The 42,576-nt window shown below is 68.4% G+C and carries 39 protein-coding genes (1 of these 39 only partly in view); 24 read left to right on the forward strand and 15 right to left on the reverse strand.

The annotated features are described in order from the left end of the window. Positions 1 to 1,222, forward strand: the 3' portion of a protein-coding gene (locus ABD260_RS33080) for a hypothetical protein (protein WP_344240067.1). The gene continues 110 nt to the left of window position 1, outside the view; 1,222 of the gene's 1,332 nt are visible here — the last part of the coding sequence; the start codon falls outside the window, past its left edge; it ends in the stop codon at positions 1,220 to 1,222. Between the two features lie 48 nt (positions 1,223 to 1,270). On the opposite strand, the gene sucD is transcribed toward ABD260_RS33080, so the two are convergent. Both sucD and sucC read right to left on the reverse strand, forming a co-directional pair. Further along, a complete protein-coding gene (sucD, locus tag ABD260_RS33085; protein ID WP_344240069.1) occupies positions 1,271 to 2,161 on the reverse strand; it encodes a succinate--CoA ligase subunit alpha in 891 nt (296 codons plus the stop codon). Between the two features lie 14 nt (positions 2,162 to 2,175). Continuing rightward, positions 2,176 to 3,348 carry an ADP-forming succinate--CoA ligase subunit beta gene (gene sucC, locus ABD260_RS33090; RefSeq protein WP_344240071.1) on the reverse strand — a complete coding sequence of 391 codons (1,173 nt, stop codon included), beginning with the start codon at positions 3,346 to 3,348 and terminating at the stop codon, positions 2,176 to 2,178. Between the two features lie 127 nt (positions 3,349 to 3,475). Between sucC and ABD260_RS33095 the strand changes: the two genes are divergently transcribed. Next, the gene (locus ABD260_RS33095) at positions 3,476 to 5,113 is read left to right on the forward strand and encodes a glycoside hydrolase family 13 protein (protein ID WP_344240073.1); all 1,638 of its coding nucleotides are present in this window, start codon (positions 3,476 to 3,478) and stop codon (positions 5,111 to 5,113) included. Between the two features lie 252 nt (positions 5,114 to 5,365). Here ABD260_RS33095 and ABD260_RS33100 read toward each other — a convergent pair whose 3' ends face one another. From ABD260_RS33100 to icmB, 4 genes are all read right to left on the reverse strand, one after another. Beyond that, positions 5,366 to 6,226: a carbohydrate ABC transporter permease gene (locus ABD260_RS33100; protein WP_344240075.1), complete on the reverse strand. Its 861-nt coding sequence runs from the start codon at positions 6,224 to 6,226 to the stop codon at positions 5,366 to 5,368. Then, complete coding sequence (locus tag ABD260_RS33105; protein ID WP_344240077.1) at positions 6,226 to 7,287, reverse strand: carbohydrate ABC transporter permease; 1,062 nt, start codon at positions 7,285 to 7,287, stop codon at positions 6,226 to 6,228. Before ABD260_RS33105 ends, ABD260_RS33100 begins: the two co-directional genes overlap by 1 nt. A 95-nt stretch (positions 7,288 to 7,382) precedes the next feature. Then, positions 7,383 to 8,666, reverse strand: coding sequence for an ABC transporter substrate-binding protein (locus ABD260_RS33110; protein ID WP_344240079.1), 1,284 nt, complete (start codon positions 8,664 to 8,666; stop codon positions 7,383 to 7,385). 359 nt (positions 8,667 to 9,025) lie between these two features. After that, on the reverse strand, positions 9,026 to 9,439 hold the full coding sequence (gene icmB, locus ABD260_RS33115) for a coenzyme B12-dependent isobutyryl CoA mutase small subunit (RefSeq protein WP_344240081.1): 414 nt from the start codon (positions 9,437 to 9,439) through the stop codon (positions 9,026 to 9,028). Between the two features lie 136 nt (positions 9,440 to 9,575). On the opposite strand from icmB, the gene ABD260_RS33120 reads away from it, so the two are divergent. From ABD260_RS33120 to ABD260_RS33130, 3 genes are all read left to right on the forward strand, one after another. Continuing rightward, complete coding sequence (locus tag ABD260_RS33120) at positions 9,576 to 10,430, forward strand: esterase/lipase family protein (protein ID WP_344240083.1); 855 nt, start codon at positions 9,576 to 9,578, stop codon at positions 10,428 to 10,430. Between the two features lie 198 nt (positions 10,431 to 10,628). After that, positions 10,629 to 11,537 (forward strand): M23 family metallopeptidase, encoded by a 909-nt coding sequence (locus tag ABD260_RS33125; protein ID WP_344240085.1) that lies wholly within the window; start codon positions 10,629 to 10,631, stop codon positions 11,535 to 11,537. A gap of 32 nt (positions 11,538 to 11,569) precedes the next feature. Next, positions 11,570 to 12,085 carry a DUF6886 family protein gene (locus ABD260_RS33130; RefSeq protein WP_344240087.1) on the forward strand — a complete coding sequence of 172 codons (516 nt, stop codon included), beginning with the start codon at positions 11,570 to 11,572 and terminating at the stop codon, positions 12,083 to 12,085. Here ABD260_RS33130 and ABD260_RS33135 read toward each other — a convergent pair. From ABD260_RS33135 to ABD260_RS33150, 4 genes are all read right to left on the reverse strand, one after another. After that, on the reverse strand, positions 12,082 to 12,645 hold the full coding sequence (locus tag ABD260_RS33135) for a hypothetical protein (RefSeq protein ID WP_344240089.1): 564 nt from the start codon (positions 12,643 to 12,645) through the stop codon (positions 12,082 to 12,084). The genes ABD260_RS33130 and ABD260_RS33135 overlap by 4 nt on opposite strands. Positions 12,646 to 12,762: 117 nt before the next feature. Next, a complete protein-coding gene (gene pcrA, locus ABD260_RS33140) occupies positions 12,763 to 15,099 on the reverse strand; it encodes a DNA helicase PcrA (protein ID WP_344240091.1) in 2,337 nt (778 codons plus the stop codon). Between the two features lie 31 nt (positions 15,100 to 15,130). Continuing rightward, positions 15,131 to 15,712 carry a TetR/AcrR family transcriptional regulator gene (locus ABD260_RS33145; protein WP_344240093.1) on the reverse strand — a complete coding sequence of 194 codons (582 nt, stop codon included), beginning with the start codon at positions 15,710 to 15,712 and terminating at the stop codon, positions 15,131 to 15,133. Next, complete coding sequence (locus ABD260_RS33150; protein ID WP_344240095.1) at positions 15,713 to 16,801, reverse strand: acyltransferase family protein; 1,089 nt, start codon at positions 16,799 to 16,801, stop codon at positions 15,713 to 15,715. A gap of 116 nt (positions 16,802 to 16,917) precedes the next feature. On the opposite strand from ABD260_RS33150, the gene ABD260_RS33155 reads away from it, so the two are divergent. Continuing rightward, positions 16,918 to 17,511, forward strand: a complete 594-nt coding sequence (locus tag ABD260_RS33155) for a ClpP family protease (protein ID WP_344240097.1) — start codon at positions 16,918 to 16,920, stop codon at positions 17,509 to 17,511. Next, the gene (locus ABD260_RS33160; protein ID WP_344240099.1) at positions 17,508 to 18,116 is read left to right on the forward strand and encodes a ClpP family protease; all 609 of its coding nucleotides are present in this window, start codon (positions 17,508 to 17,510) and stop codon (positions 18,114 to 18,116) included. The genes ABD260_RS33155 and ABD260_RS33160 overlap by 4 nt, the downstream gene beginning before the upstream one ends. Here ABD260_RS33160 and ABD260_RS33165 read toward each other — a convergent pair. After that, positions 18,113 to 19,183, reverse strand: coding sequence for a serine hydrolase domain-containing protein (locus ABD260_RS33165; protein ID WP_344240101.1), 1,071 nt, complete (start codon positions 19,181 to 19,183; stop codon positions 18,113 to 18,115). The two genes, ABD260_RS33160 and ABD260_RS33165, sit on opposite strands and share 4 nt — an antisense overlap. A gap of 63 nt (positions 19,184 to 19,246) precedes the next feature. Here ABD260_RS33165 and ABD260_RS33170 point away from each other — a divergent pair, with 63 nt between their 5' ends. From ABD260_RS33170 to ABD260_RS33185, 4 genes are all read left to right on the forward strand, one after another. Next, positions 19,247 to 19,975, forward strand: a complete 729-nt coding sequence (locus tag ABD260_RS33170) for a PIG-L deacetylase family protein (RefSeq protein WP_344240103.1) — start codon at positions 19,247 to 19,249, stop codon at positions 19,973 to 19,975. Positions 19,976 to 20,018: 43 nt separating this feature from the next. Then, positions 20,019 to 20,750 (forward strand): alpha/beta fold hydrolase, encoded by a 732-nt coding sequence (locus ABD260_RS33175; protein ID WP_344240105.1) that lies wholly within the window; start codon positions 20,019 to 20,021, stop codon positions 20,748 to 20,750. Between the two features lie 71 nt (positions 20,751 to 20,821). Then, a complete protein-coding gene (locus tag ABD260_RS33180) occupies positions 20,822 to 22,171 on the forward strand; it encodes a MurT ligase domain-containing protein (protein ID WP_344240107.1) in 1,350 nt (449 codons plus the stop codon). After that, positions 22,168 to 22,953 carry a type 1 glutamine amidotransferase gene (locus tag ABD260_RS33185; protein WP_344240109.1) on the forward strand — a complete coding sequence of 262 codons (786 nt, stop codon included), beginning with the start codon at positions 22,168 to 22,170 and terminating at the stop codon, positions 22,951 to 22,953. The genes ABD260_RS33180 and ABD260_RS33185 overlap by 4 nt, the downstream gene beginning before the upstream one ends. 97 nt (positions 22,954 to 23,050) lie before the next feature. Here the strand turns inward: ABD260_RS33185 and ABD260_RS33190 are convergent, their stop codons facing one another. From ABD260_RS33190 to ABD260_RS33200, 3 genes are all read right to left on the reverse strand, one after another. Continuing rightward, the gene (locus ABD260_RS33190) at positions 23,051 to 24,373 is read right to left on the reverse strand and encodes a C1 family peptidase (protein WP_344240111.1); all 1,323 of its coding nucleotides are present in this window, start codon (positions 24,371 to 24,373) and stop codon (positions 23,051 to 23,053) included. Between the two features lie 123 nt (positions 24,374 to 24,496). Next, positions 24,497 to 25,138, reverse strand: coding sequence for a response regulator (locus ABD260_RS33195; protein ID WP_344240113.1), 642 nt, complete (start codon positions 25,136 to 25,138; stop codon positions 24,497 to 24,499). After that, on the reverse strand, positions 25,135 to 26,757 hold the full coding sequence (locus tag ABD260_RS33200; RefSeq protein WP_344240115.1) for a PspC domain-containing protein: 1,623 nt from the start codon (positions 26,755 to 26,757) through the stop codon (positions 25,135 to 25,137). Before ABD260_RS33200 ends, ABD260_RS33195 begins: the two co-directional genes overlap by 4 nt. A gap of 217 nt (positions 26,758 to 26,974) precedes the next feature. On the opposite strand from ABD260_RS33200, the gene ABD260_RS33205 reads away from it, so the two are divergent. The 10 genes from ABD260_RS33205 (at position 26,975) to ABD260_RS33250 (ending at position 37,261) form a co-directional block, all read left to right on the forward strand. Next, the gene (locus ABD260_RS33205; RefSeq protein WP_344240117.1) at positions 26,975 to 28,444 is read left to right on the forward strand and encodes a PspC domain-containing protein; all 1,470 of its coding nucleotides are present in this window, start codon (positions 26,975 to 26,977) and stop codon (positions 28,442 to 28,444) included. Next, positions 28,441 to 28,635: a hypothetical protein gene (locus tag ABD260_RS33210; RefSeq protein ID WP_344240119.1), complete on the forward strand. Its 195-nt coding sequence runs from the start codon at positions 28,441 to 28,443 to the stop codon at positions 28,633 to 28,635. Before ABD260_RS33205 ends, ABD260_RS33210 begins: the two co-directional genes overlap by 4 nt. Before the next feature lie 170 nt (positions 28,636 to 28,805). Next, positions 28,806 to 29,945: a Cmx/CmrA family chloramphenicol efflux MFS transporter gene (locus ABD260_RS33215; protein WP_344240121.1), complete on the forward strand. Its 1,140-nt coding sequence runs from the start codon at positions 28,806 to 28,808 to the stop codon at positions 29,943 to 29,945. 27 nt (positions 29,946 to 29,972) lie between these two features. Then, complete coding sequence (locus ABD260_RS33220; protein WP_344240123.1) at positions 29,973 to 30,182, forward strand: cold-shock protein; 210 nt, start codon at positions 29,973 to 29,975, stop codon at positions 30,180 to 30,182. A 60-nt stretch (positions 30,183 to 30,242) separates the two neighbouring features. Further along, on the forward strand, positions 30,243 to 31,391 hold the full coding sequence (locus tag ABD260_RS33225) for an L-histidine N(alpha)-methyltransferase (RefSeq protein WP_344240125.1): 1,149 nt from the start codon (positions 30,243 to 30,245) through the stop codon (positions 31,389 to 31,391). Further along, positions 31,388 to 31,981, forward strand: a complete 594-nt coding sequence (locus ABD260_RS33230) for a hypothetical protein (protein WP_344240127.1) — start codon at positions 31,388 to 31,390, stop codon at positions 31,979 to 31,981. The genes ABD260_RS33225 and ABD260_RS33230 overlap by 4 nt, the downstream gene beginning before the upstream one ends. Before the next feature lie 127 nt (positions 31,982 to 32,108). Beyond that, a complete protein-coding gene (locus ABD260_RS33235; protein WP_344240129.1) occupies positions 32,109 to 34,142 on the forward strand; it encodes a hypothetical protein in 2,034 nt (677 codons plus the stop codon). Between the two features lie 91 nt (positions 34,143 to 34,233). After that, complete coding sequence (locus ABD260_RS33240; protein ID WP_344240131.1) at positions 34,234 to 35,499, forward strand: extracellular solute-binding protein; 1,266 nt, start codon at positions 34,234 to 34,236, stop codon at positions 35,497 to 35,499. Next, positions 35,496 to 36,389 (forward strand): carbohydrate ABC transporter permease, encoded by an 894-nt coding sequence (locus ABD260_RS33245; protein ID WP_344240133.1) that lies wholly within the window; start codon positions 35,496 to 35,498, stop codon positions 36,387 to 36,389. Before ABD260_RS33240 ends, ABD260_RS33245 begins: the two co-directional genes overlap by 4 nt. Then, positions 36,389 to 37,261: a carbohydrate ABC transporter permease gene (locus tag ABD260_RS33250; RefSeq protein WP_344240135.1), complete on the forward strand. Its 873-nt coding sequence runs from the start codon at positions 36,389 to 36,391 to the stop codon at positions 37,259 to 37,261. The genes ABD260_RS33245 and ABD260_RS33250 overlap by 1 nt, the downstream gene beginning before the upstream one ends. Here the strand turns inward: ABD260_RS33250 and ABD260_RS33255 are convergent. Beyond that, the gene (locus tag ABD260_RS33255; protein WP_344240137.1) at positions 37,251 to 38,222 is read right to left on the reverse strand and encodes an LLM class flavin-dependent oxidoreductase; all 972 of its coding nucleotides are present in this window, start codon (positions 38,220 to 38,222) and stop codon (positions 37,251 to 37,253) included. The two genes, ABD260_RS33250 and ABD260_RS33255, sit on opposite strands and share 11 nt — an antisense overlap. A 94-nt stretch (positions 38,223 to 38,316) precedes the next feature. Here ABD260_RS33255 and ABD260_RS33260 point away from each other — a divergent pair, with 94 nt between their 5' ends. From ABD260_RS33260 to ABD260_RS33270, 3 genes are all read left to right on the forward strand, one after another. Beyond that, positions 38,317 to 39,447, forward strand: coding sequence for a mandelate racemase/muconate lactonizing enzyme family protein (locus ABD260_RS33260; protein WP_344240139.1), 1,131 nt, complete (start codon positions 38,317 to 38,319; stop codon positions 39,445 to 39,447). 9 nt (positions 39,448 to 39,456) lie between these two features. Continuing rightward, positions 39,457 to 40,494, forward strand: a complete 1,038-nt coding sequence (locus ABD260_RS33265) for a dihydrodipicolinate synthase family protein (RefSeq protein ID WP_344240141.1) — start codon at positions 39,457 to 39,459, stop codon at positions 40,492 to 40,494. Positions 40,495 to 41,023: 529 nt separating this feature from the next. Continuing rightward, entirely contained in the window at positions 41,024 to 42,256 is a 1,233-nt protein-coding gene (locus ABD260_RS33270; protein WP_344240143.1) for a hypothetical protein, read from the forward strand. The last annotated feature ends 320 nt before the right edge of the window (positions 42,257 to 42,576 follow it).

Below are 42,576 nucleotides of genomic sequence, written 5' to 3' on the forward strand. Positions count from 1 at the left end.
CGTGGTGCTGGTCGGCGGCGGCGGTGTCGCCGCGCTGAACGCGTTCGGCGGCGACAAGGCGTCCGGGCCGAAGGCAGGCAACAGCCCGTCCGACGACAAGCCGTCGCAGTCGAAGGTGCTCGCCGACGACAAGTCGCTGCTGGACGCCGCGGGCGCGAAAACGCTCGGCGCGACCGGCGCCTGGGCGGTCGCCAAGACCGCGGACGGCGACGCCGCGCCGGACAGCTCGTTCATCTGCCAGCCGCAGCGCTACGCCGACCCCTCCGGGCTGCGTACCTGGGTCCGCACCTTCCAGAACCCGACCAGCAAGGAAACCGCGGTCCAGTACGTCGAGGTCTCGAACGACCAGCCGACCGCGGCGAAGACGTACAACGCGGTCGTCCGCTGGCTGAGTCAGTGCTCGACGCCACAGACCCGGCTCTCGGCCGGCTATCTGACCACCGGCGTGGGCCAGACCGGCGTCATCGCGGTCTTCGGGCAGACCCCGGGCGCCAAGACCAAGTACAAGACCGTCGCGGTCACGCTGGTCGGGCAGGCCACGATGGTGGTCGAGCACGACACGGTGGCCGCCGCGCCGCCGCCGCCCAACGCGGTGCTGGCCACCGCGAACACCGCGGCGAAGAAGATCTGCGCCGAGTCCGGCGGCTGCGGCACCGGCGCGCCGGTCGCCAAGCCGGCCCTGCTGCCGAACACGGACAGCCCCGGGTTCATGGCGCCGGTGGATCTGCCGCTGCTGCCCACGATCAACAAGCCGTGGGTGAGCGCGACCGCGAAGGCGGCCGACCAGGGTACCGGCTGCGAGAAGCTCGACTTCAAGAAGGCAAAGGCGACGAAGTACGGCAGCGTCACGTACGTGACGCCCGAGGCGAAGGTGCCGACCGAGTTCGGCCTGGACGACACGGTGGCCAAGTTCGCCACCACGAACGCGGCGGCGGCCTTCGTCAGCCAGAGCCGGAAGAACGTCGACAACTGCGAGAAGAACGTCTCGAACGCGAAGGTCGAGTCGACCGGGACCCTGCAGACCAGCACGATCAAGGGCGAGAGCTGGAAGGCGACGTACGACACCGGGAAGTCGAAGATCGTCTACCGGATCGGCATCGCCGGCTCCGGCGACCGGGCGGTCTACCTGCTGTACCCAGTACTGAAGGACCTGGACCTGACCGACGCCGCCTTCAACGAGACGCTGGCGCGGGCCGTCGACCGGTCCGCAGCGTACAAGTAGAAACGGGACCTGCCCCCTCGTAAAGGGCAGGTCCCGCTCCGGAAGAAACTACTTGGTCAGCTCCTGCATGATGCCGCGCATCAGGTTGGCGGTCTCGGTCGGCGTCTTGCCGACCTTCACACCGGCCGCCTCGAGCGCCTCCTGCTTCGCGGCCGCGGTGCCGGACGAGCCGGAGACGATCGCGCCGGCGTGGCCCATCGTCTTGCCCTCCGGCGCGGTGAAGCCGGCCACGTAGCCGACGACCGGCTTGGTCACGTTCGCCTTGATGAACGCCGCCGCCCGCTCCTCGGCGTCGCCGCCGATCTCGCCGATCATCACGATCGCGTCGGTGTCCGGGTCGTCCTGGAACGCCTGCAGCGCGTCGATGTGGGTGGTGCCGATGATCGGGTCACCGCCGATGCCGATCGCGGTCGAGAAGCCGAAGTCGCGCAGTTCGTACATCATCTGGTACGTCAGCGTGCCGGACTTCGAGACCAGCCCGATCCGGCCCTGGCCGGCGATGTCGGCCGGGATGATGCCGGCGTTCGACGCGCCCGGGGTGATGATGCCGGGGCAGTTCGGGCCGATGATCCGGGTCTTGCCGGACGCCTGCGCGGCGGCGAAGAACGCGGCCGTGTCGTGCACCGGCACGCCCTCGGTGATGACGACGACCAGCGGCATCTCGGCCTCGATCGCCTCCAGCACCGCGTCCTTGGTGAACTTCTCCGGGACGAAGATGACCGACACGTTCGCGCCGGTCTCCTTGATCGCGTCCGCGACCGACCCGAACACGGGTACGGCCTTGCCGTCGAAGTCCTGGCTCTGCCCCGCCTTGCGCGGGTTCACGCCGCCGACGATGTTCGTGCCGGAGGCAAGCATCCGGGTGGTGTGCTTGGTGCCCTCGGAGCCGGTCATGCCCTGGACGATGACCTTGCTGTCCTTGGTCAGGAAGATAGACATTGTTCGGCGATCCCTTACTTCGCTGCCAGCTCGGCGGCGCGCTTGGCGGCGCCGTCCATCGTGTCGACCCGCTCCAGACCGGCGAGGCCCGCCTCGTCGAGAATCCGGCGGCCCTCCTCGGCGTTGTTCCCGTCCAGCCGGACGACCAGCGGCTTGGTGACCGCCTCGCCGCGGCTCGAGAGCAGCTCGAACGCCTGCACGATGCCGTTCGCGACCGCGTCACAGGCGGTGATGCCGCCGAAGACGTTCACGAACACGCTCTGTACCTGCGGGTCCGAGATGATGATCTCCAGCCCGTTCGCCATCACCTCGGCGCTCGCGCCACCACCGATGTCGAGGAAGTTGGCCGGCTTCTGCCCGCCGAACTCTTCACCGGCGTACGCCACAACATCCAGCGTGGACATGACCAGGCCGGCGCCGTTGCCGATGATGCCGACGGAACCGTCGAGCTTCACGTAGTTCAGGCCCTTGGCCTTGGCCGCCGCCTCCAGCGGGTCGGCCGCGGTGACGTCCTCGAACTCGGCGTGGTCCGGGTGCCGGAAGGACGCGTTCTCGTCCAGCGACACCTTGCCGTCCAGCGCCTCGACGTTGCCGTCCTCGAGCTTCACCAGCGGGTTCACCTCGACCAGCGAGGCGTCCTCTTCGATGAACACCTGGTACAGCTTGACGATCTCCGGGACCACCGCGTCGATCACGTCGGCCGGGTACTTGGCCGCGGTCGCGATCTCCCGCGCCTTCGCCTCGTCCACGCCGGTGGCCGGGTCGATCGAGATCTGCGCGACCGCGTCCGGGTTGGTGTGCGCGACCTCCTCGATCTCCATCCCGCCCGCCGCCGAGGCGATGCAGAGGTAGTTCCGGTTCGCCCGGTCGACCAGGAAGGAGAAGTAGTACTCCTCCGCGATCGCCGCGGCCGGAACGATGTTCAGGATCTTGACGACGTGGCCCTTGATGTCCAGCCCGAGGATCTCGCGGGCCTTCTCCTCTGCCTCGTCCGGGCTGCTCGCCAGCTTCACGCCGCCGGCCTTGCCGCGGCCACCGGTCTTGACCTGGGCCTTCACGACCACCCGGCCGCCGATCTTCTCGGCCGCCGCGCGGGCTTCCTCCGGAGTCGTGACAACCGCACCCACGGTCGTCCGCACCCCGTGCTTGGCGAAGACCGTCTTCGCCTGGAATTCCATCAGATCCACGAGTGTGGTCCCTCTCTCGCCTGTACGGATTCCTGACACTAGCCACCCCGCTGCCGCGGGCAACAGCCGGGGTCCTCGCTGAGACGACTGTCACAGCCGCTCCCGGCCCCGTGCGAGGCTTGTCCGCATGACTGATTCTGAGACCAGACCAGCTGCCGACTGGTGGCGTAGCGCGGTCGTTTACCAGGTGTACCCGCGGTCGTTCGCCGACGCGGACGGTGACGGTACCGGCGACCTGAACGGCATCCGCGCCAAGCTGCCGTACCTGGCCGAGCTCGGCGTGGACGCGATCTGGATCAGCCCCTGGTACCCGTCCCCGCTGCTCGACGGCGGGTACGACGTGGCCGACTACCGCGACATCAACCCGGAGTTCGGCACCCTCGCCGACGCCGACGCGCTGATCGCCGAGGCGCACGCGCTCGGGCTGCGGATCCTGATCGACCTGGTCCCGAACCACTGCTCCTGGGAGCACCCGTGGTTCAAGGCCGCGCTGGCCGCCGGAAAGGGCTCGCCGGAGCGCGACCTGTTCTGGTTCCGGGACGGCAAGGACGGGCAGCCGCCGACGAACTGGCCGGCCGCGTTCGGCGGGCCGGCCTGGCAGCAGATCGACGACGGCGACTGGTACCTGCACCTGTTCGACATCTCCCAGCCGGACTGGAACTGGGATCACCCGAAGGTGATCGAGGAATTCGACTCGATCCTGCGGTTCTGGTTCGACCGCGGGGTGGACGGGTTCCGGATCGACGTGGCGGACTCGATGGCAAAGGACGCCGGCCTGCCGGACGTACCGCTCGAAGACGGTCAGCCGACGCGGGAGAAGTACGTCGGGAACCCGTTCTACGACCAGCCAGGCGTCCACACCATCCACCAGCGCTGGCGGGCGATCGCGGACGAGTACGCGGACACGCCCCAAGGCCCGCGGGTGTTCGTCGCCGAGGCGTGGCTCTCACCGGCCGAGCGGCTCGCCCAGTACGTCCGGCCGAACGAACTGCACTCCGCCTTCAACTTCGACGCTCTGCGCGCGGCCTGGGACGCGAAGGAACTGCGCGAGGTCATCGACCACACCACGGAGAACCTGTGGGCGGTCGGCGCGCCGGCCACCTGGGTGCTGAGCAACCACGACACCATCCGGCACCGCACCCGGTTCGGCCGGGACAAGAAGGACGCGCTGGAGGGCGCGGGTGTCGTACCGACCGATCTAGCTCTCGGTCTGCGCCGGGCCCGGGCCGCGGCACTGCTGGAGCTGGCACTGCCGGGCGGCGCGTACGTGTACCAGGGTGACGAGCTCGGTCTGCCCGAGGTCGAGGATCTGCCTGAGGACGTGCTCGACGACCCGACCTGGGAGCGCTCGGGTCACACCGTCCGCGGGCGGGACGGCTGCCGCGTACCCATCCCGTGGTCCGGTTCGGAGCCGCCGTACGGGTTCGGCCCCGGCACCGGTCAGCCGTGGCTGCCCCAGCCCGCGGACTGGTCACCGCTGACTGCCGCGGCGCAGACCGACGACCCGGACAGCCACCTCAACCTGTACAAGGCGGCACTCCGGATTCGCCGCGACCACCCCGCACTCGGCGAGGGCCGGCTGGCCTGGGACCAGGACGCCCCCGAAGGCATCCTGTCCTTCACCCGCGACCCCGGCTTCCAATGCGTCGTGAACCTGAGCGACGCCCCGGTCCCGCTACCACCACACCAGAACATCCTGCTCACCAGCGCCGCCCTGAACGCCGGCGAACTCCCACCCGACACCACCGTGTGGCTCGAGCGCTGACACACAAGAACGGCCGGGGCAGTTGCCCCGGCCGTTCTGTTTGTCACCTGAACCTGCTAACTGAACCTGCCAACTGAACCTGCTACCGGAACCGCAAGCTGTCCTCGCGGTCTCTCCGGTCCCGTTCCCGGTCCTCGCGGTCTCGGCGGTCGCGGTCTTCGCGGTCGCGGCGGTCCCGGTCGGCCTGGGCCCGGCGGTCGCGATCTTCACGATCGCGCCGGGCCCGGTCTTCCGCCTTGCGGCGGAACAGGCTCACTTCACGCCACCCGCCGTCAGGCCGGCCACGATCCGGCGCTGGAACAGCAGCACCGCGATCACCAGCGGGATCGTGACCACCACACCGGCGGCCATCTGGCTGCCGAACGGCTGGTCCCGGCCGGTTGTTCCGGTGAACTGCGAGACGATCACGTTCGCGGTCTGGATCGACTTCTTGTTCGTCATGCTCAGCGCGATCAGGAACTCGTTCCAGGCCGCGATGAAGGTGATGATCGCGGTGGTGAACACACCGGGCGCCGCCAGCGGGATGATGACCTTGCGGAACGCCTGAGCCGGCGTACAGCCGTCCACCATCGCCGCCTGTTCGAGTTCCTGCGGCATTTGCCGGAAGAACGCGGTCAGGTTCCACACCGCCAGTGGCAGCGCGAACGACAAGCTCGGCACGATCATCGCCTGGTACGTGTTGATCCACTTGATGTCGACGAACAGCTTCAGCAGCGGGACGACCAGCGAGATGCCGGGGAACATCGAGGTGGTGATGATGATCGCCAGCACCAGGTTCTTGCCCTTGAAGTCCAGCCGGGCCAGCGTGTACGCCGCCACCATGCCGATGATCAGCGTCAGGATCGTCACCGACCCGGCCACGATCAGGCTGTTCAGCAGACCGCGGCCGAAACCGTTGCCGGCGCTGAACACGTCCTTGAAGTTCTGGATCGAGAACGGTGCCGGGATGATCCCGTTCGAGAACTGGTCGGACGGCCGGCGGAACGCCGACACCACCATCCAGTAGAACGGCGCCAGGCAGTACACCACGATCACGATGATGCCCAGCAACGGCAGCCAGCGCTTCAGGGCGGCGTTCTCACCGGCCCGGACCTGCGGAATGTCGGCGGCCATCAGATGTTCCTCCCAGATCCGGATGCGGCACCGGCGGTGACCGCGGCGCTCGCGGATGCCTTCACCGCATCCGACCGCTTCCAGCGGCCGCCGCCCTTGCGGCCACCGGGCTTCTTCGCCCGGGCCTCACCGATCACGTCGGCGCCGAGAATCTTCACGAACAGGTACGCGACCACGGCGATGTAGACGAACAGCACTGTCGCGTACGCCGCCGCCGGCCCGAATCTGGTGTTGAAGGCTTCGTCGTACGCCAGCATCGACAGCGTCTCGACCGAGTCCTTGTGCGGGCCGACCAGCACGAACGGCAGGTCGAAGATCCGCAGCGTGTCGAGGATCCGGAACAGCACCGCGACCAGCAGGGCCGGCTTGACCAGCGGCATCGTGATCCGGGTGAACGTCTTCCAGGCGTTGGCACCGTCGACCTTCGCGGCCTCGTAGACCTCGGCCGGGATGGTCTGCAGCCCGGCCAGGACCAGGAGGCCGATGAACGGTGCGGTCTTCCAGGTGTCGGCCAGGATCACCGACATTTTCGACTGCCAGCCCTCGGTCGACCACAGCACCTGGGTGCCGAGCAGGGCGTTCGCGACACCGTCGGCCTGGAAGATCCACTTCCACAGCAGCGCCGAGATGACGGTCGGGATCGCCCATGGGACCAGGATGCTGGCCCGGACGATGCCGCGGCCCTTGAAGGCCTTGTGCATGATCAGCGCCATCGCGACCCCGAGCACGGTTTCGAGGACGACACAGATCACGGTGAAGAAGGTCGTGTTGTAGAAGGCGTTCCAGAACCGGGTTCCGGTCTCGCCACGGAAGATGTCGGCGTAGTTCTGCAGCCCGACGAACGTTTCGCCCTTGACCACGAACCCGTTCGCATCGAGGTGCTGGCCGCTGGTGAACAGCGACTCGCGCAGCGCCGAGATGATCGGGAAGAGCACCACGACGCCGAGCACCAGCAGGGTGGGGGAAAGCAGGGTCGCGGCCAGCCGGCCGGTCCCCTCGTCGAACCGTTGCTTCCGCTTCGGTTCCGTCGCCGGCGCGGTAACCGGCGTTGTTGCAGTCACCTGAGACTCCTTTGCTCCCCGGGGGAACCCGGGCAGGGACTGGCCGGGGCCGGTGCGTGGCGACCAACTCACCACTCACCGGCCCCGGCACTCGATCATTGCGTGATGAGCGACTGCAGCTTCGTCTGCAGGTCGGACAACGCCTGGTCAGGCTGCGTCTTCCCACTCAGGGAGTCGTACGCGGCCTGCTGGATCGCAGCCGTCACATCGCCGTACTTGACCACCCGCGGCCGTGGCTTGGCGTTCTGGATCGACGCCTTCAGCGGGGCGAGGTACGGGAACTGCTTGTTCAGGCCCGGGTCGTCGTACAGCGAGGCCCAGGTCGGCGCCTGCGAGGTCTTCTCGACGTTCGCCTTCTGCCGCTCTTCGCTGGCCATGAAGTTGATGAAGTCGATCGCGGTCGCCTTGTTCTTGGCGAACGAGCTGATCGCGTAGTCGTGCCCACCGAGCGAGGAGACGCCCGGACCGGTCTTGCCCGGCAGCGGCGCGACCGCGAACTTGCCGGCCACCTTGGAGGAGCCGTCGGTCTTGTTCGCCAGCGCGTACACGTACGGCCAGTTGCGCAGGAAGACCAGCTTGCCGTCCTGGAACGCGCGCCGGCTCTCCTCTTCCTTGTAGGTGATCGCGGCCTTCGGGATGACGCCGGTCTTGAAGTCGTTGACCAGCTCCTCGAGGCCGGCCTTCGCCTCCGGGGTGTTGACGTTCGGCTTGCCGTCCTTGCCGACGATCTCACCGCCGGCCGAGTTGACCGCCTCGGAGAAGTTCACCGTCAGGCCTTCGTACTTCTCGAACTGACCCGAGTAGCAGCTCATGCCCTTGGCGGCCGGCAGCGCCAGCACCTTGGTGCAGGCGGCCTTCATCTCGTCCCAGGTCTTCGGCGCCTCGGTCACCCCGGCCTGCTTGAGCAGGTCGTTGCGGTAGTAGAGCAGGCCACCGTCCGACGTCATCGGCACCGCGTACAGCTTGTCGCGGTACTTGGCCGTCTCGACCGTTGCCGGCAGCAACTTGCCGAGGTCCGGCACCTTGTCCTCGGGGATCTGGGTGATCCACTGGTTGGCCGCGAACTCCGACGTCCAGACCACGTCCATCACCAGGACGCTGTACGAGTCCGACTGGGCCTGGGCGTTCTGGACCATCTGCTGCCGCTGCGCGTCGGCGTCCTCCGGCAGCTCCTTCAGCTCCACCTTCTCGTTCGGGTGCGCCGCGTTCCAGGCGTTCAGCTGGTTCTGCAGGTTCCCGGAGGTGTCCTTGCCGCTGGCAAGCGTGATCGGCCCCCGGCCGTCCAGCGAAGCGGCCGAGCTGCCCCCACTGCTGCTGCTTCCGTTGTCGCCACTACCACACGCGGTGGCGAGCAGCGCGAGGCTGCCTGCCACGGCCACGAAGGCCGTCCTGCGTGCGTGGGATCGTTCAAACCTCATCGTTCTACCTGCCCTCTCCGATGGGACATCCCTTGGGTCCTGCGTACACGGGGTCACAGTCCCCCACCGCGCTGCGATCCGCACTGTCCGGACAGTAACCGAGAACCGGCCGATGTGTTCTGAGCCACACACGCCGACCTCGATCTGTACCGCACAGCCGCATGGCTGTATGCCACCGCGTTTGGGAACCCCCCACAACCGGGCATTTCCTAACGATTCGGTATTACTGATTAGTAACGTATCTGAAACGGGCAGGTGTGTTCAGATCCGTTCGAATCGCCCCGAGCGGGGACGAATCGATCAGGCCCCAGAAGAATCGCTCAGGCCGCGGAGGTGTCGCCGACGTGGCCGCGGACCCACTCGACGATCTCGGTGGTGGTCGCGCCCGGGGTGAAGATCTTGTCCACGCCGAGCTCGGCCAGCGGCTCCAGGTCGGCGTCCGGGATGATGCCGCCGCCGAACACCACGATGTCCTCGGCCTCCCGCTCGGTCAGCAGCTCGCGGACCCGCTTGAACAGGGTCATGTGCGCGCCGGACAGCACCGACAGGCCGATCGCGTCCGCGTCCTCGGCGATCGCGGTCTCGACGATCTGCTCCGGGGTCTGGTGCAGGCCGGTGTAGATGACCTCCATCCCGGCGTCCCGCAACGCCCGGGCGACCACCTTGGCACCCCGGTCGTGACCGTCCAGACCGGGCTTGGCGACGACGACGCGCAACGGGCTCGTAGCAGGCATATCCGCAGGCTAACCGCTCCACTCGGCACGGATAAGACACGAAGCAGTGTGTTCCCCCACACGCCGGATGGGAACCGGTTACCGTGAGAGCAGAGATCGGACCACCGGGGGGTCTGGTTTTGTGAGGAGGCGGCCCATGGGCAGCTGGCAGGACGACCTCCGCGGCGCGCTGGACGGACTCGCGTACGGCGCCCGCTCCGCCTTCACGCCGAGCGTGCTGCAGGGTGCGGCCGTCGAGCTCGGCTGGCTGACCACCCACCTGGCCATGTACCCGCTCGGCGTCGTCAATCGCGCCGGCGGAGCGTTGCCGGCCCGGCTGAACCTGGCCGGACTCGGTCCCGCGCAGCGCGGTCTACTGGTCAGCAACGTCCGCGCCGCCGGTACGCCGATCCTGCTCGCGCACGGGATCATCGACAACCACACGATCTTCGCGCTGCTCCGCCGGCACCTGGTCCGGCGCGGCTTCGGCAGCATCCACACGTTCTCGTACTCCCCGTTGACCCTGGACGTACGAAGTACCGCCGAGCGGATGGGCCGTGAGATCGAGGCGATCTGCGAAGAGTCCGGATCGGAGCAGATCCATGTCATCGGGCACAGCCTGGGCGGACTGATCGCGCGGTACTACGTGCAGCGACTGGGCGGTGACGCCCGCGTACACACCTGCCTCACGCTCGGTACGCCACACCAAGGCACCGTGGCGGCCAAACTGCTGCCGTGGCCACTGGTGAAGCAGGTCCGGCCGGACAGCGACCTGATGACCGAACTGGCCGAGCCGGCGCCGGATTGCCGGACCAGGTTCGTCGCGTACTACAGCGACGTCGACCAGCTGATCGTGCCGCAACGGCGGGGCCGCATCCGGCACCCCGATCTGGTCGCGAGTAATGTGCGGGTGCACGGCGTGGGCCACCTGTCCCTGCCGTTCCACAGCGAGGTCGTGCACGGGATCACCGGCGTACTGACCGAGCCGGACGACCAGCCCAAAACTGCCTGAACTGGAAGCTTTCTGGGCTCTTCGAGCAGATGCACGTGCAGGCGCGCATGCAAAAGTTTCGTGAAGTAGGCCCGAAAAAGTGGGTGGCGGGGTTTGTCACCCCGTGACCCTTCCGTTATGGTCTGTGAGTCCTCCCGGGGAGCAACACCTCCGAGAGGGCGGACTTAAGCCCCTCCCCTGTGACCGAAAGGCCACGTTGTGTCCCAGCACCGTGCCGCGGGCGACCGCGTCACGCCCGGCAACGCTGCGCGCAAACCCGGCGCAGGACGTCATAGTGCCAAGCATCGCGTCGCCAGGCGTAACACCCCGAGCAGTACCCAGATCGTCGGACTGACCGCCGCGCTCGCCGCGGCCGCCGGAGCTGTCGGCTTCAGCCACAGCTCGCTGGCGTCACCGACCCAGGCCAACACCGCGGTCAACCTCGCGGCGCTCAGCCTGGACACCGGTCAGCAGCTGTCCGGCATCACCACTGCACGCATCCAGGCGCGCCAGCTCGCCACCCGTGACTCCTCCCGGGTTCAGCTGGCCGACCCGACGAACGCAGGCAAGAAGCAGGCCGCGGCGAACAAGCTGGCCACCCAGCGGGCCGTGAAGCTCGCCGCCACCCAGACGCAGACCGCCAAGCAGGCGAACGCGCTGAAGCTCGCGAAGGCCAAGGCCGACCTGGCCGAGAAGAAGGCCCGCGAGTCGGCCACCCGCTGCCAGATCATGCTCACCGGCTACCACATCACCGCGACCTTCGGTCAGGGCGGCAGCCGCTGGGCCCACCAGCACACCGGGCTCGACTTCGCCGCGCCGGTCGGTACGAAGATCGGCTCCGTGATGAAGGGCGTGGTGATCTTCGCCGACTGGGCCGGTCCGTACGGCCGCCAGGTCCAGGTCCGGCACGAGGACGGCACCGTCACCTGGTACAACCACATGTCGAAGTTCAGCGTGTCGGTCGGCGAGACCGTGTACGCGGGTGACCAGGTCGGCGCGGTCGGGATGACCGGCAACACCACCGGCCCGCACCTGCACTTCGAGGTCCGCCCCGGCGGCGGCGACCCGATCGACCCGGCACCGTGGCTCCGCAACCACTGCGGCCTGGACCCGTACACCGCCGGCTGATCACCACCGGCTGATCCACTAAGCTCCACCGCATGCGACCGGCGGCGGGTGAAGTGCTGCACTTCTCCGAAGACCCGGCCATCGAGGTCTTCCACCCACGCCTCGCCAAACCCGAGCACCCCACCGCGTACGTCTGGGCGGTCGGCTACGACCGCGCCCCGGACTACTGGTTCCCGAGGCAGTGCCCCCGCGCAATGGCGTGGGTCGGCCCCTCCACCACTCCCGAAGACCGCGACCGCATCATCGGCGCCGGCTCCGGCACCCGCGTACACGCCGTCGAGTACGGCTGGCTGGATACGATGCGGTCAGTCGAGCTGTACGCCTACCGGCTTTCCGCGGACGCCTTCACGCAGCATGACGCCGCGATGGTCAGCACCGCCGTCGTACGCCCGCTGAGCCCGGCCGAGCGGGTCGGCGACCTGTTCGCGCTGCACGATGACGCCGGGATTCAGTTGCGGGTGTTGCCGCGGCTGCACGACTTCTGGGCCGAGGCTACGGCCAGCACGCTTGAGTGGAGTGCGATCCGGCTGCGGAACGCGCTGCCCTAGCGCTGCCAGACCTCGGCCGTGGTGAGGAAGGCTGAGGAGCCGGGGCGGTCCGGGGAGCCGTCGACCTGGACGAAGCCGGGGACGGACGCGCCGCCGATCGAGACCGTTGCGGAGCGGACCGGGGCGATCACCAGGCTGAGGCTGTGGTTGCCGTCGGCAAGCTGGAAGTTGTCGGTCGCGAACAGCCGCCGGTCGAGGACGCCGCTCATCTCGATCTGGATGTCGGCCGCCTTCGCGCTCAACCCGTCGGCCAGGTTCATCGAGACCTGGACCAGGTCCCGCTCGACGGCCGGCTCGTGCCACGGCAGGCCCTGCACCTCGAGGAACGAGCGGACGAAGTACCGCTCCAGCCAGGCGGCCAGGTCAACGTCCTCGGACACCACCCGGACGATCCCGTCGAACCACAGCACCACCGCCGTACCGGCCCCACGGACGGACCAGTCGACCATCCAGATCGACGCGTACGCGGTCACCTTGCCGCGCTCGTCGAACAGCCGCAGCCCAGGATTGGCACCCGCCAAAATGATCCGGCGGTGACTTGCCGAGGACTTGGTGGGCATGGGAGGAAGCTTCCGGGAAGGGGCCGAAGAGGTTCGATTGTCTCAATCTCCGGCCCAGACGCAACGTCAACTGTCCAAAACTTGACAAATCTCTCGGCAAATCGTCGTTTGAGGACGTCAGATCTTCTCCACCGGTGCATACCGGAGCAGCAGCCGTTTCACGCCCTCTGAGCCGAAATCGATGTCGGCCTGGGCCTGTTGCCCCTCGCCCCGAACCACCACGACGGTGCCCATCCCGAAGCTGTCGTGGACCACGCGGTCGCCTGGATTCAGGTTGATCACTGCCTTGTCCGTGCTGGTCCGGCGGGACGGCTCGTACCGGCTGGGGATGCCACTGCCGCGCGTCGTGCCGCCTCCGCTGCTCGTCCCGGTCCCCGACCAGCGGGTGATCGCGGACTCGTCGCGGCGCCAGTCGAGCAGCTCGGCCGGGAGCTCCTCCAGGAACCGCGACGGCGGATTGTGCTGCGGCGCGCCGTACGCGGACCGGACCGCGGCGCGGGAGATCGCCAGCCGCTCGCGGGCACGGGTGATCCCGACGTACGCGAGCCGGCGCTCTTCCTCGAGCTCCTTCAGGTCGGTCAGCGACCGGGAGTGCGGGAAGACGCCGTCCTCCATCCCGGTCAAGAACACCACCGGGAACTCCAGGCCCTTCGCGGTGTGCAGTGTCATCAGCGTGACCACGCCACCGTCGTCGGCCGCGTCCGGGATCTGGTCCGCGTCCGCTACCAGCGCGACCCGCTCCAGGAACGCCTGCAGATCGGCCGGCTCACCGGCGGCGGTCCGCTCCTCGACGAACTCCCGGGCGACCGAGATGAACTCGTCCAGGTTCTCCAGGCGGGTCTCGTCCTGCGGGTCGGGCGACTTCTGCAAGGTCTCGTAGTACCCGGAGCGGTGCAGCGCGACGTCCAGGATGTCGTCCGGCGGCGCGCCCGAGTCGACCATCGCGGTCAGCTCGTCGAGGATGTCGACGAAGGCCTGGACCGCGTTCACCGAGCGGGACGCCATCGCCGGCGCGTCCTCGGCCCGGCGCATCGCGGCCGCGAAAGAGATCCGGTCCCGGGACGCCAGCGCCTCGATCGCCGCCTCGGCCCGGTCGCCGATGCCACGCTTCGGCTCGTTCATGATCCGGCGCAGCGAGACGGTGTCCTCCGGGTTCACCAGCACCCGCAGGTACGCGAGCGCGTCGCGGACCTCCTTGCGCTCGTAGAACCGGACGCCACCGACCACCTTGTACGGATGGCCGGTCCGGATGAACACTTCTTCGAACACCCGGGACTGCGCGTTGGTCCGGTAGAACACCGCCACGTCCGACGGCTTCACCGAGTCCGCGTCGGCCAGCCGGTCGATCTCGTCCGCGACGAACTGGGCCTCGTCGTGCTCGTTGTCGGCGACGTACACCGCGATCTGCTCGCCCTGCCCCTGGTCGGACCAGAGGTTCTTCGCCATCCGGCCTTCGTTCCGGGCGATCACCGCGTTGGCGGCGGTCAGGATCGTCTGGGTGGAGCGGTAGTTCTGCTCCAGCAGGATCGTCTCGGCGCCGGCGAAGTCCTCCTCGAAGGCGAGGATGTTCCGGATCGTGGCGCCGCGGAACGCGTAGATCGACTGGTCCGAGTCGCCGACCACCATCAGCTCGGCGGGTGGCGCGGTCGGTCCGTTGTAGTCGGAAGGATCTTCACCACACAGCTCACGGATCAGCGTGTACTGGGCGTGGTTCGTGTCCTGGTACTCGTCGACGAGCACGTGGCGGAAGCGGCGCCGGTAGTACTCACGCACTTCCGGGAACGCCTGCAGCAGGTTGACCGTCGTCATCAGCAGGTCGTCGAAGTCCAGTGCGTTCGCCTGGGCGAGCCGCTCCTGGTAGATCCGGTAACACTCCGCGTACGTCTGCTCGAGGTGGTTCTCGGCCTTCGCGGTCGCCGCCTCGTGGTCGATCAGCTCGTTCTTCTGGGTGCTGATCCAGTTCAGGACGGCGCGCGGGTTGTACCGCTTGACGTCCAGGTCGAGCTCGCGGCAGACCAGGGTCATCAGCCGGCGCGAGTCGGTGTCGTCGTAGATCGAGAACGTGGAGCTGATCCCGAAGCGCTTGATGTCGCGGCGCAGGATGCGTACGCACGAGGAGTGGAAGGTCGAGACCCACATCAGCTTCGCCCGCGGCCCGACCAGGTCCACCACCCGCTCGCGCATCTCCGCGGCGGCCTTGTTGGTGAACGTGATCGCCAGGATCGATCCCGGATGCACGTCCCGGGCCGACAGCAGGTAGGCGATCCGGCGGGTCAGCACCCGGGTCTTGCCGGAGCCCGCGCCGGCGACCACCAGCAGCGGTTTGCCCGCGTGCACCACGGCCGCGCGCTGCTGCGGATTCAGCCCCTCGAGCAGGGCATCCGGGTCGGGCCGGGACGTCTTCGGCTCCTCCAGCGGCACTGGGAGCTCATCAGGCGAAAACAGCGTAGTCATCACTCAACACCTTAGGCGCTCCCGCCGACAGTTACCGAAACCCGAGCAGCCCCTTGCCGATCAGGCGCTGATTCGCGGCACTTCGTTCGGCCAGCGGACCGGGCCCGAACACCGGAACGTCCAGCGTCGCCGCCAGCACCGGTTCGAGCAGCATCGGCCCGAGGATCAGGAACAGCGCCTGGTACGGGGCCCAGCGCGCTTCCGCTTCATCAATCGGCTCGGTACGCAATGCGTCCAGGTGCCGGCGAGCGCCCTCCAGCAGCTGCCGGAACACAGCGATCCCGGCCGGACCGCCCTCCAGCAGCACTCTGCGCAGGTAATTCCGCCGCAGCTCGTCCGAGCCGAACAGCCGCGCCGTGACCTGCCCGAGCGCGGACAGGTCATCGGCGTCGAGCTTGGCCAGGCCTTCGTCGAAGGTGTTCAGCAGGTCCTCGTCGACAGCGGCCCGCAGCCCGTCCTTGGAGCCGTAGTGGTGCCGCAGCAACGCGTGCGACACCCCCGCCTCGGTGGCGATCGCGCGCGTCGACGTCGCCTCGAACCCGTGCTCGGCGAACAACTTCAGCGCCGCCAGCCGCAGCCGCGCCCGCGCGGTCAGATCGGACGATCCTGCCATTCAGGCTCCTACCCAGGCTCGGAGGTACGGGACGCGGCGCAGCCCGGCCGCCAGGGCAAAGCTGACCGGCAACGCGACCGCACCGACCAGCAGGAACTTCACCAGCGGCGCGGCGGCCAGGTCGCGGACGAGCAACTGCAGTACGACCACCACCGGCACGTGCACGATATACACGGTGAACGACACCGCGCCCAGCCGGGCCAGCAACGCCTGCGGCCGATTCGCGTACTCGCGGAACAGCACCACCAGCCCGACGCACAACGTCACGCACATCGCGCTCTCGACCGTCGACCACACCAACGAACGCACGCCCGTACCGCCTGGTGCATAAACGCGCGACAACGCCGGCCAGGCCGCGTACTGCGCAATCGCCAGCGCACCGCCGATCGCCAAGCAGGTGTACCCGACGCGCCGCGTGATGCCCGTGAGCCAGCCGTACCGGTACGCAAGCAGTCCCGCGACGAACAACCCACCGTACTGGACCAGGTCGGACGGCTCGGCCTGGATGAACTCGAGGATGCCGATCCAGGTGTCGACGGGCCACTTGATCCGGATCGCGTACGTCCCGAGCGCGATGACCGCGGTGAAACCGGCGATCGTCACACCACTGAGGCGCCGTGATTCCTGGACGACCGGCCGGCGCTGGATCAGGGTGCGCCAGGCGGCGTACAGGATCGCGTACACCAGCAAGTGCTGGAGGAACCAGAGATGGGCGAAGGAGAACTCCGGATAGACGCCGTACGTCCGGTGGTGCAGGTACATGAGCAGCGGGACGATCGCCGCGACACCGAACAGGAACGGGGCGCCGACCCGGCGGAAGCGGTCGAGCAGGAACCGGCGGCCGCCCTTCCGTTCGTACGACCGGGGCAGCAGGTACGCCGAGATCGCGAAGAACAGGCTCATGAAGAACGCGCCGTTCACCACAGTGAAGCGCTCCAGCGGCTGCCAGCGGTCGGTCCCTTGCACGTACCACCAATCCGGCGGCCCGTACGGCTGCGCGACGTGATGCAGCACCACCAAGACCACCAGGCCGAGCTTGAGGTGGTTCAGGTAGTGAAGCTGTCCAGTTGGATTATTAGCTGTCCACATGGACAGCATCCTACAAACGAAAGCGCCCTGACCCAACCGAGCGGCTTCGCTCTGGGCAGAGTTGCCGTCAGCAGAAAAGCTGGGACGGAGCGTCCGGCCCGGTCAGGGTTGATCACATGGCAGAAGACATCAAACCGCCGATGTTCAACGAGACCGCGCGGCAGCGGTTGCTCGGGCAGCGGATCGTGGTGCTGGACGGAGCCCTCGACGACGACAACGGGACCTTGCTGGCCACCCAGATCCTGGCCCTGGCGGCCGAGGACCCGGACACCGACATCGCCTTCTGGATTCACTCCCCCGGCGGCTCGGTGCCGTCGATGCTGGCCATCCGGGACGTGATGCGGCTGGTGCCGTGCGACGTGTCGACGCTGGCGATCGGGCTGGCCTGCAGCGCCGGTCAGTTCCTGCTCTCCGCGGGGACGCCGGGCAAGCGGTTCGCGCTCCGGCACGCCCGGATACTGATGCACCAGGGTTCGGCCGGGATCGGCGGCTCCGCGGCCGAGATCGAGATCCAGGCGAACGACCTGCGGCAGATCCGCGACACCGTGCTCGGGCTGATCGCCGCGGACACCGGGCAGCCGTTCGACGTCGTGCACGAGGACTCGCTGCACGATCACTGGTACACCGCCGACGAGGCCCGGGAGTACGGCTTCATCGACCACATCGTCGAGTCGTTCGACCAGGTGATGCCCAGGAGGACCGCCGCATGAGCAGCTACACCATCCCGAACGTGATCGCCCAGCATCCGCGCGGTGAGCGGATCATGGACGTGTACTCGCATCTCCTCAGCGAGCGGATCATCTACCTCGGTACCGCGATCGACGCCGGGGTCGCGAACGCGCTGATCGCCCAGCTGCTGCACCTCGAGGTGGACAAGCCCGATCAGGAGATCAACCTGTACATCAACTGCGAGGGCGGCGACATGACCGCGATGCTCGCGATCTACGACACCATGCAGTACATCCAGTCGCCGGTCGCGACGTTCTGCGTCGGGCAGGCGATCTCGGCCGGCGCGGTGCTGCTGGCCGGTGGCGCGGAGGGGCGGCGGGCCGTACTGCCGCACGCGCGGGTCGTCCTGCACCAGCCGGCCGCCCGCGGCCAGGGCACCATCCCGGACCTGATCCTGCAGGCCGACGAGGTGGTCCGCGTTCGCAGTCAGGTCGAGTCGATCCTGGCCCGGCACACCGGCCAGACGATCGAGCAGCTCCGGCACGACACCGACCGCGACCACGTCCTGACCGCCGACGGCGCGAAGGCGTACGGCCTGGTCGACCACGTCATCACGGAACGGGTGCCACTCCCGGCGCTCGCCTAGGTAACGGCTCCGAGGATCTGGTCCGCCACAGCTGCGTGGTGGGCCAGTTTCACGTCGGGGCGGCCGACCCGGTTCGTCAGGTACGCGTAGGCGATCTGCCGGTCCGGGTCGGCCCAGCCGATGCAGCAGTTGCTGCCGTTGTGGCCGAACGTCCGCGGGCTGCTGAGCGCACCGAGCGGCGTGTGCGCGCCTTCCAGCCAGCGCGGACCGCCGAGCTGGAAGCCCTGCGACCACCGGATCGGAGCCTTCGCGGTCCGGTCCAGCTCGCCTTCGCTGCTCGGCTCCACCGCGATCGCCAGCGTCTCCGGATCGAGCAACGCACCGACCAGCAGCCCTTGGTAGAAGGTGGCGAGATCCCGCGCCGTCGTCGAGATCCCAGCCGCCGGTACGACGGCCGCGCGCGTACTCCGCCGGTTCAGCACCGACTGCACAACGGGTCCGACCGCACCGGCGGCCTTGATCGGTACATGCCGGTTCCACTGTTCCGCGGGCAGTCCGAGGTAGGTGTCGTCGAGACCGAGCGGTTCGAGCACCCCACGCCGTACCAGCTCCTCGATCGGGTGACCGCTGCAGCGCCGCGCGACCTCGGCGAGGACGAACCCGAACGCCAGCGGGCTGTACGCGACGGTCTCGAGCGGCCAGCGTGGTTTGGCGTCCTCGATCCGGCGCAGCGCCCGCGCCCAGTCGGTCATCGCGCGGGCCTCGCCGATGAACGAGCCGGCGTTCGACAGCCCGGACCGGTGCCGCAACATGTGCCGGACGGTGATCTCCCGCTTGCCGTTCTGCCCGAACTCCGGCCAGTACGCGGCGACCGCGTCGTCCAGGTGCAGCCGCCCGGCCTCGACCAGCTGGTGGATCACGATCGCGACGAACGGTTTGCTCGCGGAGAAGAGCCAGAACAGCGCGCTCGGCTCACACCCGAAGGACAGGTCGACGACCACGCGCCCGTTCCGGACCACGCACAACTGCGCGACCGCGCCCCGCGCCCGCACCAGCTCGACCGCGGCGGCCAGCCCCGCCGGGTCGAACCCGGCCTCCCCCGGCTCGCACGTACCACCGAACTCCATGACCTCCACTGTGCCCTCCGCGGCAAACGGTTGGGGCGCGGGGCGAGGCGCTAGTGTCGAACAGTGAGTGTTCCTGAGGCCAGGCCGCGGCCTGACGACGAGGTCGAGCGGGTACTGGCGGTGGTCGCGCATCCGGACGACATCGACTTCGGCGGCGCCGGATCGATCGCATTGTGGACCAAGGCCGGAATCGAGGTGCACTACTGCATCGTCACGGACGGTCAAGCCGGCGGATTCGAACCGGATCGCGACCGGGCCGAGATCCCGGCCGTTCGGCGCGCCGAGCAGACCGCCGCGGCGCGCCACGTCGGCGTCCACGACCTGCACTTTCTCGGCTACCAGGACGGTGCGGTCGAGGCGACGCCACAGCTGGTCCGCGAGCTCAGCCGGCTGATCCGCAAGGTCCGCCCACAACGTCTGCTCAGCCAGTCGCCCGAGCGCTGGTGGTCACGGCTGCAGGTCTCCCACCCGGATCATCTGGCCGCTGCCGAGGCGACCGTGCGCGCGTTCTACCCGGCGGCCGGCAACCCGTACGCGTACCCGGATCTTGCCGAGGAAGCCTGGGATGTCGGCGAGCTGTGGATGATGGAGCACCCGGAGAGCAACCACTCCGTCGACATCACCGACACCTTCGACCAGAAGCTGGCCGCGCTCAGGTCGCACGCCAGCCAGCATCGCGATCCCGACGGACTCGCGGCCGGCATGCGTGCCTACTCCGCCGAGCTCGCTGCCGCGGCCGGCTTCCCGGCGAATCACTACGCCGAGTCGTTCACGGTGATCCGGCTCGGCTGACAATTGCTTTGCTTCGGTCGCCGGGAGCAGTCAGGGTGCGGGCATGACGATTTCTCATGCGGTGGTTGGGGACGGTCCGGACGTACTGCTGGTGCACGCCGGCGTGGCGGATGCGCGAATGTGGTCGCGCTTGGTGGATGAGCTCAAGGGCGGCCATCGGGTGATCACAGTGGATCTGCGCGGCTACGGAGAGACACCGCTGGAAGCTGGTGCGGACTATTCCGACGCTGGTGATTTGCTTGCCGTACTGGACGAGGTCGGTGCGTCCGCGGTCACCGCAGTGGGCGCCTCGTACGGCGGGTACGTGGTCCAGCAGGCGGCGAGCCGCGACCCGGAGCGATTCACCCGGTTGGTGCTGCTGTGCGCACCGACCGACAACGTGGAACCCGACGAGGACCTCCGTGCGTTGTGGGCCGAGGAGGAGCGGCTCATCGAGGCTGACGACATCGCCGGTGCGACGGAGCTGACCGTACGCAACTGGATCGGCCCCGAAGCCGACGACGACGCCCGTGAGCTCCTCCGGGCCATGCAGCAGCGCGCGTTCGACCTGCAGCTCGCGGCCGGTGAGGTGGACAACGAGGAGTACGCCGTCGAGCCGGAGAAGATCACCGCACCGGTCCGGTTGATCACCGGCGGCCACGACTACCGGTTCTTCGCCGACAGCGCCGACTACCTGGCCGAGCGGCTGCCGAACGCCGAGCGTGTCCAGCTCGACTGGGCCGGCCACCTGCCGACGCTCGAACGCCCTTCCGAAGCATTGAAACTTATTTCCTGAGTATTGCCTGAGCATTTGCCGAGCTGAGCGGACGCTGAGTTTCTGTTGACCAGCGGTCTTACAATTTTTCTATGCGCGAAACGGCCGCGATTGCTGTCGCCCGGGGCACCGCCACGCTCAGCCGCCGGCTCGGCCGCGGCGGCCAGGTGCTGCCCGGCGCGATCGTCGGCAAAATCGCGCCGGAATTACCCCGGAAATTAGCAGCCGAATTACCGCACGGCTGCATTCTGGTGACCGGCACGAATGGCAAGACGACGACCACGAAGCTGATCGTCGCGGCGCTCCGCCGCAGCGGCGAAACGGTCGTCACGAATGCCAGCGGTGCGAACCTGCCGGGCGGCGTCGTCTCTGCGCTGGTCTCGGCGGCCGATCTGCGTGGACGGACCGGCGCGACGATCGGCGTGTTCGAGGTCGACGAGGCAAGCTTGCGCATGGTCGGCGCGGTGTTGCAGCCAAGGCACATCGTGGTGCTGAACATTTTCCGCGATCAGCTCGATCGGTACGGCGAGGTGGACACGACCGCGAGGTTGCTGGCGGAAGGCATTGCGACGACGGACGCGCGGTTGTATCTGAACGCGGATGACGCGCGGGTCGCGAGTTTGGCCGGAGCGACGACTTCGGGGCAGGTCAGCTATTTCGGGATCGACCAGTTGCCGGCCGAACTGACCGCGGAGTGGACGGCGGCGGATTCCGATCGCTGCCCGAAGTGTGGCGAGCGCTTGCGGTTCGCCCGGGTCTTCTACAGCCATCTCGGTCATTACACCTGCCCGAACGGCGATTTCGCGCGGCCCGAGCCGGACGTTGCCGTCACCGGCGTTTCCCAGGCGGACCTGGACGGGACCGAGTTCAGCGTGACCGCGGGCGGTTCGGTGCGGCGGATGCGGTACGGGTTGTCGGGGACGTACAACCTCTACAACGCGCTCGCGGCCGTCGGGCTGGCGACCGGGCTCGGGCTCGATCCCGCGGTGACGGCGGAGGCGGTGCGGACGACCGAGGCCGCGTTCGGGCGGGTGGAGAAGACCGAGCTGCAGGGCCGGACGCTGTGGTTGCTGCTGATCAAGAACCCGGCCGGGTTCGCGCAGGTGCTGGACACCTTTCTCGTCGGGCGGTCGCATCCGCGGGTGCTGATCGCGGTCAACGATCTGCCGGCCGACGGGCGGGACGTTTCATGGCTGTGGGACGTACCGCTGGACGGGTTGACGCGCGGCGGGCCGGAGGTGGTCACGGCCGGGACGCGGGCGGCGGAGATGGCGCTGCGGCTGCACTACGCCGGGACGGAAGCAGCGGTGGCGTCGAGCGTCGACGACGGGATCACCCGATTGCTGGCCGGCGTACCGCGGGGCGGCGACGCGTACATCCTGCCGACGTACACGGCAATGCTGCAGATCCGGAAAGCGCTCCGGCGACGGGTGGACCGATGAGAACGGTACGGGTGGCGCACCTTTATCCGCGGGACCTGAATGTGTACGGGGACCTGGGGAATGTGATCACGCTGGTGAAAAGACTGGAATGGCGTGGATACCGGGCCGAAGTGTTACCGGTCGAACCGGGCCGGGCTTTCGATTTCTCCGGCATTGATCTGGTCTTCGGTGGCGGTGGGCAGAATTCCGGGCAACTGGCCTGTGCCGAAGATTTGTTGCGGTACCGGGATGAATTGTGCAAGATGTCCGCCGCCGGGGTGCCGATGTTGCTGATTTGTGGGAGTTATCAGCTGTTCGGGCGGGAATTTGTCGATCCGGCCGGGCGGCGGCTGCCGGGGCTGGGGATTTTCCGGGCCGGTACCACCGCGAGCCGGGAGCGGATGATCGGGAACATCGTGATCGACAGTCCGTTCGGGCAGCTGGTGGGGTTCGAGAATCACTCCGGCCGGACGGTGCTGGAGGCCGGGCAGGATGCGCTGGGGACGGTCCGGCAGGGTTTCGGGAACAACGGCGGGACCGGGGATGAGGGGGCGGTGGCCGGGAACACGGTCGGTACGTACCTGCATGGGCCGGTGTTGCCGAAGAATCCGGTGCTTGCGGATCATCTGCTGCGGTGTGCGTTGCGGCGGCGGTACGGGGTGGAGGAGCTGGAGCCGCTGGATGACGAGCTCGCTGTGCGCGCGGCCCAGGTCGCGGCGGATCGTCCGCAGGGCCGGAAGATCGTCCTCCGGCCCCGGCGCCGCCGTTTCCACCGCGTCGCCGCCGCTATCCGCAGCCTCTGAGCACGGCATCGCCGGGGTGCGGCCGGGGCGGGTGCGCGGTCCCGTGACATGACACGTCCCGGGAGCCGGCTTCGGTTCCCGGGACGTGGCGGGTGGATCAGTGCGCGAGGGCGCCCATCGGGTCCCAGGCGGGCAGGACGATCGGCTCGTCGTTCAGCCGGGCCTGCAGCTCGGCCGGCAGCGCCGAGCGGCGGACGGCGATCTCGAAGACGTGCTCGCCGTACCAGGAGTCGTTCATGGTCCAGAAACCGCTGTCGGCCTTCTCGTCGCCCCAGCTGTTCTCGACCCGCCAGCGGCGCGGCTTGCCGTCGACCACGTCGACGCCGGTGAACAGCATCGCGTGCGTCATCAGGGTCTCGTGGTGGATCAGCCGCTCGGCCTTGTCGAGAGTGAACTCGGTGTCGTACACAGCCTCGTAGTCGTACAGCTTGGCGTCCCAGAAGCCGAGCTCGAGGTTCATCTGCTTGCCGACGTCGCACCCGAACCAGACCGGCTCGCCGCCGACGATCGCGTCCTGGGTGAGCTGCTTCATCAGGTCGATCTCGACGTTCAGGTACACCACCGGCGGCGCGTCGATGACGTTGCCGAGGAAGTCGACGGTGAACGTCTTGCCGACCGGGCTGGTCGGCCGCGGGTCGTGCACCACGCACACGTACTCGTCCACCGGCAGCTGCACGTACTCCGCGGCGAACTCGGTCGGCGTGGTCCAGCCGTCGCGGTGGAAGCCCTTGTCGGTGTCCTTCCACTGCCAGAGGAACTTCTGCGGCGGCGTCCCGAGGTGAATGCTCAGTGCCCGGTGCACGCCGACCAGGATCTCCCGCTTGCGCTCGCGGCGCGCCTCGGCGCCGTCCAGCGCGCGCAGGTCCCGAGCGCCCTGCCGGAGCAGCTTGCGCAGCACGTCGTTCAGCTGGCCGGTCGACGACGAGCTCTCCGTCTCCGGCATCGCCGACTTCGGCACCAGACCGTGCTTCCGGACCAGCGCGACGAACATGTTCCACTGCCCGCCGTCACCGATCGGGTCGGACAGCAGATGCGCGACCGTCCGGTCGTCGGCGTCCCGGTCCGCGGTCTCGATGATCGCCTCGAGGAAGAAGTTCGACCGCTCGAACTTGTCCCAGAACAGCAGGTAGTTCTGCGAGAACTCGAAGTCCTTGACCCCGAGCTTCTCCGCGGCACCGGCCCGGAGCAGGTTCAGCCCGGCGAACAGCCAGCACCGGCCGCTCTTCTTCTGATTGGTGACCTTCCAGTCGTCGAGCAGGTTCGAGACCGAATGATCCATCGACGTGACCACCTGGCGGTCCAGCGCGATGCTGTTCACCGGGGTCTGCGTGACGGCGTTCTGCATCACCCGGTACTGCGGGTTCGACGCGAACTCCTTCTCGAACAGGGCAAGCTGGTCGGCAGTAAGATTCCGCTCCATAAGAGTCGACGGTATAACAGCCACCAAGCCTGGACCGCCGTCACGGGGTGGCGAATCCATGCCCTGGCCGAAACGCGCCACAGTCGAACGCTTGCACCACCGGCCGGCCGGCTCGACCAGTGGCTAGACCAGTCGGCGGTCGGTCGCCCAGCGGGTCAGTTCGTGCCGGTTGGACAGCTGCAGTTTGCGCAGTACCGAAGAGACGTGCGTCTCAACGGTCTTCACCGAGATGAACAGCTCGCGGGCCACTTCCTTGTACGCGTAACCGCGGGCGATCAGCCGGAGCACCTCGCGCTCCCGCTGGGACAACCGGTCCAGGTCCTCGTCCACCGACGCGATGTCGATCGCGCCGGAGAACGCGTCCAGCACGAAACCGGCCAGCCGCGGCGAGAACACCGCGTCGCCGTCGGCCACCCGGTTGATCGCGTCGACCAGTTCCGTACCGGAGATGTTCTTGGTCACATAGCCCCGGGCGCCGGCCCGGATCACGCCGATCACGTCCTCGGCCGCGTCCGACACCGACAGCGCCAGGAACTTGATGTCCGGGTGCCGCTGGTGCACCTGCTTCATCACCTCGGTGCCGCCACCGCCGGGCAGATGGACATCCAGCAGCACGACGTCCGGTTCGCTCGCGACGATCGCCTTCACCGCGGTGTCGACGTCCGAGCCCTCCCCGACGATGTCGACCGCGGTGCCGATCTCGCTGCGTACCCCGGCCCGGAACATGTCGTGATCGTCGATGACGACAACGCGCCTGCTGCTCATCTGTCCATCTCCAGTCGCACTTCGGTCCCTGTTTCCGGATCGGACCGCACCGTCGCGCGGCCGCCGTGCCGTTCCATTCTGCCCATCACACTGTGCCGCAGGCCGAGCCGGTCGTCCGGGACGTCGTCCACCACGAAGCCCTTGCCCCGGTCCCGGACGAACATCTCCACCCGGTCGCCGTCCACCTCGACGAACACGTCGATCTTCGCAGCTCCGGAGTGTTTCGCCGCATTCACCATCGACTCCCGCGCGGCCCGGACCATCGACGCCAGCTGTTCGGTGAGGTCGCAGTCGCCGACCGTGACCACCTCGATCGGTACGCCGTGCGAGTCCTCGACCTCGGCGGCGGCCTGCTTCGCGGCGCCGGCGATGGTCTGGTCCGCGTCGTGCTCCTCGTCGTACAGCCAGGACCGCAGCTCGCGTTCCTGCGAGCGGGCCAGCCGGGCGACCGCCTTCGGGTCGTCGGCCTGCTTCTGGATCAGCGCCAGCGTCTGCAGCACCGAGTCGTGCAGGTGCGCGGCCATGTCGGCGCGCTCCTGGGAGCGGACCCGCTCGGCCCGCTCGGAGTTCAGGTCACGGGTCAGCCGGTGCACCCACGGGCCGGCGATCACGCCGATCCCGACCACGGCGAGCAGCAGCGCGATCAGTACGTCGCCGACCATCGAGAGCCGGCCGTTCTGGACCAGGAACAAGGTCACCGCGGTACCGATCAGGACCAGCCCGACGGCGATCCGGACCAGCGACTTCCAGCCGCCCTTGCCGAGCACCAGGCCGAGGATCGGTACCCGGATGTCCTGCGCCCACTTGTCCTTCTGGTTCTCGTCCGCCTGCCGCCAGATCAGCGCCAGACCGGCCGCGGCGAACACCAGCGGCCAGAACAGCTTGCCGGCGATGCCGAACCCGGCGACCTGGAGCAGCAACAGCACACCGATACCGATGGCCACCAGCGCGGGCAGCTGGCCGCGGCTCTTCTCCCGCTTCCGCTGCTTCGCCTCGGCCACCGGTGGCGGCGGCTCATCGGAGCGCAGTCCGCTGCGGGTGTGCGCGGCCAGGCCGGGCGCGCTCGGCAGGGTCTCCGGCGCGAGCGGCATCAGGAACCAGAGCGCGGCATAGATCAGGACGCCGAACCCGCCGAAGACGGTGGTGGCGATCAGTACCAGCCGGACGATCGTGTCCGAGACGCCGAGGTGATCCGCGATGCCACCGGCGACACCGGCGACGACGCGGCCTTCAGTACGCCGGTAGGCCCGGCGCGGACCGTCGGTGTGCGGGCGCGGCGGTAGCGCGGACTGCCCCACGCCCAGGAACGGCTGGCCGTAGATGGGTCCGCCGGGGCCACCGGGCGCACCTGGTGGCGTACCTGGCTGAGCGCCCTTTTGGCCGGCCATCCGCGCGGCATAGGCGGCGTACGGGCCTTGGTACTGCCTCGGGCCTTGTGGTCCCCAGCCCTTGAACCGCCATTGGTCCTGGCTCTGGTCCTGCTGCTGGTTCTGGTCCTGGTGCTGGCCGGCGTTTTGCGCGGCGCTCTGGCCGGGCGCCTGGTTCTGGGCAGGCGTCGGCTCGGGGCGGCCTCCGCTCGTGGCGGGGCCGCCCGGCGGCGCTGCTGCTGGCTGGCTCATCACCACGATCGTCACATGTGGACCGGCCGGACACCAGCAGGCTTGTCCCCGGCCGCCTCCTCAGCACCGGCGCGGCCCGCTCAGGGTCCGCTCGGGGAGAACCCCGAACCCCAGCTCGACGACCCGGCCGCTGGCCCGGTCAGGTGACCGGACTCCGGGGCGCCTCAGGGGGTATCCCCGATGTGATCAGGGCCGGTACCGAGCGACCATCGGTGACATGGACCAGAACCAGAGTGGACCCACGGGGTTCGACCGCAACGGTCTGCAGAACCCGCAGAGCTGGCGGCGCAGCCGTTCGGACCGGTGGCTCGCCGGCGTATGCGGCGGTATCGGCCGCGCGCTGAACATCGACCCGGTCCTGGTCCGCGTCGTGATGGCCGTGCTGATCATCAGCGGGCCCGGTGTCATCTTCTACCTGGCCGCCTGGGTCCTGATGCCGGACGAGGGCAGCGACCGGTCCGCCGCGCAGGGCCTGCTGGGTGACCGGGTCCGCCCGGACCATCCGTGGCTGTGGCCGGTGGTGGTCGCCGTGTGCGTGTTCGCCGGGATCGCGATGATGTCCTCGTTCGACTCCGGCCGGCTGGTCCCGGGGCCGCTGATCGTGGTGGCGATCATCTGGCTGGTCGCCAAGCACCGCAAGGGCAACGGCAGCCGCTCGCAAGGCCAGAACTGGACCAACCAACCGGGCCAGCCCAACCAGCCCGGTCAGCCTGGTCAACCGGGTCAGTTCGGTCAGCCTGGTCAGTTCGGTCACCCCGGTCAGCCTGGTTCGCCCGGTCAGCCCGGCTTCCCCGGTCAGGCAGGTCAGGCCGGTTACCCCAGCCAGCCCGGGTACCCCAGTCAGTCCGGTTACGCCGGTCAGCCTGGGTACGGCGGGCAGCACGGCGCGGCGTACGCGTCGTCCCAGAACGGCCCGGCCGGTTCGCCGGCGGGCCCGTCGTCCTCGGCCACACAGCGACCCCAGGACCGCACCGTCGAACCGGTCCAGCCTGTCTGGACCGAGGACGACCCCCTCGGCCTGTACGTCGACGAGCCCCGCACCGCGCAGTCCGCGGCCGACCCGGTCGCCGCGCAGCCGGCCCAACCGCCGGCGAAGGGCGTTCGCGGCATCAAGTCGATCGTCGTCGTACTGACCGGCCTGGCCATCGGCATCGCCGCGCTCGCCGGTGCGCCGACCGCGACGATGCTGATCATCGGCCTGGCCACGCTGGGCGCCGGCATGCTGCTCGGTGGATTCGTCGGCCGCACGCTGGCCCTGCTCCCGCTGGGCATCCTGCTCGCGGTGGGCGCGGTCGCCAGCTCGGTGTTCCCCGGCGTACCCCGCAACTTCGCCGACACGAACTACGTGGCGCCGCTCGGGCAGACCATCACCGCGACCGGGACGAGCTACCAGTTCGACGCCGGTTCGGTGAAGCTCGACCTGACCAAGGCCACCTTCGCGCCCGGCGCCAAGGTCGAGGTGCACGGCGGGGTCGGCGAGGTCGTCGTCACGCTGCCGCCGAACGTCGACGTGAAGGGCGACCTGTCCGCCGAAATGGGCGACGTGGCCTTCCTGAACGAGAACCACAGCGGCCATAATGCCCAGCTGAAGCTCGACGACCTCGGCGCGGACGGCAAGCCCGGCCCGCAGCAGGTCACCCTCGATCTGAACCTCAGGGTGGGCGGTATCAAGGTGGTGCGCGGATGAGCCAGAACCAGAAGCAGAAGGCGCGGCCGGACGTGCCCGGTGTGGTTGCGGGGACGGTGCTGGCCGGAGGTGCCTCGATCTGGATGCTGACCGAGAACGGTGTCCTGCAGCCTGATGATCTGGGTGTGACCAGTGCGTTGCTGCTGGTCACGGCCGGTTTGCTGGGGCTGGCCGCGTCGCGGCGCGGGTAACTGAGTGGACCATCGCGGACAGCGCTCTCTAAGCTGAGCGCCATGTCCAGCCCGGAGGCGAACAGACCGTAACCACCGGTTGTTCCAGGTAACTACCCGGAACCGCCGGAGATGACTCACGGCAGGCGATCCGTCCTGCCGCCGTCTTCCTTTGGTTGCGGAGCTTCCTGATGCCATTCGTGCTGTATCTGCTTGGCCTGGCCGTGTTCGCCCAGGCAACGTCCGAGTTCATGCTGTCCGGGCTCGGCCCCGAAATCGCCCAGGACCTGGGCGTCTCGATCCCCACCACCGGCTGGCTGACGTCGGCCTTCGCGCTCGGCATGGTCGCCGGCGCCCCGGCCGTCGCCGTCCTCGGCGCCCGCTGGCCGCGGCGCCGGACCTTGCTGCTGACACTGACCGGTTTCCTCGCTGTTCACGTGGTCGGCGCGCTGACCACGAGTTTCACCGTGCTGCTGATCACGCGGGTCCTCGCCGCGCTCGCGAACGCGGGCTTCTTGGCGATCGCGCTCGCCACCGCCACCAGCCTGGTCCGCCCGGATGCCAAGGGTCGCGCGACGGCGGTCCTGCTGGGCGGTACGACCCTCGCCTGCATCGTCGGCGTACCGGTGGGTGCCCTGCTGGGCGGCACATTCGGCTGGCGGTCGGCGTTCTGGGCGGTCGCGATCATCTCGTTCCCGGCGCTGCTGGGCATTCTCCGCTCGGTGCCCGCCCGCAGTACGGGATCGGCCGCGGTGAACCATTTCCGCGTACGCCCGCGGCTGGCCGTACTTCTCCTGCTCGGTGCCCTCGTCAACGGCGCCACGTTCTGTTCGTTCACGTACCTCTCGCCGGTCGTCACCGAGGTGACTGGGCTGGGGTCCGGGTGGGTACCGGTGATGCTGGCGCTCTTCGGGATCGGATCGTTCATCGGCGTGACGGTGGCCGGGCGGTACGCGGACCGGCGTGATCACCGGCTGACGTTGGTTGCCGGAGGCATCTTGTTGCTCGGCTGGTGCGGCTTCGGCCTCGCCGCGCAGCAGGTCGTACCGACGGTGCTGTTCGTCCTTGTCCAGGGCCTGTTTTCGTTCGCGGTCGGGTCGACGTTGATCGCGTACGCGCTCTATGCCGGCGCCGCCGCACCGGTGCTGACCGGCGGTCTCGCCACCGCCGCACTGAACGTCGGCGCAGCGGCCGGACCACTGCTCGGCGGCCTCGCGATCGGCCTGTCCGGCTTCCGCGGACCACTGTGGGTCAGCGCCGCCCTGACCGGCACGGCGCTCTGCGTGGGAACCGTTTCGGTTAAACTTGTCGATCGCGAGGGGCCTGGGTGAAGCGGGTCCCGTGGTCTAGGAGTCTCGATGGTGCGCGGCACCGTGAAGTGGTTCAACGCCGACAAGGGGTACGGCTTCCTGGCTGTCGAGGGCGGCGCTGAGGTGGACGACGTGTTCGTGCACTGGAGCAAGATCGTCTCCGACGGGTACAAGACCCTCGAGGACGGCCAGCCGGTCGAGTTCCAGATCATCGACGGCCCCAAGGGCCGCGAGGCGGACGCGGTGACCCCGATCTGACGCAGCGGAGTAGGCCGGTTACCGGTAATCTGACGGCTCATCTGCGTGAGGGGTTGAGCCGTGACAGAGCCGGTACCGGTGATCCGTAAGCTCGAGCATGCGCTGGCCGACGACGACTTCGCCTGGTCGCTGCTGCTGGTCGGCGAGGATCAGACCGACAAGCTCGTCACCCTGACCAGCGATCTGCGCGGGCCGTTCTCGACGTCCGGCGACGGCAAGCAGATCACCTCCGGTTTCTCGTACTGGGGGATCGGCCCGACGATCGCCTGGGCGAACGCGACGAACGACCCGTTCTACCTGGTGATGAAGGCCGGCGCCGAGTCGTTCGTCCGGCACTGGCGGAAGATCCGCCCGCACGTCGAGAAGCGCGGCTTCCACCTGGTCAGCCTCGGCGTCGGGACCGGCGTCAAGGACCGGACCCTGCTCTCCGACCTGCGCCGGCACAACCCGGACCTCTACTACCTCCCGGTCGACATGAGCTCCGAGATGCTCCGGATCGGCATCATGGAGCCGATCCGGGCCGGCTTCCCGCGCTCCCAGGTGCTGCCGGTCCAGCTGGACTTCTCGATCGCCGACAACATGGACGAGCTGGGCGAGATGCTGGCCCGGCTGGTCGGCGACGAGCCGTTGCTGTACACGCTGACCGGCAACACGCTCGCCAACTTCGACAACGACGAGGAACTGCTCGGCACGTTGACGCGCGTCCTGCGCCCGCAGGACCGGTTGCTGCTGGAGGTCGCCAGTACGACCCGGCTCGACCAGGAGGCCGCCGACGCGGCCGCCGACGAGTACCACCAGACCAGGGCGTTCGCGGAGTTCGTCACCAGCACGCTGCGGTACAACACGGATCTGAAGATCAGCAACGACCTGGTCAAGTTCGTCGGCGAGGTCGAGGACGACGACGCGCTGCTGGTGAAGATCCTCTGGCAGAACGACACCGGCGAAGAGGTCCGGATGGAGCTGCCGGACCACACCGAGGTGGTGCTCCCGGTCGGCGACACGATCCGGCTGTACACGACGCGCAAGTACTCGGCCGATCGGCTGAAGCGGCTCACCGAGGCGTGCAAGCTGACGCCGGTCGAGGCGATCCAGTCCCAGTTCCGCTACACCCGCCGCCCGAACCCGTTCGGTCTGGAGCTGCTGCTGCTCGCACCGGAGGCGTCCGGCGAGGAGGCGCACACCCTCGCCGACGACATCTGGTCGACGTGACCCGGCGGACGATCTCGACCTGGGTCGCGTACCGGCGGACCGTGGTCAGCGTGGTCACGTACGGCCTGCTCGGGCTGGCCTTCGTGCTCGGCGTGATCTGGTTCCTGTTCCCGGGCAACTCCCGCTGGGAGCCCGCGGTCAACTCCCTCACCCTGGTCGCCGGCCTGACCGGCATCTTCGTCGAACGGCTGACCACCGAAGCAGAGCGGCGTACGGAGGTACTGCGCGCTGTCGCCGACGAACTGCACGAGAACACCCGCCTGATCAGCGACCCGCGGTTCTCGCCGGAAGCACCGGGCACCCGTCAGGTGTACCCGCGGCTGGTGGTTTCGGCGGTCGACCTGGCGCTGGTGTCCGGCGCGCTCGGGCTGCACCGCGACGCCGAGCTGGTCGGGATGCTGCACCGCTGGCGGGACACCGTGCACCTGTTCAACCGGCGGCTCGACCTGACCGAGATCAGCACCTTCTCGAACACCATCACCGCGGCCGAACTGGCGGCCTTCCACCGGGCCCTGCACCGCGAGGACAGCTACTTCGCCGAGACCCGGAAGATGCTGAAGAACCTGCTGGCCAAGCTGCCCGCGGCTTAACGGCCGAGGCCGAAACCAGGGCTTCCGCTGCCAGTAGTGGCAAATTCCGCCGAGCCGTTGACTTGGCCTCGCCGCGAGCGTTTCACTTTCGGACAGGACCGTAAATACGGCACCCCGGAGGCATCGCATGCGATCAGTCCGCTCGCTCATCGCGGTGGCACTCGCCGCCGTTCTCGTCAGCACCCTGGCCACTCCGGCCGGCGCGACCGCCCAACCATCGACCGCCAAACCCCCGACCGCCAGCGTCGTCTCGCTCGGCGTACCGCTCTCCGACGTGCTCCTGATCGGCGGCACGGTCGCACCCGGACCGAACGGCAAGACCGCGATCTGGAACGTGTCCACCGGCAGCCCGGCGTACCTGAACGCCATCGACCCGGCCACCGGCGACAGCCTGCTGTCGGCGGCGCTGCCCGGCGCGGACGGCAGCTATGCGGTCGCGGCCGCACCGGACGGCACGATCTACGCCGGCACCTACAACAACGGCCACCTGTACCGGCTCCGCCCCGGCGCGACCACCGCGGAAGACCTGGGCCGGCCGCTGCCGACCGAGACATTCATCCTGCGGATCACCGTCGACGAACAGGGCAACGTGTACGGCGGCACGTACCCGCACGGCAAGGTGTTCCGGTACGACCATCAGACCGGCGCGATCCGCGACTACGGCACGATCAAAGCCGGTCAGGGCTACGTGAAGAGCATCGACTACGCGGACGGCAAGCTGTACGCGGGGTCTCAGCCCGACGCGTACATCTCCGAGGTCGACGTGAACACCGGCGCGGTCACCCAGCTGCCGCCACCACCCGGGCTCGGCGACCCGAAGGACCAGGTCGTGTACGACCTGAACGCCCGCGGCGGCCGCGTGTACGTCCGGGTCAGCACCGCCTTCCCCGGCCCGTTGTACGTGTGGGACATCGCGTCCCGGACCTGGGTGGACGAGATCCCGAACGCGCACGGCCTGGACATCTCGCCGATCGGCGCGGACGGTTCGCTGTATCTGATCCAGAGCAGTGAGCTGAAGAAGTACGACCCGGCGACCAAGACCCTGACCGGTACCGGACTGACGTTCACCGGCCGGATCCAGAACGCCCGCTCGATCGGGTACGCCGACCTGAACTTGCCCGACTACCCCGGCACCAGCGTGGTCGGCACGCTCTGGCGCGGCGAGGAGTTCCGCTACAACCCGCAGACCGGCAAGTCCGAGATCTTCCAGACGAAGGTCCGGCGGGAGCCGATCGAGATCCTGTCGGTGGCCGGCGGCAAGAACAACATCTACGCCGGCGGTTTCCTGAACGGCGGCATCTCGGTGGTCAACCCGGTCACCGGTGCGGCCACTTTCAACCGGTTCTCGCAGGTCGAGGCGCTGCTGGAGGGCTCGGCCGGCAACGTCTGGGTCGGCGCGTACCCGGAGGCGCGGCTCTATTCGTACGACCCGTCCCAGCCGTGGAGCAGTCCGGAGTACTCACCCGGCCCGCCGGGCACCCCGGACAACCCCACCAAACTGCTGAATCTCAAGCCGGACCTGTACCAGACCCGCGCCCGCGCCCTGGTCGAGGTGAACGGCAAGATCGCCGTCGGCACCATCCCGGACGGCGATCGGCTGGGCGGCGCACTGGTCATCTACGACCCGAAGACCGGCAGCACCGAGAAGTACCGGAACGTGGTCCAGGACGAGTCCGTGTACGGCCTGACCGCCCGCTGCGGCATCGTGTACGGCGGAACGTCGATCGCCGGTGGCCTGACCACCACCCCACCGACCCGGGAGGCGGGCACAGTGTTCGCGTGGGACGTGACCGGGAAGAAGAAGCTGTGGGAGACCGTGCCGGTACCAGGCGCGGCTACCGTCTCGTCGGTGACGATCGGGCCGGACGGGCTGCTCTGGGGTGTGGCCGGCAAGACCGTGTTCGCGCTCGCGCCGGACTCCGGCAAGCTGAAGAAGTCCTTCACGCTCGGCACCACCACCTCCAGCGGCGACATCGTCGCGACCTCGGAAGCGGTGTACGTGAGCATCGACCTGAACAAGATCTACCGGATCGCGCCGGGAAAGAAGGCGGTTCCCACCGTGTTCGTCGCGCATCCGCACCGGCGGCTCGGCGTCCGGGGCGACCACCAGCTGCTGATGACCAGCGGTTCCGAGCTGTTCCGAGTTGATATCAGCCGTTGACAGCCGAAATTCACCCCGGCTACTTTCGGTCCTGACCGTTATTAGGTCGACAACCTTCCGGCCCTGCTTCCGGACCCACCCTGGGGGTGCGATGAAATCCACCGTCCGCCGCATCGCGGCACCACTCACGGCGCTCGTTCTCGCCGCCGCGCTCAGTTCCTGCGGCGGTGGCGACTCCGGCTCGTCGAGCGCGAAGAAGAGCGTCACGCTCTGGATGTACCCGGTGATCGCCGACCAGGCGACCAGCGACACGTACTGGAAGAAGGTCGAGACCGACTTCGAGGCGGCCAACTCCGGGATCGACCTGAAGATCGAGATGCAGCCGTGGGCGAACCGCGAGGAGAAGCTCGCCGCCGCCTTCTCGGGCAAGAAGGGCCCGGACGTGCTGCTGATGATCCCGGACCAGATCCCGCAGTACGTGAAGAGCGGCTCGCTGGCGCCGGTCGACGACGTGGTCGAGCCGGAGAAGGACAAGTTCCTGCCGGCCGCGGTCCCCGGCCTGACCGTCGACGGCAAGATCTACGGCGCACCGATCTACCACACGGTCACCACGACCATGTACAACAAGACGATCCTGACCAAGGCCGGGATCAGCAAGCCGCCGGAGACCTGGGACGAGATCAAGGCGGCCGCGCCGAAGGTCAAGGCCGCCGGGTTCTCCATGCTGGACTACGCGGCCTCACCGGAGGCCACGCTGAACCTGAGCTTCTACCCGCTGCTCTGGCAGGCCGGCGGCAAGGTGTTCGCCGACGACGGCAAGAGCGTCACCTTCAACCAGGCGCCCGGCCTGGAGGCGCTGACCTTCCTGAAGGGCCTGTGGGACGAGGGCGCGATCTCCAAGACCGCGCTCGGCAGCGTGAACACGGTCGCCGACTCGGCCCTCGGCAAGGGGCAGGTCGCGATGGCGTACACCAGCGTGCCGTCCGACGCCGCCACGGTCGCGAAGACCTGGGGCGCCGGCAACGTCGAGATCGGGGCACCACTGACCGGCAAAAAGCAGGTCGGGTACGGCATCCCGGGCGGCCTGGTCATGAACGCCGCAAGCAGTAACACCGATGCGGCGAAGAAGTTCCTGACGTTCATGATCCAGCCGGCCCAGCTGGACGCGCTGAGCAAGGCCTCCGGGTACTACTCGCCGCGGAAGGACGCCACGTACGCGTCGACCGACCCGAACGCGGCGAAGTTCAAGGACGCGCTGCAGTACGCCGTACCGGGTGAGGCGAACCCGTCCGCCCGGCAGATCATGTCCTTCCTGAGCACGGAGATCCAGGCGGTGCTGACCGGTAAGAAGCAGCCGCAGCAGGGCCTGGACGACGCCGCCAAGCAGGCCAACGACCTCCTGTCGAGACAACGTTGACCTCCGTCCTCTCGCGGGCGAGCCGGCGTGGACCGCGCCGGCGGCCTTGGGTCGGCCTGCTGTTCGTCGCCCCGATGCTGGTGCTGTTCCTGTTGTTCCGGTTCCTGCCGGCCATCGGCGCGCTGCTGCTGTCGCTGACCGACTACCGGATCAGCGGCACCTGGGATTTCATTGCCTTTGACAACTACACGCGGTTGTTGTCGGACGGTGTGTTCCACGAGGCGTTGCTGGTCACGGTCACATACACGGTGATGTTCGTACCGCTGACGGTGCTGCTGTCCCTCGGTACGGCGGTGCTGCTGCATCAGGTGGTGTGGAAGCGCGGGTTCTTCCGGGGCGTGTTCTTCCTGCCGTACGTGACCAGCATCGTGCTCGCCGCGGTGATCTGGAAGTGGATCTACGACGCGCAGGACGGCTTGCTGAACACGCTGATCGGGCTCGTGCACCTCGGGCCGGTCGACTTCCTGAACCAGTCGAACACGGTGCTTCCGTCGATCGCGGTGACGTCGGCGTGGAAGGGCTTCGGGTACTCGATGCTGATCCTGCTGGCCGGACTCCAGGCGGTACCGAAGTCGTACCTGGAAGCCGCGATGATCGACGGCGCGGGGACGTGGCAGCGGTTCAGGTACGTGACGCTGCCGCAGCTCCGGCCGGTGCTGTTCTTCGTGCTGGTGATCGAGACGATCGGTGCGTTCCAGGTGTTCGACGCGATGTACGTGATGACCGGTGGCGGACCGGTGCGATCGAGCTACTCGCTCGTGTACTTCCTGTACGACAGCGGGTTCAAGTACTTCGACTTCGGTTATGCCAGTGCGATCGGCTTGGTGCTGTTCCTGATCGTGCTGATCGTCTCGCTCGTACAGCGCCGGCTCGTCGGGAGGGACGACTGATGGTGAACGTACTCGAACGCCCTCCGGTGCGCGAAGTGTCCGAATCGCGTGCGGCCGGGAAGCGTGGGCCGGCGCGGTTGACGATGCCGACCCTGCTGATCCTGACCGCGATCGTCACCGTCGTACCGTTCGCGGCGATGGTGCTGGTCGCCTTTGCGCCGCCGAGCGGGAAGACCTTTCCCGGGGCGCTGAACCCGGCGAACTTCACCATGGAGAACTTCCGGAACGTGCTCTCCAGCTCGGACATCCCGCGCTGGACGGTGAACTCGCTGCTGTACTCGCTGGTGTCCGTGGTGTGCGTGCTGCTGTTCGCGTCGATGGCCGGGTACGCGTTCGCGAAGAAGCGCTTCCCGGGGCGGGAAATCATGTTCTGGGCGTTTCTGGCGACTTTGATGGTGCCGTTCCAGGCGACGCTGATCCCGTCGTACATCCTGGTCTCGAAGCTGGACTGGGTGGACAGCTACTGGGGACTGATCGTGCCTACGCTGGCCAACTCGCAGGCCGTGTTCTTGATGCGGCAGTTCATCTTGCAGCTGCCGGACGAGTTGTTCGAGGCCGCGGAGATCGACGGGGCTTCCGAGTGGCGGATCTTCACGACGATCGTGGTGCCGTTGATCCGGCCGGTGCTGGCCACGCTCGGGATCTTCGTGTTCCTTTGGCACTGGAACGATTTCCTGTGGCCGTTGGTGATTGGGCAGTCCGGCGAGATGCAGACGCTGACCGTCGGGCTGGCCACGCTGCAGACTCAGTCCGTGCCGATCAATCAGGTGATGGCTGGGGCGACCATTACCGTCGTCCCCAGCCTGCTGGTGTTCGGGTTGCTGCAGCGTTACCTGACGGACTCGATCGCGATGTCCGGTCTCAAGGCTTGAGGAGTTCTCCGTAGGCCTCGATCGACTTCAGCGCTTCTGCCTGCGGCATGCCCGGCGGCTGGATGCGGAGGATGATGCCGTCTGCGCCCATTTCCTCGTAATGGGCCAGGCGGTCCGCACATTCGGCGCTGGAGCCGATCACGCTGCGGTTGACGATGTCGTCCCAGCCTTGGGTGTAGCGGGCGGCGTCGGTGGACGTACGCTTCCAGCCGGTGTACGCGTCGTACAGGTCGCGGAGCGGTTCTTCCAGGGCTTGGCGGGCTGCCTGAGACGTGTCGGCGCAGTAGCCTTCGCGGCAGAGGATGACCTCCTGGCCGAGCGATTCGGCGCCTTGCGGGTACGACAGGTACTCGGCGATCTTGTCCGGCAGATCCGCGTCCAGTTCGTTGAAAGATGTGGTCCAGCCGTCGCACATCCTGGCCGTACGCTCCAGCACGGCTGACACCCGGCCGCCGTTCCAGAGGCGCGGGCGTGGGGACTGGACGGGGCGCGGCGACAGGTACGCGTCCTTGATGCTGGTGAACTTTCCGTCGTACGTGACCTCGTCGGACGTCCACAGCCGGGTCAGGATCTCCAGGCCCTCCTCGAAGCGCGCGACCCGCTCGGACTGCGTCACGCCGTACAGGGCGAACTCCTCCGGGCGGTACCCGAGGACGAACCCGGCGGTCAGCCGGCCGCCGGACAGTACGTCGATGTGCGCCAGCGTCTCCGCGAGCACGACCGGGTCGTACAGCGGTGTGACGATGCCCGCGGTGGCGATGCCGATCCGGGACGTGTGCGCCGCCAGCCAGGTCATCGAGGTGAGGATCTCGTGGTAGCCGGGGCGGTGCAGGTGCCGTTCGCCGAGGACCACCCACTCGAAACCGGCCTGCTCGGCCAGCCGCGCCTGCTCGACCGCGTCCGCGAGTTGCGGGCGCTCGCCGGGGGTGCCGTAGAGGTTCAGATAGAGACCCAGCCGCATCGGGGTGCCACCTTCCGTTGACAGAGAGCGCTCAGGGTATTTACGGTCTTGACCGTAAATGCTTTGCGCCCAGATTGCGACCCTAGGAGCCGGAATGAGTCTTGCAGCAGAACCGGCGGGGTTGCCGGCCGGGGGAACTCTCGCTTCGGGGGTGGCGCCGATCAGTGCGGTGCGGACGCGGGTGGTGAGCGCGCGGTACCGGCGGCCGTTCCGGATCAGCAGCGGGGTCAGTACCGAGCTGATCAGCCTGGTGGTCGAGGTGCACACCGCGGACGGCGTGGTCGGAATCGGCGAGACGTCACCGATGACCGCGTACACGGGCGAGACGCTGTCCGGGGTCACGGCCGCGATCGAGGAGCACCTCGCGCCGGCGCTGATCGGCCGCGATCCGCTCGACCGGGCGGGTGCGCACCAGGTCATGGACGCCGTACTGCGCGGTCAGCAGGTGGCCAAATCCGGACTCGACATCGCGCTGTACGACCTCGCCGGGCGGCTGAGCGGCTGGCCCGTGCACGCGATCCTCGGCGGCAGCGTCCGCGACCGGGTGCAGACCACGTGGGTGGTCGGGCTCGGCACACTCGATGAGATGGCGGCGGAAGCGGCCGAGTACGCCGATCGCGGTTTCCGGCACCTGAAGGTGAAGGGCGGGCACGACCCGGCCAAGGACCTCGAGCTGATCCGCGCCGTCCGCGCCGCGATCCCGGCCGACGCCGAGCTGTGCCTGGACGCCAACGAGGGATACGACGCCACCACCGCGCTGCCGTACCTGGCCAAGATGAGCGCGGCCGGGCTCACCCTGCTGGAGCAGCCGCTCCCCCGCTGGGACCTGGCCGGCCTGGTACGGCTGCGGGACCGGCTCGACGTCCGGCTGATGGTCGACGAGAGCATGCACTCGCTGCACGACGCGCTGGAGATCGCGCGCCGCGGCGCCGCCGACGTCCTGAACATCAAGATCCTCAAGGTCGGCGGGCTGCACCGGGCCTTGCAGATCGCCAACGTGGCCGAGGCCGCCGGGCTCGCGGTGAAGGTAGGCTCGATGCCGGAGCTGGGCGTGGCGACGCTGGCCGCCGTACACCTTGCCGCCGCCGTGCCGGGCGCGACCGTCGCCGCCGACCTGGTCGGACCGCTGATGGTCGACCAGGACCCGCTCGCCGCGACCGTGTTCGCGGACTGCGACGGCTGGATCGACGTACCGAACCGGCCCGGCCTCGGGCACGACGTCTGAGAGGTGATCATGCACCCACTGGTTACGCGACTACGAGGCACCGTACTGCCGGCCGTGGTGACGCCGATGTCCGCTGACGGGGTGGTCGCCTATGACGACCTCGCGGCGTACGCCCAGTCACTGGTGAACCCTTCGGTCGGCGGGGTGGCGGTGTGGGCGCATACCGGGCGCGGGCTGTACTTGTCGCAGGCGGACCGGGCGAAGGTACTGGAAACCTGGCGCCAGGCAACCGACTTGCCGATCGTGGCGGGGGTCGGCGTACCAAAGTCACCGGCGACGGGGTCTGCGTCGGGCGGGGGGACGTCGAGCCTGGCGACCTCTGGCGTGGGGGCGGCCGGTGGGGTGTCGGCGGCTGGGGTGTCGGGGGCTTTGGCGTTGCGGGAGGCGGTGGATGCGACGGTGGAGATGGCCGTGGCTGCCGCGGCCGGTGGGGCCGATGCGGTGATGGTGTATCCGCTGGCGGCCCTCAACGAGCTGCCGGACGGGCACGCGCAGGCGATCGCGCTGCACGAGCGAGTCGCGGCCGAGAGCGGACTGCCGCTGGTCGGTTTCTACCTGCACGGCGAGGCCGGCGGATACCCGTACTCCCCCGAGCTGATCCGGGACCTGCTCGCGCTCGACGCGATGCTCGGCGTGAAGACAGCGACGCTCGACCGCGCAATCGGCTGCCAGGACGCGATCTGGGCCGGCCGCGACACCGGAAAACTCCTGATCACCGGCGAGGACCGCATGTACGGCCCGTCCTTCATGTGGGGCGCCGACACCGCACTGGTCGGAATCGCCTCAGCCCAGGTCGAACTGTCAGCCGCCGTCCTCCGCGCCTGGACCGCCGGCGACCACGCCGAGTTCCTCGCGGCCTCCGACCGACTCGACCGCTTCGCCGCGGCAACCTTCTACGCCCCCATCGAGGGCTACGTCCAACGCATGCTCTGGGCCGCCGAGTGGGAGGGCCTGATCCCCCCATCCTCAGCCCACGACCCGTACGGCCCCAACCTCCCACCGGCCGAACGAGACCAAGTCATCCACTGCCTGGAACAACTGCACTAGCCAAGGGCCGGGATGGGCGTTCCCCTCACTCCAGCACACCACTGGGTGACCGCCTGCGACTCATCTTCCGGCGCCCGCCGCCACCTCGCCGCAGCGAGTGCGGTGCGAGTGCACTGCGCACTGCGCGGATGGTCGTAGGTCGGATGATTCGGGGGGGGTGCGGGGGTGCAGAACCGAGTTGCTGGTGGATGGGTTGGCGTGGGCCGTGGGTGGAGCGCTCCCTCCACGCTCCACCGCACTGGCGCCGATCTGACCCCGCCGCGGGACTGGCGGCAATTGTGGTCTTGACCGAAACTAGGAGAGCAGCGCCGGAACGTCAAGATCTCGCCGGTCACTGCGCTATTCTGCGAGTTGAGGGCCAGGCCAGAAGTCGCCGGAGGACAGCCGTGAGGATCTGCTCAGTTCTGGACAGACGCACGAGCGTCGCGAGCCTGGACGGATGCGCGAGTGTCGCGACTCTGGACGGATGCGGGCGTGTCGCGGGTGTGCGGCTCGGTTGGCGGTCGCTGATGACCAGCACGGTGGACTGATGGCGCTTTCGGTCGGCGTGGTCGGGCCGGAGGACCTCGTTCAGCGGGTGACCGCGGTCGGCGCACCCAGCGGTACGACACTGGTCCCCCTCCCGTACCGGCACGAAACCGAGGCGATCGGCCTGGTCCAGCAGGCCCACTCCGACGTCGACGCATTCCTCTTCACGGGCGTCGTCCCGTACACGATCGCCACCGAAGCCGGCGCCATCGACCGCCCGGCGATGTACGTCTCGTACGACGGCGCGACCCTCCTGCGCGCCCTGGTCGAACTGCTGCGCCTCGGCCACAACGTCACCCAGTTCTCGATCGACACGCTCCGGCGCTCCGAAGTACTGGAAACGCTGATCGAAGCGAAACTCCCGACCGACCGCATTCACGTACTCCCGTACCGCCCCGGCCTGACGTCAGACGACATCGTCGAGTTCCACCGCACCGCCCGCGAGAAGCACGGCGCACTGGTCGCGATCAGCTGCCTCGGCTCCGCATTCCACCTGATCGAAAACGAGATGCCGTCCGTACGCCTGGCCCCGTCCCGCTACTCGATCCGCTCCACCCTGCAGGCCCTGATCCTCACCACCACCGGCCAGCACGTCGGCGACGCCCAAGTAGCCCTCGGCGTCATCGACCTGCCGGAACCCGACGACGCCCTCGCCGCCGACCTGATCACCCTCGGCGGCAGCCTCGCCGCCCTCCCCGACGGCCGCCACCTGGTAGTCACCACCCGCGGCCTCCTGGAACAGGCCACCGAACAGTTCACCCGGATGCCACTCCTGGACCACCTCGCCGCCCGGCACAGCACCGCGTACGTAGGCTTCGGCGTAGGCCGCACCGCCGCCGAAGCCGAAGCCCTGGCCCGCCGCGCCGCCGCCCGAGCCACCTCCATCGGCACCGTCGCCGGCGTCGTATCGATGTCCGACGACGTAGAAATCGTCATCGAACCCACCGGCGACCACCCCACCACCCCCCGCACTCCCCGCGCCCCCGAGAGCCTCCCCCTCCTAGCCCGCCGAGTAGGCCTCAACACCCAAACCCTCGCCCGCATGCGCGAACTAACCGCCACCCTCCCCGACGGCCTGACCACCCAAGACGTAGCCGACCACCTAGCCGTCCAACTCCGCACCGCCCGCCGAGTCCTGAAACGCCTGGAACGAGCCGGCCTAGCCGCCCCCACCGGCACCCAACAACACGGCCGAACCGGCCGCCCACCCACCATCTACCTAATCCACCTATAACCCACCCCACCAACAACCACTCACGACCCCGCACCGCCGCCGCACCGCCGCCGCACCGCCGCCGCACCGCCGCCACACCTCACCACCGCCGCCTGCCCTCACGACCGCCTGCCTCACAACCCCCTGGCCTCGTCACCCCTGCCCTCACAACCCCCTACCCCCTGCCCTCGTCACCCCCTGCCCTCACCACCGCCACCACCCTCATCACCACTGCCTCCGTCATCACTAGCACGCCTCGCCCTGCCCCCGTTACCTTTTTTGTGGCCCCGCGGTGCGGGGTTCTGGTCGCTGGGTTCGGTATGACTTACTGCCCCTGTCGT

The organism is Kribbella hippodromi, from assembly GCF_039531045.1.
GTDB lineage: Bacteria > Actinomycetota > Actinomycetes > Propionibacteriales > Kribbellaceae > Kribbella > Kribbella hippodromi.

Excerpts from the sequence above, each read along its gene's own strand:
- ABD260_RS33260 (WP_344240139.1), top strand. The coding sequence starts at position 38,317 with ATGAGTCTTGCAGCAGAACCGGCGGGGTTGCCGGCCGGGGGAACTCTC.
- ABD260_RS33165 (WP_344240101.1), bottom strand. The coding sequence starts at position 19,183 with ATGGAGTTCGGTGGTACGTGCGAGCCGGGGGAGGCCGGGTTCGACCCG.
- ABD260_RS33175 (WP_344240105.1), top strand. The coding sequence starts at position 20,019 with ATGACGATTTCTCATGCGGTGGTTGGGGACGGTCCGGACGTACTGCTG.
- ABD260_RS33190 (WP_344240111.1), bottom strand. The coding sequence starts at position 24,373 with ATGGAGCGGAATCTTACTGCCGACCAGCTTGCCCTGTTCGAGAAGGAG.
- ABD260_RS33180 (WP_344240107.1), top strand. The coding sequence starts at position 20,822 with ATGCGCGAAACGGCCGCGATTGCTGTCGCCCGGGGCACCGCCACGCTC.
- ABD260_RS33250 (WP_344240135.1), top strand. The coding sequence starts at position 36,389 with ATGGTGAACGTACTCGAACGCCCTCCGGTGCGCGAAGTGTCCGAATCG.
- ABD260_RS33135 (WP_344240089.1), bottom strand. The coding sequence starts at position 12,645 with ATGCCCACCAAGTCCTCGGCAAGTCACCGCCGGATCATTTTGGCGGGT.
- pcrA (WP_344240091.1), bottom strand. The coding sequence starts at position 15,099 with ATGACTACGCTGTTTTCGCCTGATGAGCTCCCAGTGCCGCTGGAGGAG.
- ABD260_RS33265 (WP_344240141.1), top strand. The coding sequence starts at position 39,457 with ATGCACCCACTGGTTACGCGACTACGAGGCACCGTACTGCCGGCCGTG.
- ABD260_RS33185 (WP_344240109.1), top strand. The coding sequence starts at position 22,168 with ATGAGAACGGTACGGGTGGCGCACCTTTATCCGCGGGACCTGAATGTG.
- ABD260_RS33100 (WP_344240075.1), bottom strand. The coding sequence starts at position 6,226 with ATGGCCGCCGACATTCCGCAGGTCCGGGCCGGTGAGAACGCCGCCCTG.
- ABD260_RS33210 (WP_344240119.1), top strand. The coding sequence starts at position 28,441 with ATGAGCCAGAACCAGAAGCAGAAGGCGCGGCCGGACGTGCCCGGTGTG.
- ABD260_RS33240 (WP_344240131.1), top strand. The coding sequence starts at position 34,234 with ATGAAATCCACCGTCCGCCGCATCGCGGCACCACTCACGGCGCTCGTT.
- ABD260_RS33130 (WP_344240087.1), top strand. The coding sequence starts at position 11,570 with ATGCGACCGGCGGCGGGTGAAGTGCTGCACTTCTCCGAAGACCCGGCC.
- sucD (WP_344240069.1), bottom strand. The coding sequence starts at position 2,161 with ATGTCTATCTTCCTGACCAAGGACAGCAAGGTCATCGTCCAGGGCATG.
- ABD260_RS33145 (WP_344240093.1), bottom strand. The coding sequence starts at position 15,712 with ATGGCAGGATCGTCCGATCTGACCGCGCGGGCGCGGCTGCGGCTGGCG.
- ABD260_RS33195 (WP_344240113.1), bottom strand. The coding sequence starts at position 25,138 with ATGAGCAGCAGGCGCGTTGTCGTCATCGACGATCACGACATGTTCCGG.
- ABD260_RS33160 (WP_344240099.1), top strand. The coding sequence starts at position 17,508 with ATGAGCAGCTACACCATCCCGAACGTGATCGCCCAGCATCCGCGCGGT.
- ABD260_RS33255 (WP_344240137.1), bottom strand. The coding sequence starts at position 38,222 with ATGCGGCTGGGTCTCTATCTGAACCTCTACGGCACCCCCGGCGAGCGC.
- ABD260_RS33220 (WP_344240123.1), top strand. The coding sequence starts at position 29,973 with ATGGTGCGCGGCACCGTGAAGTGGTTCAACGCCGACAAGGGGTACGGC.
- ABD260_RS33200 (WP_344240115.1), bottom strand. The coding sequence starts at position 26,757 with ATGAGCCAGCCAGCAGCAGCGCCGCCGGGCGGCCCCGCCACGAGCGGA.
- ABD260_RS33095 (WP_344240073.1), top strand. The coding sequence starts at position 3,476 with ATGACTGATTCTGAGACCAGACCAGCTGCCGACTGGTGGCGTAGCGCG.
- ABD260_RS33215 (WP_344240121.1), top strand. The coding sequence starts at position 28,806 with ATGCCATTCGTGCTGTATCTGCTTGGCCTGGCCGTGTTCGCCCAGGCA.
- ABD260_RS33235 (WP_344240129.1), top strand. The coding sequence starts at position 32,109 with ATGCGATCAGTCCGCTCGCTCATCGCGGTGGCACTCGCCGCCGTTCTC.
- ABD260_RS33150 (WP_344240095.1), bottom strand. The coding sequence starts at position 16,801 with ATGTGGACAGCTAATAATCCAACTGGACAGCTTCACTACCTGAACCAC.
- ABD260_RS33270 (WP_344240143.1), top strand. The coding sequence starts at position 41,024 with ATGGCGCTTTCGGTCGGCGTGGTCGGGCCGGAGGACCTCGTTCAGCGG.
- icmB (WP_344240081.1), bottom strand. The coding sequence starts at position 9,439 with ATGCCTGCTACGAGCCCGTTGCGCGTCGTCGTCGCCAAGCCCGGTCTG.
- ABD260_RS33205 (WP_344240117.1), top strand. The coding sequence starts at position 26,975 with ATGGACCAGAACCAGAGTGGACCCACGGGGTTCGACCGCAACGGTCTG.
- ABD260_RS33120 (WP_344240083.1), top strand. The coding sequence starts at position 9,576 with ATGGGCAGCTGGCAGGACGACCTCCGCGGCGCGCTGGACGGACTCGCG.
- ABD260_RS33155 (WP_344240097.1), top strand. The coding sequence starts at position 16,918 with ATGGCAGAAGACATCAAACCGCCGATGTTCAACGAGACCGCGCGGCAG.